Origin of the sequence: Streptomyces mirabilis, from assembly GCF_039503195.1 — a bacterium.
Classification (GTDB): Bacteria; Actinomycetota; Actinomycetes; order Streptomycetales; family Streptomycetaceae; genus Streptomyces; species Streptomyces mirabilis_D.
Genome location: NZ_JBCJKP010000001.1, coordinates 9,952,824 through 10,008,828, shown reverse-complemented (window position 1 = coordinate 10,008,828; position 56,005 = coordinate 9,952,824). Strand labels below are relative to the sequence as shown.

Sequence of the window (56,005 nt, the reverse complement as noted above, 5' to 3'; positions counted from 1 at the left end):
CGATCCGCTCGGCGCCGACTGTCTCGACCTCGATCGCAACGAGCCGTTCACGGCCGTCGTGGAGGCCCTGCTGAACAGGGACCGCCTCGCGGACCGGGAGGCGGCGTTCGCGCTGGTCGACGCAGCCCTGCGCGACGGCCGGGCCGAGGTACGGGCCGAGGCCGTGTGGACGGCAGACCGCGCCTGCATGCTCTCCCGCAGCGCGCCACGGCGTTTGCTGGCCGGCCTGCGCGCGGCGGCCGTCGACGAGGAGGCCGTGGTCGCGATGGCGTCGCTGCTGGGCCGTCTGGGCACCACCGCCGCAGCGGCCGCGGACGTCCTGGCCCCGCTCGCCGGCCGGAACCCGGACCAGGCAGATGACCACGCGGACCGTGCGCTGGCCGCGCTCGTCCTTGTCGCGCCCGCCCAGGCCTCGCCGTTCCTGGCAGGCGGGCTCGGACGACGGCCGCGGGCGCTCGACGCCGCTGCCGGGTTCCTGCGTCCGGCGGACTTCACCTTCCCGTACAACGGCGAACTCCTCGGCGCGATCCGGTGCCGCCTCGTCCGGCCCGAGGCCCTGAGCTGCCACGAACCGGGGCCGCTGACAAGCCTCCTGGGCGGGTGGGGCGCCCGGGCCGCGTCGGCGCTGCCCGAGCTGTACGAGGCACTCGTGCACTTCCCTGGCCAGGTCGCCCCGGCCATCGCCGCCATCGCCGTTGACAGCGCGCCTGGCGAACGCGCCGAGGCGGTCGCGGTGGTGCGGGCGGCAGCCGGAGAGGGCTCGCTCCCGGCGGCGAAGGCCTTGTACGACCTCGTCGGCGAGCACGAGCCCCTGGTGCGGTGCCTCGAGCGGGAGCTTCGCAGCGGTGGACGCCGGCTCAGGGAGGCAGTGGGGACGGCCGGCGCGCTCGGTCCCCGGGCGGCGGCCACGGCGCCGGCCCTGCGCGAGGCGCTCAGCGGCCCGGACGGCGAAACGGTCACACCCGCGCTGGACGCGGACACGGCGCTCGCCGAGGCTCTGTGGCGCGTCACGGAGGACGCCGCCGCGGTGGTCGCTGTACTGGACTCGGTCTTCGCCCGGGCCGAACAGAACTCCTGGTCCCAGTGGTCGGCGGTGCGGGCCGCTCGTACGACGGCACTCCTCGGCCCGGCGGGGCGTCCGCTCACCTCCCGCCTGAAGACCCTGCTCGACAATCCCGTGCAGGTGCCGGCCGCGGTACTGGCCCTCACAGCCGTGGCGGAACCCGCCTCGCTGGACCGCCCGGCGCTCGCCTCGTCCGTCCTGTGGTCCGCCGAACAGGAAGCCGACCCGACAGGTGCCTGCGACGCCCTGGAGGCCCTCGGTGTCACCGCCTTGACCGCCGACCACCTGCGCCGACTGTCCGCCCTCGCCGACGGCGACGCGCGGATCATCCGCTCGGGAGTGGAGGACCGCATCATTCGCCAGGACGAGGCCCTCCGGAACCGTGCCCGGGCGCTCGTCACCACCTTCACGGCCCCCACTGGTCTCACTACTCCCACTGCCCTCTGACACAACCGGGCGTCATCCGCCGCCGCAAGGCCGTCCGAGCATGGCCTTGCCCCGCCCCATCGGGGATGGTGAGCGCCGTAGTTGGCCGTACGGGCCCCACTACGGCGCCCGGTCACACCGACCACAGCAAGCAGCGGCGCGAACCCAAGACCTGAGCGCCTCGCCAAGGGCCGCTCCGCAACGGCACGAGGAATCGTCAAGAGCTGTGGATGACGTCAATTGGGCTGGTCCCGGCCGCCGTTGCAGCTGACCGCTCGCTGCGTTTCGTACGCGGCGGGTGCGTCCGCGTTCGGCCAGCAGGCTGGGTGCCTCGGGTGAGACCACGAACCGCATGGTTGTGGCCGTGCGCTGGAACCAGTCGGATGCGCTGGTGAGATTCTCGGCGGCCCACGGCTTGCCCAGGGCGATGGTTCTGAGCAGGGTCCACTCGCGCAGACGGAGGGCGAGGAATTCGCGATCCGCGAACACCTCGGTCATTGTCCGGTCCCAAGCCGTGATCGCAGGGCCGGTCAACTACATCAGGGTCCCGGAGCACTGCTCCGGGACCCTGACATACCTCCTGACCGCGAGGTCAGGCGGGCGTGATGTTCTCCGCCTGCGGGCCCTTCTGGCCCTGGGTGACGTCGAAGGTCACCGCCTGGCCTTCCTGGAGCTCGCGGAAACCGCTGGCGTTGATGTTGGAGTAGTGCGCGAACACGTCCGGTCCGCCGCCGTCCTGAGAGATGAAGCCGAAGCCCTTTTCTGCGTTGAACCACTTGACGGTTCCGCTGGCCATGCTGGTGCCTTCCAGTCGATATCGGGTTCCGCACCGCGCGGACCCGGAGGTGATCGCCCTGGTCCTGCACTGCACAGCAAAGTGCCCACGCCGGAGCGCGGGCAGATACTGCGAACCACGACATCTGACAGCGACGCTACACGGCGAAACTGCCTACCGCCAGAGAGCAACAGCCATGATCCGCACGGGTCGCTCGGGCTCCCGCCGCAGGCCCCATGGCCGGCGCACCACGAGCCGAGTGGCCGGCGCGGGTCCAGGCAGCAATGCAGCCGCGAACAGCCCGTTTGGCAGCGGCAGGTCGTGAAGCCGGCGCAGGATACGGTCGGGTCGGACATGTGGTGCTTGGAAGCCGATGCGATGCCCAAGGCGCACGTGATCGGCCGACGTTTCGAGTGAAAAGGCCCCCGATGGCCGTCAGGCCTCCCGCAAGGGTCGGTTGGCAGGGCATACCAGGGCACGATCAGGCCCGCCCGAGCGGTCCACACACGCCAGACCGCGCGTGCCCAGCCTGGACGGCAGGACGTCCACCAACAGCGGGACACCCTCCTCGGCGGTGAACGGCGCGTCCGGCCCCCCGAGTGCGGTGCGAATGCAGCCTGGCGCCATGAGGAGAAAGGCACGCTGGAAGACGGGAGTGTTCGCCGTGTCCTTCCTTCCGCAGTTCGTGCCGCAGGGAGCTCCCGTACTGCCGACCCTGCTCGCCTTCTCGGTGATCTGGGCCGTGATCGACCTGCTCTGGTACCTCCCGCTGATCTGGCTGGCCGGACGGGTCCGCGGTGTGCTCCAGCGGCGGTCGATCCAGCGCCGGATGGAGCAGGTTTCCGGAGCTGTCCTGGTTGGGCTGGGGATGCGTCTGGCGGTCGAGTCGTAGACGGTCGGAGCCGGTCCGGTCCCGTCCGGTCCCGTCCGCTCGGCCTGTCCGCTCGGCCTGTCCGCTTCCGGCCAGACCATCCCCGTCTGCTTCCTCCTCACCGGGCGGTGTGTGCCGCGCCCGTACGCGTTCGCCGACCGTAAGCCGACGGGTCCACGGCGATCATGGTCTCGGGGCCGGGATAATTGGCGTAGGGTTGAGGAATCCGACGCGGGGTGGAGCAGCTCGGTAGCTCGCTGGGCTCATAACCCAGAGGTCGCAGGTTCAAATCCTGTCCCCGCTACTGAAACCTGAGGGGCCGGCAGCACGTGCCGGCCCCTCAGGCGTGTCCAGCCCCGCGGCGCTCGGTTGCAGCACGCACGCCGGGCAGGCACCTCTGCGGGATGAGCGGGGGCGACTGACGCCCCGTTCCGGACGGCTGGTCAAGTCGTACGGCGACACGGTGCACTGAGGCAGGTACGGCTGGGAGCTCACCGCGCACACGACGCACTGTAGGTTCCGTTGCTCTGTGCGCTGGTAGCCGGGCATGCCGAGGGACATGGGCTGCGCGTCTCCGGCTCAGCCAGGCGCGTAAGTGTCGATCATCGAAACGACGGTGGCCGGCGATGTCCCTGAGGCCGGTGTCAGAGGCAGGTCCTAGCCTCGTCCTTGAAGGACTGACGCCTGTAACCGAAGGGCAGCACCATGGCCTCGATGCCACAGAAGATCACCACTTTCCTCATGTTCGAGGGCAGGGCGGAGGAGGCGCTGACCTTCTATACGTCGTTGTTCCACGACGCCGAGGTCATCGACATCTCACGCTACGGCGCCGACGGCCCCGGCGAGGCGGGCACGGTCCAGCGCGCCACGTTCTCACTCGCCGGACAGCGGTTCATGTGTATCGACAGCTCCGTCAAGCACGCCTTCGGGTTCACCCCGGCGGTGTCGCTGTTCGTCGAGTGCGACACCGAGGCCGAGCTCGACCGCCTCTACGGCGCCCTCGCCGAACAGGGCACGGCGCTGATGCCGCTGGGCTCGTACGGCTTCAGCGCCAAGTTCGGCTGGGTGAACGACCGCTTCGGCGTCTCCTGGCAGCTGAACCTGCAGGAGTGACAGCGGTACGGCACAGAATCCCGAACGGAAGATCATAAGCGGCTGTCAGTCGTCAACTTCCGAACGTCACCGCTGCTCATGATCAGTCAGGTCGCCGTCCACGTCGCCGGTTCCACCTCGGGCGGACACGCGGTGATCGACCGGGCTGTACGGGCCGCACTCGTGGACCATGGATGTCTCATGTACGACAACGCCGTCACTGGCGTGGAAAAGCATGGACCCGGCAGCGAGATCCGCGAGTTCCTGACCTCCCGCCGGGTTTCCGGTGCTGCGCCGCGCTGAGGCCGCGCAGTTCGCCGGGGTCGGTGTCGAGTACGAACAGGTCCGCGCCGACGCCGCAGACCGGCGGATCCGCAGGGGGTACGCCCCAACGTGCAGCGGCTCCTCGACGCGATGACCGGCACCCCGGTACTCGTCATCAACGGCCGCACGGACGTACGGGCGAGCAACGCACTCGGCCGGGCCCTGTTCGCACCGCTCCACGACACCACAACGCGGCCTCCCCACCACGCCCGTTCCGTCCCGCTGGCCCGCTGCGCCCAGTTCAGCCACCTCGGGCCGCCCGGCGTCAGGCCATCGCTCCTCGGAAGCGAACCCGCTTCCTGGGCGGACACTTGATGTGGCGTCAGCCGCTTGTACCTGGCGGCGTCCCCGGGGTGTTCGGACGGCGGGACCGGGAGCGCTTGCGGAGGAGGGTCGTGCCGGCGGCAGCGAGGAGTACGCCACCCGCGGCCCAGGTCACCACTTCGGTGCGCGATGTCCCGGAGGGATGCGCCGCCTGCTGCGTGGGGCAGGTGGTCGTTCTGGCGGCAGGGGCGATGCGCAGCCGGGCCCAGGGCTGGTTCGGGTGGTTCTCGCCCTGGTCGGGAGTGTGCTGGTAGACGGGGTAGAGGCCGGGCGCAGCGTCGCATCTGAGGGTGGCGGTGGCGGTCAGGACCGCTCGTGCGCCGCGCAGGACGGGCCGGTCGGCGAAGGCCGGGGACGAGAGGGCGATGGCCCCGTCCATTCCCTCGTCGTAGTTGTCGGTGATCGTGATGCGGCTGCCGGCACGGAAGGACCTGACATCCCATTCCGACTGGGGCCACGTGGTGTTCGCCGCCCAGTGTTCCTCCCGGTCGGGCGGGGGCATGTTCGCGACCTTGTCCCGGCAGGCGCGACGCGCGGCCTCGTCGGCCGGTTCAACGCGTAGGTGTGCCCACGGGGCTCCGTGCTCGGCCGGGCGTGTGTCTCCGGCGCTGGTCAGCGTGACGGGGTAGGTGCCGGGCCGGGCGTCGCAGGCGATGGTGACGGCGGCCGTCAGCCGGGGTGTCGTCATCCGCATCCGCCCGGTCCTCAGCAAGACCGGGGAGGTAATGGTGTCGCCGTTCACGGCCTGTCCGCTCGCTGCGGTGACGGCCAGCGTGTCGCCGGGATGCACGGACCGGACGCTGCCGAGCGGCAGCGGTGCCGGTTCGGCGGCGGAGGCGGGCCCGGCGGCCAGGAGGGGCAGGAGGAGCTGCAGTGCCACCACTGCCGCGGTGCGGAATCGGTCCATCGCCTCGCCTCTCTGCCTTATGACGCCACGTCAAGCCGCCTGTGACGCTACGCTACCAATCGCCATAACAAACATATGTGCGATTATGTGAGATCGAGATCGCCCGCCATTCGGCTTCCTCCAAGACGGAAAGACACCTCGTTGAGTTCCAGTTCCAGATGGATTCCGGCCCTGGCGCTCGGTCTGTGCGCGGGCGTACTCGGCACGGGCCAGGCGCTTGCCGCCACCGGTACTCCGGTGCCCTCCCGTACTCCGGTGCCGTTCGGCACTCCGGTGCAGTCCGGCACTCCGGTGCCGTCGGTCCCCGCTGCGCCCACGGCCCGTCCGACACCCGCGCAGCCCAGCCACCCGCCTGTATTCCCGACCTCCTCCTCCGGCGGCCCGAGCCTGAGCGAGGAGGAGAAGTACTGGACAGCCCACCGCATGGACAACGCGGTCCCGATCGACAGCCCGCCCGGCCGGACCCCCGCGGCCTCGGCGCCCCTCATCGGCACGCGCGGCACGCCGCCGGCCGGCACGCCCCGTCCCGAGCACTTCGGCGGCCACCCGATGGTGGGCACGTTCTTCTACGACGGCAGGCCCTTGGGCGGCAAGAGCACGTACTGCACGGGCAGCGTGGTGCACACGGCCGTCCATGACATCGTCCTGACCGCCGGGCACTGCGGCCAGGGTCTGCAGAGGGCCACCCACCGCATCTTCGTGCCGCAGTACCGCGACGGTCTGTCCGCCGCGAACCAGCCGCGCGGCGTCTTCCCGGTCTCGCAGATGTACATCGATCCGCGCTACGTGGCCAACACCAAGAAGCCCACCTCCGACCTGGACCTGGCCTTCGCGCAGGTCGGTCCCAACAGCCGGGGCAAAGTGGAGGACGTGACGGGCGCTCTGACGTTCACTCCCACCACGAAATACACCCACAAGGTCACGGTCATCGGGTATCCCAGCTCCGAAGGCGTCAATGCGAAGCATCAGGCGATCCGCTGCCCCGTCACCACCTCGCGCCTGCCCGGCTACCGGCAGGTACGCATGGCCTGCACCGGCTTCTACGGAGGGGTCTCCGGCGGCCCGTGGATCGAGGACTACGACCGCACCACCGGTACCGGCAAGGTCGTCGGCAACACCGGCGGGTACAACGGAGGTGGCAACGACGCCAACGACGACTGGGTGACGTACGCGCCCATCTACGGCAAGGACGCCAAGGCCCTGTTCAACGACGCCGCCGCCCATCGCACGGTGGGCGCGAGGCCGCCCTACCAACCGTCGACCGACAGACCGGTCCTGCCCGGCTCGACGGGCACCTGGCAGCACACCAGGCTCCTGGCCTCCGGCGACTTCCGCCACACCGGGCACAGCGACATGATCGTGGTGTGGACCGACGCTGAGGTCACGCTCCACCTCGGCAATGGACAAGTCTGTTTCGACTCCGGGCGGCACCTGTGGCCTCCAACAGCACCTGGACGCACACGCGAACCGTCACGGCCGGCGACTTCACCGGATCCAACCAGTTCGACCTGATGGTGTGCTGGTCCGACGGCGAGACCACCGTGTACTCCGCCTCCGGCGCCACCCGGCTCGGGACCGAGCGTTGTCCGTGCCGGGTCACTTCACGAAGCGGTACTTCACATGGGTGGCGAGGGGGGTGTCGACCACCCTGACCGGCTCAAGGTTCCGCCGCCCGGCGCCCAGTCCCTCGAAGAGGCGCAGTCCCTCTCCGAGGAGCACGGGCACCACGTGCAGCTGCAGCTCGTCGATGAGCCCCTCCCTGAGGTACTGCTGCGCCGTGCTCGCCCCGCCCGCGATGTCGACGTTCCTGTCCCCGGCGGCAGCCCTCGCCTGGTCGAGGGCGCTGTGGATGCCGTCGGTGACGAAGGTGAAGGTGGTGCCGCCCTCCTTGACCAGGGCCGGCCGGGGACGGTGGGTGAGCACGAAGACCGGGGTCCTGAACGGCGGGTTGTCACCCCAGAACTCCTCGCCCGTGTCGTACATCATCCGCCCCATGACCACCGCTCCGGTGGCATCGAACCACTCGCGCATCAGCGCGGAGTCGCGGTTCTCCTCCCCGCCGGTCATGCCCTGACGCTGCCGCCAGCTCGCCAGGTTGTGGATCCACTCGAAGAGCGGCTCGGCGCCGTCGCCTCCCGGGTTGTCGATGGCGACGTCGGTGCCGGCGATGCACCCGTCGAGGGAGATGGCCATGTCCGCGGTTACGGTCACGATGGGTTGCTCCTGAAGTCCTGGGATGTGCTGCCTTTGCTCTCACGTCGATCGGGATCCGGCGTATTCGACATGCCCGGCGACACTCGGCAGCTCCGCCCGCCAGAGGGTGCCGTCCGGGCGGTTGAACGCCAGGTCGGATTCCCGCCAGCTCCCGACACGGGTGCCCGCAATGCTCAACCCTATGAATCGACTTGAAGGAAACGTGGCCTTGATCACGGGCGGCAGCCGGGGTATCGGTGCCGCTGTGGCACTACGCCTGGCCGAAGAAGGCGCCGACCTCGTCCTGACCTATGAGAACAACGCGGAACGCGCCGGCGAGGTCGTGGAGCAGATCAAGGCCAGAGGGCGCCGAGCCCTTGCCGTCCAAGCCGACAGCGCGGTCCCTGAAGCACTCACCGCCGCGGTCGACGAGGCCGCCGCGACGTTCGGCAGACTCGACATCCTGGTCAATAACGCCGGGGTCTTCCTCGTCGGCCCACTTGAAGACCTGGGGTCGACAGAGATCGACCGCACTCTGGCGGTGAACGTCCGGGCGCCGTTCGCAGCGTCCCAGGCCGCAGTGCGTCATATGGACCAGGGCGGCCGGATCATCAGCATCGGCAGCAATGTCGCCGAGCGTGCGGTCTTCCCCGGACTGGCGCTGTACGCGATGAGCAAGACGGCTCTGGTCGGGATGACGAAGGGCCTGGCCCGGGAACTCGGCCCCCGTGGAGTCACCGTCAATCTGGTGCACCCCGGTCCCACCGACACGGACGCCAACCCCGCCGCCGGGCCGAACGCCGAGATGATCGCCGGCTTCACCGCTGTCGGCCGCTATGCGCAAGCGGCCGAGATCGCGGCCACCGTCGCCCACTTGGCAAGCGCGGACGGCGCGTACATCACCGGAGCCTCGATCCACGTCGACGGCGGCTTCACCGTCTGACACGCGAGCTCTACTCCGCCACCAACTCTTCGCCGACCGAGGCTACGACACGACGCCCACCAAGTCCGGGTCCGCGCCCATGACCTCGTGCCCGCCAACGCCCGTCGCGGCACGCGCCACGACACCGGGCTGGACATCCAAGAAACGCTCCTCGAACGGGCCTGCCGCCTCATCACCCACCAACAACTGTCAGGGTTCCGTTACGTACCCTTCCGTCCATTGGTCCTCGTCGAGCACTGCCTCTTCGATGGAGAAGCAGTTGGGCTCGTCGGCGAAACCGGGAAGACTCCGGGCCCGTTCGATGCGTTTCTGCGCGGCCTCGCGGCTCGAATAGGTGCCGAGGTGTTTGACGTCGTCGCCGGCTTCTTCGTCGGACCAGAAGTCATCGGAATTTGCGAAGTGCCGCATCGCTCCGTCTTCTTCGGCCTGGTGGTGGACGTGCCACAGCAGGTAGACCTTGGCGGGCCCGCTCACTGTGCGACGCCAGTCGGCGCTGCCGAGCATCCCGTGTCCGTGCTCACGCGTCGAGTGTCTTCTTCAGCGCGGCCAGACCCTCGGCGTAGATGCCGTGGAACAGGGCGATCGCCTCTTCTTCGCTCACCCCTGCCGGTGCGAAGGTGCCGGACCACTCCACACGGCTCTGCCCGCCGGACACTTCGTGCACGGTGAGGGTGGAGCGGTAGCCGGTGACGGGGAACGGGGCCTGGAGAAGGGAATAGCTGTACGTGCGCGCCTGGTTGTCGAACGCTTCGAGGCGTTCGACGATGACGCCGCCCTCCTCGTTCGCGAGGCTGCGGACGCGGCCGCCCTCACTGAGCGTGCTCGCGGGAATGTAGGGCAGCCAGTCGGGCAGGGAGTCGAAGCCGCCGATGAGCTGCCAGACACGCGCGGCGGGTGCGGGGATGTCGATGGTTGCGGTCGTAGTCGCCATGGTCGTCTCCTGAACGGGTGAGGTAGAGGTCAGGCGCTGGGTACGGGGGCGTCCTGAGCGATCAGCCCCTCCGTGCGCAGTGCCGTCCAGAAGGCAGCCGGGACCTTCTCGCCGCGTGCGGCGACGTCCTCTACGATGCGGCTCGGCCGGGAGGCACCGGGGACGGCCGCGGCGACCGCGGGATGAGCAAGGGAGAACTGCAGCGCGGCCGCCTTGATGCCGACGCCGTACTGCCCTGCGAGTGCCTTGATGTGCTCCACCTTGGTGATGACCGGGGCGGGGGCCTTCTGGTACTCGAAATGCTGCCCGCCGGCCAGGACGCCTGAACTGTACGGTCCGCCGACGACGATGTCCACGCTCTGGGCCTCCGCGGCCGGCAACAGCCGCTGCAGGGCGCGCTCGTGGTCAAGCAGCGTGTAGCGGCCGGCGAGGAGGAACGCGTCCGGCTTCGGCTCGTCGAGGTCCAGCGTCAGCTCCAAGGGCTCGACCCGGTTGACCCCAAGGCCCCAGGCCTTGATGACACCCTCGTCGCGCAGCTTCTGCAGGACCCGAAATGCGCCGGTACGGGCGGTCTCGTACGCGGCGAGCCACTCGTCGCCGTAGAAGTCCTGCGCGACGTCGTGCACCCACACGATGTCGAGGCGGTCTGTGTTCAGCCGCTTGAGGCTGTCCTCGATGGAGCGCAGCGTGGCGTCGGCCGAGTAGTCGTTGACGATCTTGTTGGGGCGTCCGTGTTCGAACAGTCCGCCCTTCTCGCCCAGGTCGCGGGCAGCGGGGTCCTCGATCTCGTCGAGGATGACGCGGCCGACCTTCGTGCTCAGGACGAACTCGTCGCGGGGGCGGCCGGCCAGGGCTTCACCGAGCCGGATCTCGGACAGGCCCGCGCCGTAGAAGGGCGCGGTGTCGAAGTAGCGGATGCCGTTGTCCCAGGCGGCGTCCACGGTGGCCGCGGCTTCCTCGTCGGGTATGGCCCGGAACATGTTGCCCAGCGGTGCGGTGCCGAAGCCCAGGCGGCCGGGCAGGAAGGACTTGATGGCCATGGTGCGGATCCTTGCTGTACGAGTGGCGACGGATGTGCTTTGTGCGCCGTTCACGCGGTCCGTCGGTCTGACACGTTCGAGGCTAGGATCTAGACTTGAGACTGTCCAAGACTTACTTGGACATACTTGAGTCCTTAGAGGTCTGACATGCTTGACCTGCGGCAACTCCGCTACTTCGTCGCCGTCGCCGAGACCGAACACGTCGGCCGGGCCGCCGAGCGGCTGCACATGTCCCAGTCACCGCTCAGCCGGCAGATCGCGCAACTCGAGCAGAACCTGGGCCTCGCCCTGTTCGAGCGGGGCCAGCAGAGAATCCGTATCACCCGGGACGGCCAGGTCTTCCTGGCCGAAGCCCGTGCGCTACTGCGGCATGCTGATCGTCTGGAGAACCTGGGCCGACGGCTGGGCCGGGGAGAAGAGGGCGGCCTGTGCATCGGCTACGTCGCCGACGCCATGCACACCGGCATCCTGCCCGGCGCACTGCGCGCTCTGCACAACGAACGCCCCGGCATCCACATCGCTCTGTACAACCTTCCGCCCATCGAGCAGTTTGAAGGCCTGCGGCAGCGCAGCCTCGACATCGCGCTCGTCCATGAACCTCCGACCGCGGATGACCCTGACCTACTGGCCGCACCCCTGCTCGAGGACCCGCTGCTACTGGTCCTGCCCGCGGGGCATCCACTCGCCGCCCAGGAAAAGGTGACTCCCGGGGACCTCGATGGTCAGCCGTGGATCGCAGTCGAGAATGCCCAGGACCCCGCCTGGCGGGACACGTTCGTCGCCACCTGTACGGCAGCCGGTTTCACCCCCGACATCCGCCTCGAAGCCGCCGAGCCACTGACCGCGCTCGGGTTGGTCGCGTCCGGGCTCGGACTCGCACTCGTGCAGAAGAGCATGGTGCGCGCCACTACTGAGGAGGTCGCGGTGCGCGAGCTTCCCTGGCACGACACATGCATCCAGCTGTGGGCCGCGTGGCACCGAGTCGACCTGCGGCCCCTGGTGACATCGTTCCGCGCCACAGTCCTGCGCACCAGCAGCACCGCCTAGGGCCTGCCCCACAGCCGCTCGCCCTGGCACAGAGCCGATACCGTGCGGCCATGCCCGACCACGCGGAGCGCCCGCTCCTCTTCCTGGACGTCGATGGAACGCTCCTGCCCCATCGCGGAGCGCGGCTCCCCTCGACCCCTCAAGGATGGGAGAAGTGGCAGGACGTATCGAATCCTCAGCTGGGGAAGATCGACCTCGGACACGGTCCGCGTCTGCTGGCGCTGCCCTGCGTTCTGATGTGGGCCACCGCATGGATGGATAGTGCCAACGAGGTGATGACTCCGCTGCTCGGTCTGCCTGAGCTTCCGGTGGCCGACTTGCCAGAGGCGCCGGAGGAGCACGAGGTCGGCGTGCTGAACTGGAAGACCCAAGCCCTCGTCCGAGCCGCAGCGGGGCGCCCGTTCATCCGGGTCGACGACTCGATCACCGAGCTCGATCAGGCATGGGTGTCAACGCACCATCGCGGGCACGCGCTTCTCCATCGTGTCGATTCCACGATCGGCCTGATCGATACGGACTGTGCGGTCATCGACGACTGGCTGCGAGACCGGCGTACTCCGGCTCAGCAGCGGGAGCACGGGCAGGGAGACCAGCAGGGATGGAACGGGCTCCGCCCTTTCGGCGTCGTCGTCCGGTACCAGCCGGGACGGTGACGCTCACCGCGGTACCAGCGGCACGTGCCGGAGCGACAGCCTCGAACCGGCCCGTCACACAACCCCGCAGCGGACCCCACCCGGGGTGTCCTGCACACGCCTGACTGCGACGAGGCGGCGCAGGACGCGCCGCTGCTCGACGTGGAACGCGCTCTGGACGCGGCGAGCACCCGGGTACCCGGCTGCGTGCGCTGTGCGGGGCCGCCCGGCTTCTCCAGCCGGGCTTCTCGACCACCTGGCTGAGAGAAAGCCGTTCGGATCACCCTCGCCGTGACGCCGATCCGAACGGCCTCACAGCGGGCCGGCGCTTCAGCTGATGCGAGCTCCCGTGCCGCTGACACGGACGCGCGGGTCACCCGCGCGCAGCATCACCGTGAGTTCGCCGGGGCGGCCCAGGTCCTCGCCCTGATGCAGGGTGAGGACGGCGTCCTCGGGGACCAGGCCGAGTTCACGGGCGTACGCACCGAACGCGGCGGCCGCAGCGCCGGTTGCCGGGTCCTCGACGACGCCGCCGACGGGGAACGGGTCACGGACATGGAAGACGGTGGCCGACTCTCGCCACACCAACTGGACCGTGGTCAGGTCCAAGCGGTGCATCAGGGCTTCGAGGCGTGCGAAGTCGTACGCCAGGTCTGCGAGGCGCGCGCGTGTCGCCGCCGCGAGAACGAGATGGCGGGCACCGGCGAACGCGATATGGGGCGGGAAGGTGGGGTCGAGATCGGCGGTCGGCCAGCCGAGCGCGGCGAGCGCCTCCGTGAGGTCGGCGTCGGCGATCTGCTCGATGTGCGGCTCGACACTGGTGAGAGTGGCCCTGACGGTCCCGCCCTCCTCGGCCACCTCCACCGGCACGGCGCCGACGCGCGTCGCGAACACCAGCTCCCCGGGGCCTGTCCGCTCGGCGAGCGCGACGGCGGTCGCGACGGTGGCGTGCCCGCAGAACGGCACCTCGGCCTTGGGGCTGAAGTAACGGATGCTGTACGCCCGTCCCTCCTGGCCGCCGAGGCCCTCCGGGGGCGCGGTCAGGAACGCGGACTCCGAGTATCCGAGGTCGGCGGCGATAGCCAGCATGTCATTGTCGTCCAGGGCGGTGGCATCCAGCACGACGCCGGCGGGGTTTCCGCCGTCAGGGGCGCTGGAGAAGGCGGTGTATCGCAGTACCTCGGGCCGCGGCGCATTCGTCGTCATGCTTGCGGCAACACGGGGCGTGCTCACGGCTATTCCTGGACGCGAGTGGAGGCGAGCATGGGCCGCTGCGGAGAGCCGCACATCGACACAGGGCCGTGAATTGGTCCCAGAGCGGTTCGGTCAGCCCTGAGAGAAGCGGGGGCACAGGTCTCCCTGGTGATCACAGAGCGTCGCAACTCCGTGATCACCAGGGGCGTACCCGTTCTGTCACCGAGGTACCCCACCGCGCCGATCCGCGCGGTCTCTTAGATGGTGACGCAGATGTTGTCCTCGATGGTGCGGCCGTCGCGCTCCAGGCCGCCGCAGACGAGACGGTTGGACTGCTCGTAGCCCACCGTCCACTTGTGGGACGCGGCGCTGACTCGAGGAGAGCGGAATTCACCCCAGTAGGCACGCAGAGTCCCGGGCAGGCCGTCCTTGGTGTAGACGGTGATGTCCTGGACGAACTTGTTCTGATGTGCGGTCATGACGCAGATGTACGTGCCGCAGTGGGAATCGACTCCGCGCGTCGCCGCGCCGGCCGGCACTGCGGCAGCGAGAGGAGCGACGGAAAGCGCCGCTGCGAGGATGAGGCCGAAGCGAGTGATCTTCATGCCCGGCCCAACGCCCGAAGCAGCCCGCAGACACGCAAACATCACCCTCCGGCTCGCTGTGGCACCGCCGACTGCGGTCGTTCCCACACGTGGCCACCGCGTTGTTCCCCCGCGTCGGGTCCACCCGGGCCGATGCGGGCGGCAACCGGCAGGACGGATACCCGGATCCGTCCCGTCCCTTCAAGTATCGGTAGGAATCCGGTAGGGCTGCGGGGCGCATCCGTCGAGACCCCCCGCTCAAGCTCGCCACGTCAGTCCCTCGGCATCGGCAGGCCTCTCACCCCTCCAGATCCGCCGCCAACTCCGTCCTCCAGTGCGCGGACATCCTCCGACTCGGGATCGTCGCGGCAGCCGCCGGCGCCCCCGCATCGACGAACTCGCGCAGTGCGCGAGCCGCCTCCACGCGCAGGGCCCACGCGCTGAAATCGGACTGGGTCACGGGGTCGTTGTCGTCGCGCCAGGCGCGCTGCCCGCTCACCCTCTGCCGGGCCGCCCACGCCTCGGCGGTGAGAGTACGTATACGCAGGTCAAGGAGGCTGTCCGGGGTGAGGTCGACCGTCCCGCCGAAAGAGGTGCGGGCCAACGCGTCGCTCACTTCGTCGTACACGTCGAACCGGGTCTCCGCCGCCAGTCGCCCCAACTGAGCGGTCATCGCCGTACGCGGCCGGGCAGGCGGTGTCCGTTCGATCAGTGAGGCCAGGTCGAAGTCCCGCACTGTGCCGACGTACTGGCCGGCGGCACTGTCGACGTCCTCCAGCACGGGCAGGAGCAGAGCGCTCGTCAGCTCCGCCTCCGTATCGTCGTCCGGCCGGTACGTGATGCCGAACTCCTCCTCCAGTCCGGCCAGGAAGCGGGCGTACGCCGCCGTCGACCGGGGCCAGAGGTCACCGCCGCCCTCGCGCGGCGACAGGACATGACGCACGTCCTCCGGCCCCGGTACGCCGTCCTCGGCGACCGTGACCTGGACCTTCGGCCCCCGTCTGGTCAGGGCGACCGCGCGCGTGCCCGCGGACCTGCCATCGTGTCCCTGCGCCTTCTCCACAGTCCCGGCCGCTGCAGTGACCATCCTCGGCTGGCGAAAACCGTTGCGCACCACCAACCGCTGTCCCTGCTCGTCAGCAGTGTGGCGGGGACCTCAGATCCGTCTCCCTCGTGGACCAGTCTCGATTTGTCTCATGACCTCGGCCCGACGAAGACGTCGACGGTGTCGTTGGTGTCGCGGCGGACGAGGTTGGGGGCCGCGGAGACGAAGGCGACGCGGCGGCCGTTCCCGCTCTGGCTCGTGGCGGAGCTCGCCCCGTCGGCCCGGGTGCCGTCGGCCGCGGTGCTGACACGCACGCTCGCCTGCGTCTTCCGGTCGAGGCGAACACGTCGGTGACCTTGTTGGTGTCGTCGGGCACCGGGGAGGCGACGTTCGAGGAGAAGGCGAACATCCGGCCGTTCGCGCTGATCGACGAGTCGAACGAACTCTCCTTGTGGACGAAACGGGTGGGCCGACTGATCTGCTCCGTCGTGCCCTTCAGCCGGTCGCGGACTAGACGTTCCGGGCGTGCGTCCAGTCGTGGTTCGGCTCCAGCTGGTCCGCCGTCTCGAAGGCGACATGGCGTCCGTCGAGGCTGAGCGACGCCATCAGGCGTCCGCGAGGAGACCTCGTTCAGGAGGTCCCATACGGGGCCGAAAACCTACGCCCGGTCCGTCGCAACTGGCGTGCCTCGGCCGGGCGTTCCGGGGCGCCGCCCGGAGCGCACGCTCCATCCGGTCGGCGTCCGGGGGGGACCCGAGTCGAGAGTTGGTCAGTCGGATTGTTCGGGCCTCGTGGACGGGGTGCTTTCGGCCGGCCCCCCGAAGTCCGGGCTGGTGAAGTCCGGGCTGGTGAAGCTCGGGCGCGGTCCGGCCGCGGGTCCGCCGTCGGGGCTGCTGAACCCCGGCCGGTTGTAGCCGAGGTGAGGCATCCGGCCGGTGGTCGGTGTCGGTGACGGACGGGTCAGTGCCGCCGAGCCCGGATCGGCGAGGGCCTCCCGGAGGAACGGCATGATGCCCCGCTCCAGCAGGGCCTCGCGCCAGGCTTCCCTGGCCCGGACCACCTCCGCGTTGAGCTCGCCGGGCGCTCCGGCCTGGAGCGAGGACGAGCCGTTGCGCAGAGCGGTGAGCAGCAGCCCGACCGCGGCGACCAGGATCGCGGCCGCCGTGACCGCGCCGAAGACCCACCCGGCGGTCAGCAGGGTCTGGGCGAATGCCAGCTCGGGGGTGAGGACCTTCAGGATGAATCCCACGAGCAGGAAGATCGCCGCGGCTGTGCCGGCGAGGACGGGGGCGAGCACCGCGACGACGGCGATCGCGCCGGCACCGGCGGTCTCGGTGACCTCGCCCATGGTGGCGGCGAGCCCCATCGCGCCCGCGCCGGGCTCCGCGGAGCCGGCGCCTTCACTCACGGTTGGGGTGGACGGCGCCGGGCGGCGCAGTTCCTCGCGGACCTTCACGTAGTGCGCGTACTCGGTCGCCGCGGCCGCCGTGATGAGTGCGGTGGCGTTGAGCGCCATGGTGCGCAGCTGTTCGGCATTGAGCCGCCGGCCGACAGCGGCGAGTTCCGGGCGGTGTGGGGCGGAGCGCAGCGCCTCATCGAGGATCCGCTCGAATTCCTGACGGTCCTCGCTCAGCAGGTACTGCGGAGTCGGGTCCTGCCACCGCGAGCGGTGTTCCAGGCGGTCCTCGCCCGGCTCGCGGTGCGACAGACCGGCGCCTTTGTGCCGGGGGCGTCCCTCCTCTTGCGCCCGTGGTCGCGCGCTCGGTGTGTGCGGCGGCGGGACGGGGCTGCTCGTGCGGTCGGTGAGCTGTGCTCCCGTCTCCCCTTGCGACTCGTTCCGCACGGATGCGTCGGACGCCTTCGCCGGGTGTGGCCGGATGCCCAGGACTGAAGTCAGCAGACGGCGCGCAAGGGGAGGTCGACGAGGGCTCGCGACGCCACTCGGCCTTGCCGCAGCGCGGTTCGTGCCGGCTCGGGTTCCTTCGGGCGGTTCGGACGTGCTGGAGGGCGAAGGAGTCGGCGAGATGACGGTCCGCACCCCGGTGTCGACCGGCCTGAACGACCCGGTGGGCGGCCGAAAGCCTGGTGACCGGCGCGAGATGACCGCCAGGACGCGGCCGGCGAAGGATTCAGCGGCCGGCGTCATACCTGCCCCCCTGCGTCTGATGATCCCTGTGGCGCGGTGATGCCTGTGGCCGGCTGCGCACTGTCTGCGGGAGGACCTGCTGCCTGTGGCCGGAGAGGAACACCGTTGGCGTGGCCGTAACCGTACGCCTGCTGCGCCTGCCCCTGTAGGGGATGCTGCTGTGTCTCCTCGGCCACACCGCCCAAGGCGGCCCGGCCGGCGCTCTTGACCGCCAGTGGCACCAGCGTGGCGAGTTGTTGAACGGCTGACAGTGCCCCTAAGCCGACCATATAGGCCACGAGCGGGTTCACACTGTGCGGGTAGGTCGCGGCGAGGGCGCCCGTCGGGGCCCCACTCACGAACAACCGCAGCACCGCGGCGACGCAATAGCCCGGCCAGCCGGGCGCGGGCAACTGCTCCTCGCCGGGCCGCACATCGGGCCGACGCCGAGGAGGCTCGATCGTGTCCGGCTGCACGTTCCATGGCATCTTGCGGTGCCACTTGACGGACTTGATGACGTCGACGGCCTCCATGGTGGCACCACCAGCCACCCCCACCCACGCGGCCATCAACCAGTCCATGAGCTGAGATTAGAAGGCCGCACAGTGTCAGGGAACGACCTCGCAGTATTCGCCCCAGTCACACGGCATCTTCACCCTGTGTGATCACAAGGGGCAGCAGCCTCGGCACGCGCCGCCAAGGAATACGCCGGCGCAACGCCCTTGGCGCTGAGATGTTCGAACCGTCGAGCGGTATGCCCCAGGCACAAACCGGCCGGCCCGAGCAGCGGCCTGCCGGACACAGCCCGCGTCCGACCTGCGTCGTGATCATCCCTTGCGGCCGTTGCGGATGACAGAGAGGGTCCATCGTCCGCGGTCCCTGTAGGGGCGGTGCAGCAGCCGCGCGCGGAACGACCGTCTCCCAGCCGTGTTTCCGCGCGGTCTGTTCGATCGCCCACCGTCCCGGCCGTCCCCCCGTTCTGTCTCCGCGAGTGGAGTTCCCGCAGGTCAGCATCTTCCGCTTCCCGGGAAACGGTCAGTTCCCGGCCGCCCCTCGCGGCCTCAGGTGCGGGACCGCCACTGTCGGAGGAGCAAAGGGCGGCACGCAAGGACTCGCTGCCCCGGACCCGGAACGAAGGAACTCTAAACGATCATGAACGTACGCATCCGCATCGCGCTGTCCTGTGCGACGCTCGCCGCGGTCACCGGGATCGCGGCGACCTCCGCCGTGGCGGCCGCCGCCTCACCGAACTCCGCTGCCAGTGCCGTCACCTGCTCCAAGTGGAAGTCCATCTCCGCGGACCACAACTCCGTCGGCGTGCGGTACATGGAGTGCGACCGGAAGGTCGGCGGAAGGCAGCAGACCAGCGCTGCCCTCTACATCTGGGACAACAAGACGGACGGCAAGTACGCCCGGGTGAACGTGGCCACGGGGTACGCCCACTGGAACGGCCTCGACCAGACATGGTTCCGCTACTACTCCTGGACGAGCACCCGCCACCACAGCCCCAAGTACGAGACGGGCTGGCACTCCGGGAACGACGTCGAGGTACTGCTCAAGGCGGTCCGCGGCTGACCGTACCGCAGCGGCGACGGGGTCGTCGGGGGATTCGGGGGTTCCGTGAGCCGCTCGGTACCGCCCGGCTGTGTGCAGCCGTGGTCGCCCGCGGTCAGGGTGGTGCAGGCCCTGACTCCGGACGGGGTCATCGCCACCGTCATCGCGGTGTAGACGTCGGTGTCGTAGTGGACCTTCGCCTGCAGGGTTCGGCCGTGGTCGGCGACGACCTGCGCGACGTCGCCGGGGCGTCCCCAACTGATCCGGGCCCACGCGGCTTTGCAGGCGTCGCTGTACCGCAGTTCCACGTACACACCGTGGATTTTGGTGAGGGCTGCGGTCCACGCGTCACCGGCGCAACCGGTCTGCTTGGGGTCCTTCGCAGTGCAGCTGTCGCTGAAACAGCTTGTCTCCAGCTGCCGTGTCGGTGAACTCGCCGCAATGTCCCGGCCGTTACGGTCCCGAGGACCGGAACCTTGGTCGAGGGCGACGAACACACCGGCACCCGCGCAGGCGAGCAGTGACGCCGCGGCGATCGCGACCCGTCCCCGACGGTGCGACGCGGGCCGGGACGGGCGCGCGACCGGCGCCGGTGTGCTGCGGGGTTCGTCATCCACGGAGTCGACCGGTGCCGTGGCGGCGGCCCGTTCCGCAGCACCCCGTTGTTTCCATGCGATCGTGGCGTCTTCCCACAGAGCGGTCAGCCGTGCCGGCTCGGCGCCGACGAGTTCTCCCAGCGCCAGGACGGCCTGCCGGGGCGGCAGCGCCTTGCCGTTGAAGTAGCGCTCCCAGGAGGACTTGCTGTACGAGGTCTGCCCGGCCAGGGCGGTCAGACTCAGCCCGCTGTGGTCCTTGAGGCGCCTGAGCTCTGTGGCCAGACGCCGGGCATCCGGTGTCAGAGCGTCAGGTAACTCAACCCAATCCCTCATCGATGCCCCCCAGCGGCCGGCGCACCGTCCGGTATGCGGCACGGTGCGTACGGGGGCACCGCGCAGAGAAACGAATGTGCTGCTGGAACAGCCGTCGGGCAGAAGATTAGACCGCCCGACGGGTGATATCTCCGGCATCACTGTATTTTTCCCCTGCCTGCGGTCGATATTCGGTCAATGCCGTACGAGGTCCGCCGGGGGCGTGCGCCGACCTGCCACGGGCCGCTAAGACTGAGGGGTGGGCTTTGTCGAGGCGGCCAGGGCGGTCGTGTGCGCGGTGGCGCTCACGGCGGTGTGCGCCGGCGGAACCCAGTCGGCCGGCGCGAGCCGTCTGCACGGGGAGGGACCGCCGGGCGACGATTGGCAGGCGGCTCCGCGTCTGGAGAAGGGGCACACTCCGTCCAGTGATCTGGTGGGGCTGTGGCAGGGAATCTTGTGGGCGGACGGCTACCTGCCACGCACCAGCGTCACGTGCTCCTACGATGCCACGACGGTGGCGGCGACCCGCGTCTGGCAGAGCAACCACCGTCTGTCCGCGGACGGCGTCGTCGGCCCGGCCACGTACGGCGCGGCAAGCCGGCGCCTCGCCGTCGTCCCGCCCTGGACGGTGTACCACGGAGACCGCTTCGATCTGCCGCTGCGCCGAAACAGCGACGGTGTCTACGAGGTCTGGGACGTCGGGCGGTTCCGTGAACTGCGCCTGGACGCGGTCACCCTGGCCCAGTGCCGCCGGTGACGGCGTCGGCCCAGCTGTCGGACTCCGACACCCCCAGCTGGTGGTGGGCCACGACCACGGCGGCTCGCGTCGCATCGGGTCCGCCGGGGATCATCGCCGTCCACGCAGCACCCGCGGGCGCCGTCTGCCGTGCTCCGTCGTCCCCGGCGACCAGCAGCCCCGAGGTCCCCCGGGCCGGCTGGACCTCGGCCCAGCCGGCGTGACAGGCCGGGCTCCAGCGCAGCGTCAGGGTCCGCCCGAGCGCCCGGAGACGGTGCACCGAGACCGCGTCCTGGTCACAGCGCTGCCGATACGGATCGAGTCCCCGGCAACCGACCGGCCCGCACGGCGTACCCGACCCGGGCGCCGTCGGGTGCAGCGGCCAGGGCCAGGCCGGTGCACCGGTCGGCGCACCCTGCGGAACCGGCACGTGGTCTCCACCCCAGTGATGCCATGCCAAAACGGCCGCCAGCACACACGTCCCGACCGCCGCGACCGCCGCATGCCGTCGGCCGCGTGAGCGCGCCGTCGTATGCGGCCCCGCATCCTGCCCCGCCGGGCCGGTCGCTTCCTGCCCCGCGGAGCCAGTCGCTTCCTGCTCCGCCGGGCCGGCCACTCCCTGCCCCGCTTCAGCCTTCGGCGACGGGCCCCGGTCCGGTGCCGTACCGGGTCGGTCGGTATCCGCCCAGACTTCGGCAGCCGCTTCCCAGACCACCCGTAACCTGCCGCGTTCCGCTTGCCCCAGCCGGCCCAGCGCGTCGACGGCTTCCCAGGGAGGCAGCGAGCGGCCGCCGAGGTAGCGCTGCCAGGAGCTGACGCTGAATCCGGTCTTGGCGGCGAGCGACGCCAGGCTCAGCTCACACCGGTCCTTGCACTGCCGCAACTCCCCCACCAACCGCTGCAACTCCACCGGTACGTCGTCGCGCTCGCGCCGCCGACGGGCTGCCATCCGCTCCTCCCACCCCGAAAGGGCAGCGGGCCTGCCCCCACCGCGCCATCGTACGAGCACGCCGAGCCGCTGCCGTCCGACCAGTGACGGGCGAACGGGCAGCGGGACGGTCTGGGCGCTGGTCCCGGTCGGCCCCACCCATCCGGCATGTCGTCGATCCGGACCGCGTCACCGCCGCCAGGGGGAGGGGTGGGTCAACAGGCCTGGGAGACAAGCGCCTTGTACTCCACGTCGGCCAGGTCTGTGGCCTGTACGTGGACCTGGACACCGTCGAGCAGGTTCCGGAGTGTGCTGTAGCCGGAGAAGTGCGCGATCCTCTCCTCGGCGTCCGTCCCCGGCGGGCACCAGGAGATCAGCACGATCTTCTCCTGACGGGTCCCGTCCGCTGTTGCGAAGAGCAGGTCGTGGACGACGTACCGGGGCTCGTCTGCCGGCAGGACCTTCAGTAGTTCGTCGTGTGTCAGGTTCCCCTTGGCGTCGGGGATGACGGTCTCCAGGTTGTCGCTGAGCCGGTAGATCACTGTGTTGAGGTCACGCCTGCTTTTCAGCTCCTGGAAGGCGCTGACACAGCTGTCGTCCACTGGGATACCACCGCTCACGACGAATCCTTCTGATCATTGGGAGAGCAGGCCAAGCGGCTCAACGAACCGGCTCCCCGGGAGGTTCTGGGCCGCTTGCCCGGTTCGTCGCGAGGCTAGGCCGTGATCAACCGGTCAGGCCGTATCCCTCCTGGTCGGCTGTACGCCCCTGAGCCCCTCGGCCTCAGCCCTTGCCGAAGTGCGCCGCGGGGAAGGCGCCCGCTGCCCTGAGGGTTCTGGTGAAGCCGCCGGCCAGCTCGGTGAGGCGTGCGGTGGCGGCAGGACCGAGGTGGTCGTACGGGGCGGCGTCGAGGCGGTCGGTGAGCGCCTCGGCCTCACCGCGCAGGGCCGCGCCCGCGTCCGTGAGGTCCCCCGCCTTGTCCAACAGCCCGCGCTCGCGCAGCCGGTCCCGGGCGGCGGACCACTGCTCCGCGGACCACCCGCGGGTCCGCATGAACAACGCCGAGGTCGGCGCCGTACCGGTGGCGTTGTGCAGGACGAGGGCCTCGATCCCGGACAGGTCGGCCGACGCCAGAGCGGCGAGGTGACCGTCACCCCGGTGCTCGCGCAGCAGCGTCGCGGCGTGCCACAAGGCCAGGTGCGGTTCCTCGGGCACGGAAAGGCCGGCGTTGGCGGCGTACAGCGGCCGCGCCTCACGGCGGCACGCCTCGGTGGCGCGCAGCGCCAGCTCGGCCGCCTCGACCATCTCCTTCGACGTGAGGACCTCCTCCCCGAGCAGCCGCCGCAGCGTCCCGTCCGCGCCGCGCAGCCGGGCCGCGAGCACCGCCTCCGGCGTGGTGACGGCCCACGCGGCGGGGATGTACCGGGCCACGTGCTCGTGGTTGAAGTTGTAGAACGTCGCTGTGACGGTGCCCGCGCCGACCTCTCCGAGCGGGGCCGCGCGGCCCGCGAAGTAGGCCATGGCGCCGCGCTCCAGACCGAGCGCCGCGAGTTCGTCCTGCCGCTCCGGCGCGAAGTACACGGATGTGTGCACGGGATTGACGACGTTGTGGCAGCGGCGTCCCGCGCTCGCCTCGAATGAAGTCGTCTCGAATGAAGTCATCGGGACGAGCCGCCCGGAAGGATCTGCCGACCGCACCCGGGCCTCACTCGCCGGCCCACGGCACGAGGACGGCTCGGGCGAGCGTGTGCTGGAGGATGAAGAAGCTGAGGGCGGCCGGGGTCGACTCCGGAGTGATGCCGAGGGCTGTCACGGACGGTATGTCGAGTGCGTTGACGGCGATGTAGTAGCGGTGCTTGCCGGTTCCCGGCGGTGGCGCGGCGCCGATGTAGGCGGTCGCGCGAACATCGTTCGAGACGTGGAAGGCGCCGTCCGGCAGGCCGCCGTTGCCGGGCGTGCCGGCGCCGGCGTCGAGGGACGTCACGTCGGCGGCGACGTCGGCCACCGCCCAGTGCCAGAAACCGGACGGGGTCGGGGCGTCCGGGTCGTACATGGTGACGACGAAGCTGCGGGTAGCGGCCGGGAAGCCGCCCCACGACAGCTGGGGGGAGCGGTCCTCCGCTCCGGCAGCGCCGCTCATGGCGGCGAACTGCGCCACCGGCAACGGCCCCCCGTCGGTGACGTCCGCGCTCGTGACGGCGAACTCGGCAACGGCGGGCATGGTGTCGTACGGACTGCTCATCGGGTCTCCCATCGAGCCAGGCGCTCTGACTTTCAATAATCAACCACACTTTTAAAAATATCGCTAGCTGTCAAATGTTGTAGGCTCCGTCCCGTGGCGAGAGGAGCCGGGCAGCAGACCCGCAGCGAGGTGGTGCAGGACCGCATCCGGGCCGACATCCTGGGCGGCCGACTCCGGCCTGGCCGGCGGTTGAAGTTCCCCGAGCTCAGCGAGCAGTACGGAGTGAGCACCGGCGCCGTACGCGAAGCCCTGCTCAAGCTGGTCGCCAAGAACCTGGTCAGCTCCGAGGCGCACCACGGTTTCCAGGTCACCGACGTCACCGCTCGCGGGCTGGCCGACCTGACCGACACCCGCACCGAGATCGAGTCCCTCACTCTGAGCCGCGCCATCAGCGAGGGCGGCCTCGCGTGGCAGGCTCAGGTGCTGGCCGCCCACCACACTTTCGAGCAGACCCCACGCGGCGACGGTGACCAGCCCAGCGAGGACTGGCTGATCGCCCACGCCGACTTCCATACCGCGCTCCTGGCCGGCTGCACCAACCCCCGGCTACGCGACCTGGCCGCCTCCCTGAGGGAAGAGGCCGAACTGTACCGGCGGTGGAGCCGACCCACACCGGAAGAGACGCAGCGCTGGACCGACGAGGCCGTCCACAAGGAACACCGCGACCTGCTCGACGCGGTCATGGCCCGGGACGGCGAGCGGGCCGACGCCGTCCTGCGCCGCATGATCAGCTCCACGTCAGGCATGGTCCTGGACACCGAGCCGCACGCGTGATGCCCGGCTGAGGAGCGTGGCGAGGTGGGGTGCGGCGGCCGTCCCAGCGGTTCACGGCGCGGTCCACGGCGGCGCGCACGCCGGTCGCGTCGGCCAGGTCGCGTGGTCGCCTTCGCTCTCCAGACAGTGGCCGGGTCGAGGTCAAATCCCTTTCCGGCAAGCCCTGTCCGCCCGCAGCGGGGCCCGTCCAGGCGTGAGGCCGCGTCGAGTTCGGCGGGCAGGACCTCGCGCGGCCGCTGCCGGGCTCCGGACTCCCGTCCCGGACACGACGCACAAGAGCGATCCACCTCATCGTGTGGGTCCTTGTCAGAGCCGACAGCGCATGCAGGTGAGTTTCGACAGCGGCGAGAGGACGACAGGACGTGGATGTGTATGAGGCCGTCGACAGTCGCAGGGCCGTGCGGGCGTTCAGCGATGAGCCGATACCCAAAGAGGTACTTGAACGAGTGCTGGCTGCAGCGACGCGGGCTCCATCGAGTGGGAATCTCCAGCCTTGGCATGTGTACGTCGTGAGCGGCGAGCCCTTGGCCGAACTGAAGGGACGCGCGACGGCCAGGGCACTGGCGGGAGACCCGGGTGATGAGCGGGAGTATCCGATGTACCCGGCCGAACTGACCTCACCCTATCTGGACCGTTTCTCCGCCGCGGCTGCGCAGCGGTACAAAGCGCTGGGAATCAGGCGCGACGACCCCGACAGGCCCATGAAGATCGCCGCAGTGAACTCGGACGCGTTCGGGGCGCCGGTCGTACTGTTCTGCTACCTCGACCGGACGATGGGGCCCGGACAGTGGGGGGACGCGGGGATGTACTTGCAGACGGTCATGCTGTTGCTGAGGGCGGAAGGGTTGCACAGCTGCCCCCAGGTGATGTGGACGATGTACCGCGAGACGGTCAGCAAGGTGGTCGGCGCCGATGACGGGCTCGTGCTGTTCTGCGGTGTCGCGGTGGGATTCGAGAAGGCAGGCGTGCCACGACTGCGCACCGGGCGGGCGGACATGACAGAAACAGTGAGCTTCATCGGAGTGTGACCCGCTGACCGGTGATCCTCGCGACAGACGGGCCGTCAGTCAGTGGCCCCCGGTGAGGATTTCACGGACCTCGCGGACTGCGTAGTAGACCAGCACGTAGCCGGCCGCCGGGTCGGCCCACCACCAGCCGACGGCGCTGTTCAGGGCCAGGCCGAGCAGGACCGCGGCGGCCAGCAGGCCATCGATCAGCGTGACGCGGCCCTCGGTCGTGAGCACCGGGTTGTCCAGGGCGGCGCCGGTGCGGGCCTTGCCCGCGGCGAGGGCGAACATCACGACGGCGGTGACCGCGGTCCACCCGATGCCCAGCGGCGAATGGCGCGGGTGGTAACCGGCGGCCAGCACCCAGGTGGACTGCACCAGCAGGTAGACCGCGAGCGCCGCGAATCCGACGCCGATCAGCCGCAGCGCGCGTCGCTGACGTGCTTCACCGGTGCCCGACAGTTCCCAGATCACTACCGTCGAGGCGCCGATCTCGATCAGGGAGTCCAGCCCGAACCCGGCCAGAGCCACCGACCGGGCGGAGACCGCCGCGACGGCAAGCACCACGATGCCGATGACGTTCCAGGCCAGCGTGGTGTATTCCAGGACGAAGCCCTGGCGGAGCAGGGCATCGCGGGAGATCTCTTTCGGAGCGGTCACGTCCCGATTCTCTCTGACCCGCAGCAACACGGTGGAGTTGGGTGTTCCAGGTCGGCCGGTACCGATCAGTCGGAAGTCAGCGAGGCACGGATCCGGCCGATAGCGCGCAGGATTTCGTCCCGGTTTCTGGCCCGCTTGATCCATAGCGGCAGACGCGCCACCAGTGTCATCTTCCGTCTGGTGTCGTACCAGGGTGCTCGTTCACGCAGCGGCGCTTGGACGAAGCGCTGGAGCAGGTCCAGATGGTCCAGGTTGTATGCCCACAACCACCCATGACGGGTCTCTCGCTGGAGCCACAGTGGCGTGCCGAAGTACGGGTCCGTCGCGGGCTGAGCCGTACCCCGGCTGAACGTGACGCGACTGGCGGTCGAGACCCGTGACAGCCCGCAGTCGCGGCAGACAAGACGCCTGGGCGCGAACAGTGTCGCTCTCGCGTCCCCGGCACCCGCGGGGGACGGCACGACGTGAGCGACCTTCGCGCAGTGGGGGCAGCGCACGAGGATCGAGCCGACGAAGTCGTACTTCGTGCTCCGCGGATCCCGGAACCGGTGCGCGGCGGACAGGGTGGTCATTCCGTGAGTATGCGGCTGAGCGGCGGAGCATCGCATCCCCGTATCGCCCGGACTCCCGACTCCGCCCCGTGAGGCATGATCTCGTGAAGCGCGCCTGTTCGATGTGACCACCGCCGGTCCCGTCGTCCCACTTCGTCCACAGCCTGGACTCCTCACCGTCCCGCGTGTCGATGTCCTCGCTCGGAGGCTGCGCAGCAGCCGCTTACCGATCAGGTCGGCGGCGCACAGCTCCTCGTCGTCGCTCACCCGCTGATGCTCGCATGGCTCTCGATGCCGTGGCGGCGGGTTTTCGTGCGCCTCCATGCCGAGATGTCGCGGCGATGTCACACCGGAGTCCTCATGAACCCTCTTGGATGCGGACGCTCGGCAAAGACGCGACAGACGCGCACGGGAGGCCCTTATGACAGGGCGCATGACAGGAGGCCCTTATGAACGACGTGACCGATCCGGTGTCCGGGGAGCGGGAGAAGGTCCGTTTCAGCAGCGGCGGCAGCGAGTGCGTCGCCTGGCACTATCCAGGGAGCGACGGCTCCTGTGTGATCATGGCGGGCGGGTTCGCGGTGACGAAGGAACCGGGCACCGACCTGTTCGCGCGGCGGTTCCACGACGCCGGGTTCGGCGTGCTGGCCTTTGACTATCGCGGATTCGGTGAGAGCGGTGGTCGGCCGCGCCAAGTCGCCTCGGTCGGCGGACAGTTGACGGACTGGCGAGCCGCTGTCGCGTTCGCAGCGACCCTGCCGGGAGTCGACCGGGACAGGCTGGCGCTCTGGGGGTTCTCCGCATCCGCCGGTCACCTCCTCCGGGTAGCGGCGCGCACCCCGCACCTCGCCGCGGTGATCGCCCAGACGCCGAACGTCGGGGGCCCGGCCGCCGCACGCCTCGCGGCGCGCCACCAGAAGCCACTCGCCCTGCTGCGCATGCTCGGCAGGGGCGTCCTCGACGCGGCCGGCGGCCTCCTCGGCCGTCCGCCCCTGCTGGTGCCACTCGGCGGCGAGCCCGGCACCGTCGCCGTCCTCACCACACCGGACACGGCCGACACCCCACGCGCGCTCAATCCCGACAACAGGTATCCGGACTGGCGGCAGGAGGTCGCGGCCCGCTCGGCGCTCGGCCTCGGGTTCTATCGTCCCGGCCGTGACGCCTCCCGCGTACGGTGTCCGCTGCTCGTCGTCGTATGCGAGCAGGACCAGTCCGCCTCGCCCACGGCGGCCGTGCGCGCGACGCGGCGGGCGCCCCGCGCGGAGCTGGTGTGGTTGCCCGGCGGGCACTACGCGCCGTTCCTGGACGCGCACGAACGGGCGGTCGACGCCGAGTTGTCGTTCCTGCGCCGACATGTGCTCGATTCCCCGGTGGCCTCCGTCGCCTCCGTGGAGCGCGGATGACGACGGGGGAGATCGAGCTGTCGGCGGGCACGGTCGCGTACCGGGACACGGGGGGCGACGGTCCGGTGCTGGTGTTGCTGCATGGGCTGATGATGGACGCCTCGCTGTGGGACGAGACGATCACCGAGCTCGCCGCCGACCACCGGTGCGTGGCACCGACCCTGCCGCTCGGGGCGCATCGGCGCGGCATGCGGGCCGACGCCGACCTGTCGCTGCCCGGGGTGGCCCGGCTGGTCGCGGAGTTCCTCGACCGCCTCGATCTGCGGGACGTCGTCCTGGTCGGCAATGACACCGGCGGAGCGCTCGTCCAGCTCATGATGGTCGACGGTGCGGCACGGGTGGCGGGGGTGGTGCTCGTGTCGTGCGACGCCTTCGACAACTTCCCGCCCGGGCTGACGGGCCGGACGCTCGTCCTCAGCGGCCGACTCCCCCCTCGGCTGTTCGGGATGTTCATGCAACAGATGCGGCTGCGGCCGCTGCGCCGCATGCCGGTCGCCTTCGGGTGGCTCACACTCCGGGGAGACGCCGCCACCGCTCGGTGGATCAGGCCGGTCCTCGAACGGCCGGAGATCCGCCGTGACGCCGTGCGCACACTGCGCGCGGCGGCGGCGGACACCGGCCTGCTGCTCGCCGCGGCCGAACGACTGCCGCGCTTCGACCGCCCCGCCCTCGTCGTCTGGGCGCGCGGCGACCGCGTGATGCCGCCCGAGCACGGCCGGCGCCTCGCCGCGCTGCTCCCGCGGGGGCGGCTGGTCGAGATCGACGACAGCTACACGCTCGTCCCGCTGGACCGGCCGACGGAACTGGCCCGGGCCATAAGAGAGTTCACCCGGTCGTCCGCGGACACCTGACAGTCCTGACGCGCTCGGCAGCCATGGAGCCGTAGAGCCGTACGGGGTCACAGCGTCGTACGGGATTCGAGGTCGGCGCGGGTGTCGTTGCCGTAGACACCCGTCTCGTCGCCCCGGATCCCGTACCAGAGCTGGAAGCGCGCGACCGCGGCCGTGAGCGTGGCGTCGTAGGTGCCGTTCGTGGAGCCGTGGTCGTAGACGTTCGGGATCCGGAGCAGCCGTTGCTGCAGGTCCTTGACCGCAGGGCCGCTGTCCCCCTCGCGGAGGGTGCCCGTGCCGTCCGGGTCGGCGCTCGCGGACGGGGCCTGGGCGGCTGCCGTCGTGGGCGCGCCGGTCGGGGCTCGACCGGCCTGTGCTCCGGCCTCCTGCTCACCACCCGGCAGCAGGAGCGCGAGGGCGAAGCCGACGAGGGCCGCACCTGTGACCCCGATGACGACCGCCGCGCGGCGCTGTCCCGTGCCCCACCCGGACGCCCGCGCGCCCACGGGGCCGCGGGCGCGGTGGACGGCGGGAGCGGAGGAGGGCCCGCGAGCCCCCACCGGTCTCCCGCCCCGGGTGTAGTCCTCGCCCACCAGGACGGGTGGCAGTTCCTCGGTCGCGTCCTCGGCCACCGGCGGCGTCACTGTGACCGTCGTGGCCGGTACGGCGATGACCTCGTAGTTCTCGTCCGCGTCGGGCCCGTGCTGTTCCTCGCGCACCTCCTTCAGAAGTTGCGCGAGTGCCTCCGTCCGGCGGCGCCGCTGAACATAGGTGGGTTCGATCGCCCGTCGCCCCCCGGGCTGCCCTGGTTCGGGCGGTGTCGGCACACTGCTCTCCTTCCGTGCGCGCGGTTTCACGCCATCCCCGTGGAGTGATACGCGGCCGGCGGCCCCGGGGTTCAACGGCACCCCAGGCCCCCGAGCCCACGTGGTCGTACAACGTGAAGAATGGGCACATAGCGGGTAGGACCACCTTCGGGGAGCGGAGAGGGTCGCCGTGGCTGCGAGCGAGGAACGAGACGTGTCGGCCGCCCGCCGGCGCTTCGACATGGCGGACGCCGCGCCGCTGCTGCTCGACGCCGGGATGACGGTGACCAGCTGGACCGCGGACGCCGAGCGCCTGCTGGGGTACGCGCCCTGCGAGGTCCTGGGGCGCCGCGCCGTCGAGCTGCTGCTTCCGGAGGACGCGGCGCGGATCCCCGACCTTGTGGCGCGGTGCCGCGACGGCGGCGGCTGGGCCGGACTGCTGTCCGCGCTGCACCGGGACGGGCACGCGGTCCGGGTGATGGTCCGGGCCGTCCCGATACGCGAGAGCGGCGGGCCGACGCGCTGGGTGGTGCTGCTCGCCGATCTGGCGGGTGGCCCCGGCTGGGACATGAGCCGGTCGGTGCTGGAGCGGATGAACGCCCGCTCGCCGGTGGGCATCGCCATCGTGGACACGGACCTGCGCTATGTGTGGTCGAACGCCGCGCTGGAGCAGTTCGGCGGGGGCCCGCCGCACCAGCGGCTGGGGCGCAGGCTCGCCGACATCCAGCCGGGTCTGGACGCAGAGATGCTGGAGGCGCAGATGCGCCGGGTGCTGGAGAGCGGCCGGCCGGTCGTCGGGTACGAGCACGTGGGCCGCGTACGGTCCGCGCCGCATCACGAGTCCGCGCACTCCATGTCGTTCATCCGGCTGGAGGACGACCACGGCCACCCGATCGGGGTCTACTACACCGTTGTCGACGTCACCGATCGCTACCGTGCGCGACGGCGGCTGGCGCTGCTCGACCGGGCCGGCGAGCACATCGGGCGCAGTCTGGACGTCCTGAACACCGCGCAGGAGCTGGCCGACGTCGCCGTACCGGGGCTGGCCGACTTCGTCACCGTGGACCTGCTGGAGTCCGTGCTCAGGGGAGCCGAGCCGGTGCCCGGCCGGCTGAGCGACACGGACGTGGTGTCACTGCGGCGTGCCGGACAGCAGTCGGTCCGGGCCGGTATCCCGGAAACCGCTGTCGAGGTGGGTGAGGCCGCGACCTACCAGTCGACCTCTCCCCCGGTCCGCGCTCTGGCCGAGGGCCGGTCCTGGCGTGAGGCGCGGCTGGATCCGCAGGCCAGGAAGTGGAGCACGAGCGCCCGCGAGGGCCCGGCCGCCTCCTTCCTCGACCTCGGGCTGCACAGCGCGATGATCGTGCCCGTCCGGGCCCGGGGCGTCACGCTGGGGATCACCACGTTCTTCCGGCGCGACTGCGAGGACCCCTTCGACGAGGACGATCTGAGCCTGGCGGAGGAGTTCGTCGGCAGGGCGGCCCTGTGCCTCGACAACGCCCGTCGTTACACCCGTGAGCGCGACGCGGCGCTCGTCCTCCAGCGCAATCTGCTCCCGCACCGTTTCCCCGAGCAGAACGCGGTGGAGGTCTCGGCCTGCTACCGGCCCGCGGACGAGCTGACGGGCCTCGCCGGGGACTGGTTCGACGTCATTCCGCTGTCCGGGGCCCGGGTGGCACTGGTCGTGGGCGAGGTGACCGGTCACGGCATCGACGGCGCCGCCGCCATGGGGCGGCTGCGGGCCGCCGTACAGACCCTCGCCGATCTGGACCTGTCGCCCGAGGAGGTGCTCGCGCACCTGGACGACCTGGTCAGCCGGGCCGCCCGGGAGGAGGGCAGCGGCGCGGACACCCTCACCAGCGGGATGCAGGCCGTCGGAGCCAGCTGTCTGTACGTCGTGTACGACCCGGTGAGCGGGCGGTGCGCGATGGCGGGCGCGGGGCATCCCGCACCCGCGGTCATCGCTCCCGACGGCACCGTCACGTTCGCGGACCTTCCCCGCGGTCCCGTGCTGGGGGTCGCCGGACTGCCCTTCGAATCGGTGGAGTTCACTCTGGAGGAAGGCAGCGTGCTCGCCCTGCACACCGACGGGCTGATCGCCACGCCCCGCACGGGACGGGATCCGGATGCGGGCCGGGAGCGGCTGCGGGGCGCGTTGGCCTCGCACCGCCAGCCGTTGGACGGCATGTGCCGCACGATCGTGGACGATCTCGTGCCGTCGCGGCCGTACGACGACGTGGCGCTGCTGATGGCGCGCACGCGCCGGCTCGGCGCCGAGCAGGTCGCGACCTGGGACCTGTCCACGGATCCGGCCATGGTCGCCGAGGCCAGGAAGGTGGCGACCCAGCAGTTGAGCACGTGGGGCCTGGACGAGCTGGCCTTCACCACCGAGCTGGTCGTGAGCGAGCTCGTCACCAACGCGATCCGGTACGCCTCGGGGCCGATCCGGTTGCGTCTGATCACCGAGCGGGCGCTGATCTGCGAGGTCTCCGACGGCGCCGCGACCGCCCCGCATCTGCGGCATCCGAAGACCACCGACGAGGGTGGCCGCGGGCTGTTCCTGATCTCCCAGTTCACCCGGCGCTGGGGCACCCGCTACACCCCCGAGGGGAAGGTCATCTGGGCCGAGCAGTCGCTGACCACCCGGCCCACGATGTGACGGACGGACACGTGGCCGGGGGGTTCAGCAGTCGCGGAACTCGGGTGACTGGTTGAGGATCTGCGAACGCTGCGAGGTGAACCTGGAGTGGGTCGCGCCGCCCCGGTCCTCGGGGCGGAAGACGGCGACGCGGTGGCAGTTCATGAAGGCGAGGGCGACGCCGAAGTGCCGCTCCAGGCTGCCGCGGATCGCGTCGCTGGCGAGCGCCCGCAGCAGCTGGCCGCGTTCCCTCTCGGAGGGCGGCGGAGTGTGGTTGTCGGCGAACTCAGCCGTCCCCTCGCGGAGTTGATGAGCCAGGTCGGCGATGAGGTCGTAGGCGTACGGCAGGGACGTACGGACGGTGTCCACGAAGTCCGCTTCGCGGACCGGACCGCGTTCGGCTTCGGCGAGCAGCTTCGGGGAGACGTCGAGTGACATGAGAGTGGCAGTCCTGTCGGTAGGTGGTTCGTGGCGCGGGTCGCCATCGGGTCGGGCGTGGGGGGGGATCAGTCTGCGGACGGCTCGAGGGCGGTGTGGCCGTGCCGGAAGTCGGGGTCGATCTGTGCGGAGAGGTCGGTGCCGGTGGCCCGGTCGGCCCAGGCGGCGGCGTTGCGCACGACAGCATGGTCTTGCCACTGCCGCCCTTTCCGACGAAGGCCGCGCGCATGTCAGCCCTCCGGGCGCAGCAGGCCGCGCTCGTACGCCTTGGCCAGTCGCTGCGGTACGAGGTGGGAGGCGCCGTCGACGGTGATCGGGACGAGTCGCGCCGTGGCGGCCTTCCACCGGGCGCGGCGGTGGCGGGTGTTGCTGCGGGACATCTTGCGTTTGGGCACGGCCATGTCGGTCTCCAAGGCAGGTGGACACGACCGACGCTATCTGAAAATGGATCTCATTTCCAAGCTGGCGCGCGCGGGATGCGCGCGGAGCACGCGTGAGCCACGGAGGGCGCGCCTACAGCCGTGCGACCAAGCGGAGTTGACAGATTGTTGACCAATTCCAAGGAGAGTGGTGACCGACGCCGCCACTAGGGTCGGCCGCATGTCCTCACACCCCCCACGGACTCCGGCCCTCCCTGTCCTCCCGTACCGGAAACCGACCCGTGACCGGGACTACTGGGTCTTCGACGATGTGCTGCCCGACGTGGACGCCGTCCGGGCGCGCTGTCTCGCCAAGGACGAGTGGGCCAAGGGCTACCCGTACACCTCGGAGAGCTGGCCGGGCCTGCGGACGATGCCGGGGCTCGAACCGGGCGAACTGGCTCGCGTGGAACGGCTGGTGAAGAAGGCCACCGGCGCGAAGGAGCTGTGGGTGCAGAGCACCCCCTCCGGGGGCACGCTCAACCACAACTGCGTCCAGGTGGTCGGCAAGGACGAGGGCCAACCGCGCCCGCACACCGACTCCCGCGCGCTGTGCCGGTACGCCGCCGTGCTCTATCTCAACCCGGTCGTACCCAAGAGCTGCGGAACGAGCTTCTACCGGCAGAGCCTGCCCGGCGGCCGACTCGGCGGGAACGTGGTGGCGGCTCCGCACAACAACCTGGTCGACGCGCTCGGTACGCGGTTCGTGGCGCCGGACTCCTTCGTCGAGGACCTCGAGGTCCCGCACCGCTACAACCGGCTGCTCCTCTACCACGCCAACCTGATGCACAGCGCCACCGGCTACTGGGGCAGCACGATGGAGGACAAGCGGATGACCGCGGTCTTCTTCTGGATGGCGTGAGTCCGCGCACCGATGGTGAGCCCGCGCACCGATGCCGAGCGGCCCCGGACCTTGGAGTCCGGGGCCGCTCGGCTGTGCGGGGCGGTGGTGCTCAGTTGCCCATGAGTTCGCGTTCGATGGAGGCCAGCTCGTCGGCGCTGCCCTGGACCTTGGGTCCGGTGAACCACTTGCGGGCCGACAGCAACCACCAGGCACCGGCGAAGCCGAGGACGACGACCACCGCGATCGGCGCGTAGTTGAAGGACTTGGCGGTGACCGGGCTGACCTGCGGGAGCATGAAGAGGACGGTCACGCAGGCGACCCAGCCCACGGCGACGACCGCGACGGGCTTGCTCCAGCGGCCGAGGTTCCAGGGCCCGGCCGCGAAGTCGTCGCCCTGGCGCAGCCGCAGATAGATCGGGATGACGTAGGCGATGAAGAGTCCGATGACCGCGATCGAGGTGACGGCGGCGTACGCGGTGGGGTTGATCAGGTAGGGCAGGCCGAGGAGGAAGGCTCCGCCCGAGGCGAGCCACACCGCGTTGGACGGCGTGCGGGTGCGGTCGCTGATCCGGTGCCAGAACGCCGAGCCCGGCAGCGCGCCGTCCCGCGAGAAGGCGTAGATCATCCGGGAGTTGGCCGTCACCGAGGACATGCCGCAGAAGAACTGGGCGCCGATGACGATGAGGAGCAGCAGCTTGCCGCCGGTGTCGCCCAGGGCGTCGAGGAAGATCTGCACCGGGGGCACACCGGTGGAGCTGCCGAGCGCACCGTCGTAGCTCTGGATCGCGAAGGTGACGCCGATCAGCAGGATCCAGCCCGCCACCAGCGAGACGAGGATGGAGTTGACGATGCCGCGCGGTCCGGAACGGGCCGCGTCGTGGGTCTCCTCGGTCATGTGGGCCGAGGCGTCGAAGCCGGTCAGGGTGTACTGGGCGAGCAGCAGGCCCAGCAGGGAGACGTACAGGCTCGATCCCCAGCCGGTGTTGTTGACGAAGTGGCCGAAGACGAAGCCCGCCGACTGGTGGTGGGAGGGGAAGACGACCAGCGCGAGGACGACGACCGCCACCCCGATGACCTGCCACCACACGCTGATGTTGTTGAGCAGGGCGACGAGCCTGACGCCGCGCACGTTGAGGAGCGCGTGGACGAGCAGGGTGATGCCGAAGAGGAGCACGGTGTGGCCGGGGGTGGCGGTGAAGCCGAACTGGAGGTCGAGGAAGGCGTTGAGGAACTGGGCCAGACCGAAGTCGATGCCCGCGGTGACGGCGACCTGGCCGAGGAAGTTGAACCAGCCGGTGAACCAGGCCCAGGCCGGACCTCTGCTCTTGGCGAGCTTGGCCGCCCAGTAGTAGAGGCCGCCCGCGGTCGGGTAGCTGGAGCACACCTCGGCCATGCCCAGGCCGACGGTGAGGGTGAGGACACCGACGATCGGCCAGCCCCACACCATGACGGCGGGACCGCCGGTGTTCATGCCGAAGCCGTAGAGCGTCATACAGCCGGAGAGAATGCAGATGATCGTGAACGAGACGGCGAAGTTCGAGAACGGCGACATGCTGCGCTCGAGTTCCTGCGCGTAGCCGAGCTCGTGCAGCCGGGCCTCGTCGTCGGTCATCGTGGGTGCCGCGCTGTCGTTCGGTCCGGGTGAGCCGGTCTTGTCCAGGGTGTTGTCCGAAGCCACGGGTGATCCCCTTTGTGTGCTGGGCCGGTTGGGAGGGTGTACGACGCGGACGACGCACCTCGCGCGAAGGGCGCGAGCTGCGCGGTGGCGGGTGGGTGACGGCTACTGCGACGTCATGCCGCCGTCGACCGCGACGACGCTTCCGGTCATGAAGCTCGCCTCGTCGGAGGCGAGGAAGAGGGCCACGTTCGCAATCTCGCGGGGCTGCCCCGGACGCCCGATGGGCTGGAAGGAATCGATGGTGTCGTAGACGTGCTCAAGGCCGCCGAGGAGCTTGGCGTGCGCGTGGTTGATCGGCGTGTCGACCCATCCCGGGCAGATCACGTTGCAGCGGATGCCCTGCTTGACGTAGTCCAGTGCCACGCCCTTCGTGAGCATCACGCTGGCACCCTTGGAGGCAGAGTAAACAGTGAGGAAGGGCTCGCTGACCAGCCCGTTGACGCTGGAGATGTTCACAATCGAGCCGCCGCCCGCGGTGAGCATGTGCGGGATGACCGCACGGCAGCCGTAGAGCTGGCCCTTGACGTTCACATCGAGGGTCTTGTCGATGATGTCGTCGGGGACCTCGTGCAGCAGCCCCGGCAGGTTGACGCCCGCGTTGTTGACCAGGACGTCCACGCGGCCCCAGCGGGCCACCACGGCCTCGACCATCGCGTCGACCTCGGCACTGGAGGACACGTCCACCGCGCGACCCTCGGCCACTCCGCCGGCCGTGGTGATCTCCACGGCCGTCTCCCGCGCGGTCTGCTCGGACAGGTCGGCGCACAGCACCTTGCCGCCCTCCTCCGCCAGCCGGTGGGCGATCGCCCGGCCGATGCCGGAGCCGGCGCCGGTCACGACGCAGACCTTGTCCGCGACCCGGCCCGTGGGCGGCGCGAAGGGGGTGGTGGTCGGAGTGGCCATGGGCTCTCTTTCCGGTGGCGTGACGGGTTTTGAAGCTTGGAACATTCGCCAACGACCCGTCCGGTCGAGCTGCGGGGAGCAGGCGATCACGGACCGGAGAGCGCTACTGGTCTGTGCTTTCGCCGCGGGGGTGCCCTAATGTTGGGGCGTCCGGGCCCACAAGTCATTGGACGATCTCCCAACAATCGAGCGCTCGATCCGTGGGACCTTCCGAACGCCCGCACGATCACCGGGGGCACGAATTGATCGATCTCGACGGCAAGGTGGCCGTGGTCACCGGCGCGGCCAGCGGTATCGGACGGGCCATCACGCGCGGGTTCGTGGCGGCCGGGGCGAAGGTGCTCGCCGCCGACATCGACGAGGCGGGGGTGTGGCGTACGGCCGAACTGTGCGACGACCCCACCGCCGTCGAGCCGCTGCGCGCCGACGTCTCCGACCCCGACGACGTCGCCGCGGCCGTGGAGGCGGCCGAGCGGACCTGGGGCCGCGTCACCACGATGGTCAACAACGCGGCCGTCTCGATTCCCGGCAATGTGCTGGAGACCTCCGTCGAGGACTTCGACCGCATGCTCGCGGTCAACCTGCGCGGAGTCTTCCTCGGCTGCAAGTACGCGGTGCCCGCGCTGCTGCGCGCGGGCGGGGGCTCGATCATCAACATGGGCTCGGTCAACAGCCTCGTCGCGGAACCCGTACTGGCCGGATACACCGCGAGCAAGGGCGGCGTCCTGATGCTGACCAAGGCGGTGGCCCGCGACTTCGCCACCTCCGGTGTGCGCTGCAACTGCATCTGCCCCGGCTGGGTCGACACGCCCATCAACCTCGCCCACGCCGAGCGGATGGGCGGAATCGAGTCCGTCCGGGACACCCTGCCGTCCTGGCAGCCGATCGGGCGCGAAGGGCGCCCTGACGAGATCGCGGCGGTCGCGCTGTTCCTGGCCTCGGACCTGTCCACGTTCATGACCGGGTCGGCCGTCGTCGCCGACGGCGGCATGACGGCGATCTGAGGGCGGACCACGATGACCACCCCCACGGCCGGCGGCGCGAGCGGCACGCTGGAGACACTGACCGCCGCACTCGGCAACGACGTGCTGCGCGCGGTACTGCTGCCCGAACCGTCCCTGCCCGTGGGCGGCGTACGGGTGCACGAGCCGGGCACGGCGCAGAGTCCTGGGCGCGGTGACATCGTCCTCGCCATCGGCATGGACGACGTGACGGCGGTGACCGCGCTGCTGCGCCGGCTCGGCGGAGTGGCCGCGGCGGTGGCCACGAAGTGCCGGGTCCAGGACGACGCGGACGTGCTGCGGGCCGCCGCGGACTCCGGGTGCGGGGTGCTCGTACTGGACGAGGGCATCGACTGGCTGCAGGCGGTGGCCCTGCTGCAGGGTGAGATCGCCCGGCACGCCGCCGACTCCGGTCCGGAGCCGTCCGGGGGCGTCGACCTGTTCGAACTCGCCGACATGGCGGCCGACGCGGTCGGCGGCCCCGTGACGATCGAGGACCCGCGGGGCTGGCTGCTCGCCTACTCCAGTGACCAGACCGGAGGCGATCCGGTGCGGGCGGAGACGCTGCTGGGCCGCCGTGCGCCGACCGGGTTCTCGCAGGCGCTCGCGGCGCGCGGGGTCCCGCAGGAGATCGCTCGCAGCGAGGGGCCGGTCGTGGTGCGCGGGGTGGTGGAAGGCGCCGCCGACCGGCTCGCCGTGGGGCTGCGCGCCGGGAGCTTCGGCCTCGGGTCGATGTGGGCGGTGGTGTCCGGGGCCGAGCGGCGGCAGGTGACGGCGTTCGCGCGGATCGCCCAGCGGGTCGCGGTGCATCTGATGCGGCGCAGGACCGAGGACTATCGCACCCACCGGGTCGAGATGGAGCAGCTGGCCGTCCTGCTGCACGGCGGTCCCACCGTCACCGGCTCCGGCGACTCCATCGAACTCCCGCGCGGCGCCCACTGGGTCGCCGCGCTGGCCGTCGCCCCCAACGACCCCTCCGAGCGCGCCATCTCCCGCTCCCGGCTGGAACACGGGCTCGCGCTGATGCAGCGGTCCCGGGATCTGACCGTGCACGCCGGGCAGTTGTCCAACCTCTGGTACCTCATCCTGACGGTCGGCCGTCCCCAGGAGAACTCCGCGGCGACGGTACGGGACTGGCTGCGGGACCTGCTCGACGACGGGACCGGGGATCGTATGCCCATCTACGCGGGCGTCGGTTCGGCGGCCGACGACCGCGGCGGACTGCCCAGGTCGCGCAAGGAGGCCGAGCGGGCGCTGGCCGTGGCCCGCCTCGCGCCTGCGCCCGGCACCCCGCTCGCCTTCGAGGACTGCTGGGCGCGTGCCGCCCTCATCCGGGTGCTCGACCCGACCGTGGTCGCCGACCTGGAGACGGTGACACCCCTGTGGCGTCTGCGCGAGCAGGACACGGCCCACGGCACGGACTACCTCCCCACGCTGCACGCCTGGCTGGAGCACCAGGGCAACATCCGCACCGCCGCGCAGCGGTTGCACATCCACGCGAACACCCTGCGCTACCGACTGACGAAGATCGAACAGACCGTCGGTATCCAGCTTGCCGATCCCGACATCAGGCTCGTCCTCGCCCTCCAGCTCAAGGCACTCGACCCCGCCTGACCCACCCGTCCCGTACGACCTCGCTCTCGACCTCGGAGAACGCTGCCCGCTCGGGGAGAACGCCCCTGACCTCCACCCTCCATTTCCGGACATGCGTGGGCTACGGCTCAGTTACGGCTTGCTCAAGTCCTGGTGGCCGGACGGTGAGCTCGTCATGATGGGCGCATGACGTTGGCCTCGCGTGCCATGACGCAACTGGCGGGCTGGCCGGACCTCGCGGAGGCCCGACCGAGCTGCGGCACAGGGCGGGCGCTGAGTTCGGCGCAGGGCGAGATCGTGCACTTTCATTCGGATCACGATGTCGATCTGCATCTCACAGCGCGTGCCATTCACCGTTTCCAGGATCATCTCAGGGGCGCCACCGCGGTCCGGATGGTGCCCGAATCGCGGTGGGTGACCATACGCCTCGAAGTGGACGCCGACATCGGTCTGCTCCTCACTCTGGTGAGCCTCGCTCTTCAGTCCCACCAGACATGGCCGGTTCCGGGCGACTCGCCGTCGGCGGGCTGCAACGACCTGCGCAGCTTGGTGCTTCCGCGCGACAGCGTCGGCTGAGACGTCACCGACGCGCCGGAGCGGGCGGTGGGGCCGACCAGTTGACCGGCATCACGCCGGCACCGGCGCCGCCGGCCAGGGAGCCGAGCCCGGTACGCAGCAGGTAGGTTGCCGAAGTCGCACTCCTGGCCCACGTCGTCGACGGACCGTCACTGTGCGAGGTCGTGGCAGTGGGCGGCGGTACGCCGGGGAGATCCACCGTCTGCTCGGGGCGGCTGTGGAGCCGCCGGTCGACGCGTTCAACCGGCCTGGGCCCCGGGGTGGGGCTTCGGACCGCGAGTGCCGCCGTCGGGGTGGGCGAGGGGGAAGTTGTTCGCCGCGCGCGACGCGATGCCGCCGGCACGCAACTGGCCAGAACGCACCTCCCGTGCGCGTCCGGGGTACTAGTTCGTGGATTCCCACGTCACAGAGCGTCTGCGCCTCCGCTTCGGGGGCACACGGCGGTGCATCGGGTGCGAACGCCACCCAGCCGAAGACCGCCGCGAGGCGCCGACCCGTGGGAGTCCCGATGCCGACCGCCGTGCCGGAGAGAGCCGCGGGAGCGACTGGGGAAGGGCCGGAAGCGGTCCGGCCGGGCCGCTCGTCCGTCCTGCCCCGCGGTATCGGCAGGACCGCCGCGCGCATCGGCGTACCGACCGTCTGCCAGGCCGCCCTGATGGTGGGCTTCGGGCTCCTGATCACGGGCTCCGCCCGGAACGTGTGGCCGCTGACGGTCGAGGACAACGTCAACGAGGGATTCGAGCGGATCCGTACGGGCCCGCTCACCACCCTGTCGTACGTCGGCTCGGAGGCGGGCAACACCCTCACGGTGGTCGCCATCACCCTGCTGAGCTGCGTGGCCCTGCTGCTCGTACCCCGGCTGCCGATGTGGCGCCAGGCGGTCTTCCTCGCCGTCGCCGTCTCGCTCCAGTCACTGGTGTTCCTGGCCGTCACCGAGTCGGTGGACCGTACCCGCCCGGACGTGCACCGCCTCGACGCCTCTCCGCCCACGTCCAGTTACACCTCCGGCCACACCGGCGCGGCCACCGCGCTGTACGCCGGACTCGCGGTGCTCGTGCTGTCCCGGGTCCGCAGGCCGTGGCGGTGGCCGCTGGCCGGGCTGCTGTTCCTCGTGCCGCCGGCCGTCGGCGTCGCCCGCCTCTACCGGGGCATGCACCACCCCACGGACGTGATCGGTGGAATGGCCAACGGCGCCCTGTCCCTGCTGATCGTCGGCCGTGCCCTGTTCACCGACAGGTCCGTGGCCGCCGTCCCCTCGCCACGGACCGGGCACACCGACGCGACCGGCGAGGTCGAGGAGCGCGAGCCCGGCAGCACCGCCGTCGTCTTCAACCCCACGGTGACCGGCGAAGCGGCCCGCGAGAAACTGCGGCGGATCCTCGAACAACACGGCCACCGCGCACCGGCGTTCGTCGAGACCACGGCCGACGACCCCGGCACCGGCCAGGCGGCCGGAGCGGTCCGTGACGGAGCGACACTGGTCGTGGTCTGCGGCGGCGACGGAACCGTCAGGGCGGCCGCGGACGCCCTGGCCGGCAGCGGGGTACCGCTCGTCGTGGTGCCCTGCGGCACCGGCAACCTGCTGGCCCGCAACCTCGGTCTGCCGCTCACCCCCGCCACCGCGCTCGACGCCGCGCTGTCCGGTACCCCCCACCGCCTCGATCTCGGCCGCATCGAAGGCGACGGCCTCGCCCCCACCCACTTCGCCGCGATGTCCGGGGCCGGACTCGACGCCGCGATGCTGGAACACACCGACGACCGCGCCAAGTCCGCCGTCGGCTGGCCCGCCTACCTACTCGCCATCATCGGCTCGCTGAGCACGCCCCGGATGCGGCTGACGATCCGGCTCGACGACGCGCCCGCCCTGCACCGCACGGCCCGTATGGTGCTCGTCGCCAACGTCGGCACCGTACAAGGCGGTCTCACACTTCTCCCGGCGGCCCGGCCCGACGACGGACTGCTCGATCTGCTGATCCTCGACCCTCGAGGCCCCGGTGGCTGGATGCGTGCCCTGGGCGTCCTGATGCGCGGCCGCAGGCGGAACTCGCGGCCCACGACCATGGACACGCTCGTCCCCGAGGGCACCGGCACGCAGGGCGTGCCGGTGGAGTTCCGCACCTTCCGGCGGGCCGAACTCACCTTCGCCGCACCGCAGTCGCGTGAACTCGACGGCGACCCGGTGTCCCACGGCCGACGTCTCACCGCCGAGGTCAGGCCCGGCGCGCTGACCGTCCTGCTGCCCAACCGGGAAAAGTGAATGGGCACCGTCACCAAAGTTCCCGAGACCCGCGACATGACCGGCGACGAACTCTCGGCCGACGAGGCACTGGCGTCGCTGCGCCGCTACGGCCGCTGGCCCCTGCTGCGCGACTCCTTCGTCCGGTTCCGCTACGCCGACGGCTTCAGCCACTCCCGCGCGCTCGCCCTGCAGACGGTACTGGCGGTGATCCCGCTGGCCATCGCCTTCGTCGGGCTCTCCACCGCGCTGCACACGGAGAACATCGGCAGGCTCGCCGAACTGACCATCCACCGGATCGCGCAGGGGCCCAGCGCCGACGTCGTCGACGACGCACTGAACCGCAGCCGCCACAGCGCGGGCGACGGTGACCGGATCGCCCTCTGGTTCGGCCTGGCCTTCTCACTGGTCAACGTCACCACCGCGATGTGCCAGATCGAACGCGGCGCCAACCGGATCTACGGGAACGAACGGGACCGCCCCTTCCACCAGAAGTACCTGCGCGGGCTCGTGATGTCCCTCAGCGCCGGGATCCCGCTCGGCCTCGGGTTCATCGTGATGGTGGCCGGCGGCGACCTGGCCGCCGCGGCGGTGACGGTCTACCACCTCGACGGCGACGCCAGGACCGTCTGCGAGATCCTGCGCTGGCCCTTCGGCCTGCTGCTCGCCCTCCCCTCGGCCAGCGCGATCTTCCGCCGGTCCCCCCGGCGCCGACAGCCCGGCTACACCTGGCTGGCCTTCGGCGCCGCCGTGTATCTCGTGCTGTGGACGGCCCTGACCTGGCTGCTGAGCCTGTACCTCGGCATCAGCGGGTCCTTCGACACGATCTACGGCCCGCTCAGCGCCTTCATGTCGCTGCTGCTCTGGGCCTACCTGACCTCCATCGCCCTCTTTCTGGGGCTCTCCTTCGCCGCGCAGTTGGAGGCCGCGCGGGCGCTGCGGCCCGGTCCGATCACAGCCGACCCGGGAGTCTGAATGGTGGTCCGCGCCACGTCCCAGCGCCTCAACTCCCGCCCCACCCCGCCGGCGCCTCCCCCGGCGACGCCTACGTGCTGACCGTGACCACCGACCAGCACGGACTACGACAACCGCCACGTCGACGTCACCGGCACCGTCACCAAGGCCGACGGGGCCCCGGCGCACGCGGGAACTTCACCGTCCCCGACGTCGACATCGACCACGTGAGCGGCAGCATCCTGCTCAACGTCCAGCACCGGGTACAGATCACCCTCCCCAAGGGGGTCGAGCCCGGGGGCACGGAGGTCTTCCTCCAGACCTGCGCGGAGAACGAGTACCACGCGAAGACGACCACCGAGGACGGCTGCTTCTTCGTGCTGTCCGTGCGCGTCTCGCACGACGACGACACGTTCGAACCGCGCACGGCTCCGACGGACCTCTACGTGGCGGGCGCGGACCAGCCGCTCCCGATCACCAACACCTCGCTCCCCCGCACGTAGCCCCCCATAGGAAGCGAACGCAAGGACGGTCCGGTGCGGATGCTGGTCGGCCTCACGCTCGGTCCCGAACACCGAACCTTTCAGGAGTCCGTGGGCATGCGCAGCAGGTCGGCCAGCTCGGCCTCGTAGAACCGCTCGGGGTCGAACCCCATCCCGGTGAAGTGGCCGGCGAGTTCCAGGGACAGGACGCCGTGCAGGCGGGTCCAGAAAGCCAGGGCCCGGTGGAGCGTGGCGGGCGGGGCGGAGTGGCCGCCCGCCCAGTCCCGGTGGTCGGCGAGGTGGGCGTCAAACGGGGTCGCCGGGCCGTCCGCGGACAGTTCGGCGCACGCGTCGAGCAGGGCCGCCATGATCTCGGAGGCGATCGCGGTGATGTCGTCGGGCGCGTGGTAGCCGGGGACAGGGGTGCCGTAGACGAGGAAGTACCGCTGGGGGTCGGCCAGGGCCCAGCCACGCAGCGCGTGCGCGAGGCCGGTCGGGTCGGCACCCGCGGCGCGGGCCGCACGGACGGTGTCGGCGAGGCTGCGGTACGCATCCCTGACCAACTCGGTGATCAGCTCGTCACGGCTGGCGAAGTACCGGTACAGTGCGGGCCCGCTCATACCCATGTGCTTGGCGATCGCGTTGAGGGAGAGCGCGGACGCCCCCGCCGTGGCGATCTGCTCCCACGCACGCTCCTTGATCTCCGCACGCACCTGGGTGCGGTACCGCTCGCGTGGCGTCGTCACCTCTGCTCCGTCCATGACCTGCCCTCCCTCACCGTCTAGTTAGAGGCTATCACGATGGTTATTGATACTCTCTCCGAAGGTGAGTTACAACTTCTAACGAACCCGAGAGCAAGTAACGAACGGCGGGAAATCCATGAGTCGCCAAGCCGCCCTACGCCTTGGCGATGAACACGGTGACGGACCTCGCGACCGCAACCCTGACGAGACATCAGGGGCCATGAGGCCTGGCGGGGCACTGCGCCGGCTCCGCTGTACATCCGGCGGTCTCACGCCACTTCCACCGTAAGAACGCAAAGACCGCCACGGAACCCGCAACAGCAACGTCGCCGTATGTGAAGGACGCGACGAGAGCCTGACCAGCCAACACCGGTACGCACAGTGCGTACCGGTCTTTTCCGGAACACCCCATTGCAGGGCTGTTCAGCTGCTACTGAGAGTCCTGGTGGGCCGCGGTGGCCAACCAGGACACTCAGTCGGCAAGCGCCCGCCCGGTCTCACGGTGACTGCCGGTAGGGGCTCCGGCCGCTTCAGTGCCGGACGGTGACGACGACCTTGCCGACCTGGCCGTTGGCCTCCATGTGACGGTGGGCGTCAGCGATGGCGGCCGTACACGATCAACGTGCCGACGCGGGGCACGAGTTGGGCGAGTCGAGTCAGGCCGGGCCGCCGATCGAGTCGAACACGATGCGGGCGCCCTCTCCGCCGGTGATGTCCTTGACGCGGCCGGCCAGGTCATCATGGTCGGTCGCGATGACATGGGCGGCGCCTGTCCGTATCCGGCCCGACCGCCTCGACCACGCCCGCCGCCTCACTGCCCAGCCGGGAGGCGGGCAGGGTCGGCTGGTAGTAGTAGCCGCCCGCTCGGAAAAGCGTGTCGGCCCGGTTCAGGCCAATCGCGTCGATACGCACCTGCACCTGCCCCTGACCGGGCGCCGGGAGCGACATCTCTGCGAGGCGCAGGACCCCGGGTCCCCCCGTCTCGTCGAACAGCACCACGTTCGCCATGCAGTCCCCCGGATGAGGGCTCTACGCCGCATGGCTGAGCGTCCAGCCCGACGGTCTCGGGCGCTGCCACTCCCGGACCCGACCAGCGGCATGACCGCATGCTGCTGACGCTCGCCGGTGCCGCCCCCGACCGCGCGCAGCATGACGGGGACATCGAAGTGGAGGGGCCGCTCTACTCGACCTTGACCCAGTTGAGCGTGCGTTCCACGGCCTGCTTCCAGCCCGCGTAGCCCTCCGCTCGTTGGTCCTCGGACCACTGCGGCTCCCAGCGTTTCGACTCCTGCCAGTGGGTGCGCAGTTCGTCGGTGTCCCGCCAGAAGCCGGTGGCCAGCCCTGCCGCGTAGGCGGCGCCGAGCGCGGTGGTCTCGGCGACGACCGGGCGGCTGACCGGTACGCCGAGGACGTCGGCCTGGATCTGCATGCACAGGTCGTTGGCGGTGACACCGCCGTCGACCTTGAGCACGTCGAGGTGGACTCCGGAGTCCTGCTCCATGGCCTCGACCACGTCGCGGCTCTGGTAGCAGATGGCTTCCAGCGTCGCCCGGGCCAGGTGGCCGTTGTCGTTGTACCGGGCAAGGCCGACGATCGCGCCCCGGGCGTCGGAGCGCCAGTACGGGGCGAACAGGCCCGAGAACGCCGGGACGAAGTACATGCCGCCGTTGTCCTCGACGGTGCGGGCCAGGGTCTCGCTCTCGGGCGCGCTACTGATGATCTTCATCTGGTCGCGCAGCCACTGCACCGCGGACCCGGTGACCGCGATGGACCCCTCCAGGGCGTAGACCGCCGGGCTGTCGCCGAACTGGTACGCCACGGTGGTGAGAAGGCCGTGCTGCGAGCGGACCAGTTCCGTGCCGGTGTTGAGCACCAGGAAGTTGCCGGTGCCGTAGGTGTTCTTGGCCTCGCCGGGCGCGTAGCAGACTTGTCCGACGGTGGCCGCCTGTTGGTCGCCGAGCACCCCGCTGATGGGGATGGCGGCGCGCAGTGGCCGGGATGTGCGCGTCACGCCGAACGCCTCGCGATGGGACGAGGGGTTGATGGTGGGCAGCATCTCCCGGGGGACGTGGAAGAAGCCCAGCAGTTCGTCGTCCCAGTCGAGGGTCTCCAGGTCCATCAGCATGGTGCGGCTGGCGTTGGTCACGTCGGTCGCGTGGATGCCGCCGTCGGGGCCGCCGGTCAGGTTCCACAGGACCCAGCAGTCCGTGTTGCCGAAGAGAGCGTGCCCCTGCTCGGCCGCCTCGCGGACGCCGTCGACGTTCTCCAGGATCCACTGGATCTTGCCGCCGGAGAAGTAGGTCGCCGGCGGCAGGCCCGCCTTGTGGCGGATGACGTCTCCCTGGCGCGAGCGTTCCAGGGCCGCGGCGATGGAGTCGGTGCGGGTGTCCTGCCAGACGATGGCGTTGTAGTAGGGGCGGCCGTTGCGCGGGTCCCAGACGACCGTGGTCTCCCGCTGGTTGGTGATGCCGATCGCGGCCAGATCGGTCGGGGACAGGTTCCCGTGCCGCAGGGCGTTCTGCATCACGGAGTTGGTGCGCTCCCAGATCTCCACCGGGTCGTGCTCGACCCACCCGGAGCGCGGAAGGATCTGGGCGTGCTCCAGCTGGTGCTTCGCCACCTCGTTGCCCGCATGATCGAAGATCATGAACCGGGTACTGGTGGTCCCTTGGTCCACCGCGCCGACGAAGTCAACCATGGGGGCCACCTTTTCGTAGGTGTCAGTCCTTGGGAGCGGGGATGCGGCCCGGGGGCTCCGGCTCCGCCGTCGGCAGGAACCGGCCGACGAAGAACTTGTACAGGGCCGCGCCGACCAGACCGCCGACCAGGGGACCGAGGATCGGCACCCAGAAGTAGAAGTTCCCGTACTGATCTCGCCATGCGCCGCCGTACCCCGTGAGGAAACTGGCCAGACGGGGGCCGAAGTCACGTGCCGGGTTGATCGCGTAGCCCGCGTTGGTGCCCCAGGCCATGCCGATGCCCACGACGACCAGGCCGATGATGAACGGGCCCAGGTTGGCGCCGGGGGGTGTGTTGAGCAGGTCCGTGATGGCCAGGATCAACAGCAGCAGGATGGCGGTGCCCATGACCTGGTCGCGAAACGCGCCCCACTCGTAGACCGGCAGGTTCGTGTTGCCGTTGGCGGGGAGCGTGGAGAACACGAACTGCGTCTTGAGGGTGTGCCCGGGGTCGGCCTTCGCCAGTGCCTCGGTGTAGTTCCACCGCACGAGGAGGGCCGCCACGAAGGCGCCGGCCGTCTGCGCCAGCGCGTAGGGCGCCACCTTGCTCCACGGGAAACCCTTGAACGCGGCCAGGGCGAGGGTCACGGCGGGGTTGAGATGCGCGCCGCTCAGCCGTGCCGCGACGTAGACACCCATGGTGACGCCGATGCCCCACGCCCAGGAGATGCTGTCGTGGTTGCCGAGGCCGCCCGGTGGAGTCGTGAGCGCTCCGCCGGCCACCACCTGGGCCACCACGCCGCAACCGAAGAGGATGAGAATCATGGTGCCCGCGAATTCGGCCGACAGCTCGCCTATCAACCCCGACCTGCTAAACCGCTCACTCATGGAAGCCCGCTTCCCGCCGGCTCAGGACCGGCCGTCGACTGCCCGAGTCCGCATGGCATCAGGATAGGGCGATCAAGAAATAACCGCACAAACAGTGAAATGTCATGTGCTCAGACCTGGTCACACACGGGGACACCCCTTCAGGGCCGGCCGTCTCGGCACGCTCTCGTTCCCGAACATCACATACGGGCTGCACGACAAGGACGCTCACAGCCACGCGATGAGCCATAACTCTACGTAGTGATGATAACAGGACAAATCGATATCGCCAGTGGAATGCTTTCCCGCGGACCGACACTCTGTGACTGCGCCGGACGGTCCGCCGTCGGCACCGGCGCCGAGCCCTGCCGTCGACGCAACTGGCCTTCCCCGGCCGGGTCCCTGCCCTCGCCCTGCATGACGGCGCTGCCCGCGCCGGGCACCGTCGGACACCCCGGCCCGGTGGCGTCTCGGTGTCGCCCCTAGGAGGTTTCACGCCTGTCCACATCTCGGTACCTCCGGGGTGGTGATCGGCGAGGGCGGCACGTTGTTGTGCCCGTGCGCGTCCCCGGTCCCCGCCGGCAGCCACACGAACCCGCCCGCGTGCCGCCACCCGTCGCCGACCTCGAGGAACTCCCGGTACGACGGGGCACCCGTCGGCCGAGGCGCTCCTCCGTGGCTGCGATCCGCTCCTCCGACGCGGGCGGGAACCCCCAGCCACCGCGCTTGCCGGGCGGTTGGGTCATCCTCGTCCCGCGTCTCCCCGTCCGGCAGGGAATCTGCCTACTCCCCGCTCCACCCGAGCATGAAGGACCGCCAGTCGAGTGCCGTGGTGTCCGTCATGCGCCCGGCGGCACCTACCACTGACCGTGCTCCGTTGCTTGCTGCGGCCAACAGGACCCTCCCGTCGGCGACCGGCTCGGCAGGCTGTGCCAGTGTGCTTGCGCCTCACTCGATCGCTGGAGCAGTCGGCGAACCCCACGTCGGTGAAGGCGATCCCAAGGCCGTGGGCCCGTCCGCCTCCGTCCCGCAGGTGGCGTGCCCCAGTGCACGTGCGAGGCACCATCTGCTGCTCGCCCGTCCGGCGTCCCGGGCGGCGAACAGCTCTCGCGCGCCGGGCAGCGGCCGGTCAGAGTGTCTGCGGCAGAGCCCGCCCCGTCGCCTCGGCTTCCTTCGGCGTGGCGGGTCCCGTCCGCTCGGGGCCCTGGCCCCGCCCTCGGCTGAGCTGCGCCCCGACCGCCGAGGTCCCCAGGCTCAGCGCCGCGGCTGTGTACCAGACGACCCGGAAGTCGTGGTGCGAGGTGGCGTCGACATGGGAGCCGACGACCGCGACCAGGACGGCGACGCCTATCGTGGCGGAGATCTGGCGCACTGAGTTGACCAGCGCCGACCCGGTCGCCGCACGGTGTCCCGGTACCGCGTACACGCCGGCGGCCACCAGTGTGCCCAGTGCCAGGCCCACTCCCGCACCGGTCAGCAGCTGGCTGGGCAGCAGCTCACTCACGTAGTCCGGTGTGACCGACGCGAAGATCGCGAACCAGACCATGCCACCGGCGAACAGCACACCGCCCGCCGCGATCAGCGGTCCCTGCCCGAAGCGCTGCGCGGCGCGGGAGGTCAGCACGGTGACGACGGGCACGAGCGCGGGGCCGGGGGCCAGGGCGAGACCGGTGCGCAGCGCGCTCCAGTGCCAGACCTCCTGACACCACAGCACGTTCGACAGCAGCATGATCGAGAAGGCCACGCCGAACAGGAGGCTGCCCGCGTTCGCCGCACCGAAGCGCGGCAGCCGCAGCAGGTCCAGCTCGAACAGCGGACGGGGGTGCCGCAGGGACCGGAGCACGAACGCGGCGCCGCCGATCACGGCGACGGCCAGCAGCAGTGGGGTCTCGCCGCTCGTCCAGCCCTGGTCGGGTGCCTGCACCAGCGCCCCGGACAGCGACGCGATCGAGACGAGGACCAGCAGGGCGCCGAGGAGGTCGGGCAGCGGCCCGGTCTCCCGCGCGGCCGGCTTCGGCAGCGCGGATCGGCCGACGACGAGCGCCGCGATGCCGATGGGCAGGTTGACGGCGAAGACCCACCGCCAGTCCACCTCGGTCAGCAGGCCACCGGCGACGGGCCCGGCGGCCGCGGCGAGTCCGCCGACCCCGGCCCAGCCGCGGGTGGCTTGGGTGCGGCGCTCGGCCGGCACCGCCGCCAGAAGCAGGGCCAGGGAGGTCGGGATCTGGGCCGACGCCCCTACGGCCTGCACCACCCGGGCCACGATGAGGGTTCCCAGGTTCGGGGCCAGGGCACAGCCAAGCGACGCGAGCGTGAAGACGGCGATCCCGGCGAGGAACACCGGCCGTTGCCCTACGCGGTCCCCGGCGCGCCCGGCCACCACCAGCAGCGCGGCGAAGGTGATCGCGTAGGCGTTGAGGACCCAGGACAGCGATCCGAGGCCCGCCGCGCCGCCGCCTGCGGAGAAGTCCTCTCCCACGGCGGGCAGCGCGACGTTGACGATCAGCAGATCCAGGTTGGTCATGAAGACGGCCACCAGGACGACTGTGGCGGCCGCCCGAGGGTGCTTTGACAATCGAAGCAGCATGGACATGGCGCAACCCAAGCACAGGGTGATTTGGAAATCAAACCCTGCCGGGTGATACTGGGACAATGACCACACGCATCGACCCCCGGGACATGGCGGGGCGCCCGTGCTCCCTCGCCGCGGCCCTCCAGATCATCGGTGACCGCTGGGCCCTGCCGGCGATCCGCGAGGTCATGCTCGGCAACCACCGCTTCCGGCAGATCGCCAGGAACACCGGCGCTCCCACGGACCGGCTCGCCGCGCGCCTGAAGGCCCTGGTGGAGAGCGGCGTCCTCGAACGGCGCCCGCTGCCGGACGACGCCCGCTACAGCGGCTACTACCTGACGGAGGCCGGACGCGATCTGGGGGCCATCACCCGCGAGCTGATCGGCTGGGGCGACCGCTGGGTCGTCACCGCACCGCCCGGCCGGATCCGGCACCGGGATCACGAACTCGTCACCCACACGGTGTGCGAGACCTGCGGCGAGCGGGTCCACGGGGAAGATGTCCACCGGGACGACCTCGTACCCGGCTGGGACCGGTCGGGTCCGGTGACGACCCCGTAGACCGAACGGCCCCACCTCGGCGAAACGAAGGTCCGGCATGATCAACGGCGCCCACGTCATCCTCCACGGCCAGGACACGGAGGCCGACCGGGGCTGGTGGAATCATCCGCCGGGACGAGCGCGTTCCCCCGCGGAAACCCGGCCGGAGGCGGCCCGGATGGTGAGAAAGGTGGCGACATGCTGGAGACGGTGGGCCTGACGGCCGACGAGAGCGAGGTGTACCGCCTTCTGGTCGCCACCGGGACGGCGTCCGCTCAGGACATCGCCGGCCGCTCGGCCCTCGACGACGTGACCGCGCGGCTGCTGCTGCGCGCGCTGGAGCACAAGGGCCTGGCGTCGGCGGTCGAGGACAGTCCCGAATGGTTCACGGCCGTGCCGCCGCAGGTGGCCCTTATGCCCCGGCTCCAACGCCACTTCGACGCCCTGGAACAGACCCGGGCCGCCGTCTACGAACTTGCGGAGACACACCGCCGCAGCGCATGGGCCCGGAGCACGGACGAGGCCGTCGAGATCATCACCGGCGCTGCGGCACTGCGCCAGCATCTGCGCCAGCTCCAGCACGGCGCCGGCCGCGAGATGATGTGGTTCGTGAAGGCCCAGTACGTGGCCATGTCCCCGGAGAGCAATCAGGAGGAGTTCGACGCGCTGGACCGGGGCGTGCTCTACAGAGCCCTGTACGAACAGGCGTACTTCGACGACCCCGACTCGGTGGACTATGTCGTCAAGGGCGTGTGCGCCGGAGAGGTCGCCCGGGCGGTGCCTCTGCTGCCGCTGCGGATGGCGATCGCCGACCGCTCGGTGGCCATCCTGCCGCTGGCCGCCTCGGGCACGTCCCGCAACCCCCGGGAACTGCGGGCCGCGGTGGTGCGGGAGAGCAGCCTGCTGGACGCGCTCATCGCCCTGTTCGAACACCACTGGGAGATCGGTGCCCCGCTCCGGGTGACCGAGGAGGGCCAGATCGGTGGCGCCGGCACCACGGATGCCGCCTCGCCGGTCGGGGAGGACCGGCACCTGCTCTCCCTGATGGTCGCCGGCATGACGGACGAGGCGATAGCCGGACAGCTGCGGGTCAGCAAGCGCACCGTCCAGCGGCGCATCCAGGGCCTGATGAGTCTGGCGGGCGTCGCGACCCGTATGCAGCTGGGCTGGCACGCGGCGCGCCGCGACTGGCTCTGAGCAGGGCGGACGCCGCACCGCACACGAACAGGGCCCGCCGGACGTGTCCGGCGGGCCCTGTCCCCGTTCGTCCGGCCGCTGCGGCCGGGCTGCCGCTACTCGCGGAAGCAGCGCCTCGAGGGCGTGACGACTCCGTGAAGGCGGCTACTTGAGCAGGTAGCCCTTGATGACGGTCTCCTTGAAGGAGTTGCCCGCCGCGTCCTCGACGTTCACGCGCAGGCTGACCGAGCCGCCCGCGGCGCGGCGCGGGTGCTCCACGGTCACGGTGCGCTCCATGCCGGAGCCCTTGACCCGCACCGACTGCCAGGACTTCCCCTCGTCGAAGGAGACCTCGGTGGTGAAGACGCGGATGGGCGACGCCGGGGCGCCGGCCGTCCGCTGGATCAGGACCGGGATGTCGAGCTTGCGGCCGGCCTCGGCCCGGTTCCACTCGTCCAGCTTCGGCGACATACGGACCGCGTACAGCGGCAGCGCCTGCCGGGTCGCCGTGGTCTGCGACCGGAACCGCCATTCCGCCCGCACACTCGTGGAGACGGAGCTGGGGGCCATGTCACGGTTGTGCTCGACCGTCAGACGGTAGTCGGCGGGGGTGGCGTCGGCCGGGACGTCGCTCATGCTCCAGTCCTGGGACACCAGCTCGCCGTTGCGCCACAGCTTCACCTCGGGCAGGCCGGACGTGGTGTCGGCCACCAGGTCGAGGTTGCCGTTCGCGGCCGACTGGAAGGGCCGGTACATCGTGTCGCCCTCTCGGAAGGCGGCCATCTGGGACGACAGGCCCACGGCCTGGATCCCGCCGTTCCAGCGCTCCTCGACCTGGGAGCCGGCCTTGTAGCCGTGCAGGTCGCTGAGGTAGCTCTGCCCGTGCGCGTTCGGGTCGAGGAAGCTGTTCTGGTCGAAGGCGGTCTGCCAGCGCACGCCGTCGGCCGCCGAGAAATAGTCGACGCGCCGGGCCGGGACCGGAATCCCCTCCATCGCCCGTCCACTGAAGCGGACGTTGCCGACGTACGTCCACACGATGCGCGTGGCCGTGGTTCCCGGCGTGGTGGCGGCGAACGTGGTGTTCACCCTGGCCAGCTCCGACTTGCGGGGGTTGTAGGCGGGGTCCGCCGGGATGGCGCCGTGCACCGGTCGCGTGAGGTAGTAGACCGAGGCGGGGTTTCCGTCCGCGCCCGCCGGGTCGCCCCAGACGCTGGTGACCAGGTAGGTGAACTTCGAGTCCTTGAACTGGGCCGTCGGCACCGCGTACACGCCGTCGATGTGGTCCGTGCCGATCGCGTTGTACATGGTGACCGAGAGAAGCTGGTCGGCCATGCTGATCGTGCCGATCTCGGCCGACATGATGCGTGCGGAGCGGCTCGGTGCCGACACCGTGACGGGCTTCGCCTCCCTGGCGTCGATGGTCACCTGCCGGTCGGCGCTCATCACGACCTTCGGCACACCGACGATGGTGCCCTCGGTGAAGGAGGCGTCGAAGTAGAAGCCGCTCACCGAGTAGGTGTCCTTCGGCAACCGCACCACCGTGCTGCTCTTGCCGAGCGCCTCGACCTCGTACGCCTTGCCGTCGGCCGAGTTGACCAACAGGTAGGCGTTGTCGGGGGCGGCGCCCGTACGGCTCTTCATGCCGATGCGCAGGTCGTAGGACGGCTGCTCGACGTCCATGCCGAACGGGACGCGCACCGACACCTGGTTGTCCGCGGTGCTCGCGGTCACCACACCGCTGTAGGCGGCGTACGTCGTGGTGGCTTCCGGGGTCGCGGTGAGGGTGACGGCCGCCGTTCCGTGCGCGGGCACGGTGACCGTGTCGGCGCTGAGCCGGAACAGGCCGGCGGGAGCGGGCACGTCCTTCTTACCGCTGCTCGGGTTGTCCTTCAGCTGAAGGGTGACCGGCGCGGCGCCCGGGTTGCGGTAGGTGATGGTCTTGGTCACCGGGGGACGCTTGCCGTCCGTCCAGCGGATCAGCCCGAAGTCCAGTGCGGTGGTGTCGGCGGTGACGTCCTGGTCGACCGCCCGGGCGACGTCGACGCGTCCGGCGCCCTGGAAGTACGCGCCGTGCTCCTTGGCGCCGGTCGCCGACTGCATCAGCTGGCGCTTGACCTGCTCCGCCGTCCAGTCGGGGTGCTGCTGGAACAGGAGGGCGGCGGCTCCGGTCACATGGGGCGTGGCCATGGACGTGCCGCTCATCGCGACATAGCCGTCGTCGGCGGTGGTGCCGCCCGCCCTCGCGGCGACGACGTTGACGCCCGGGGCGATGATGTCCGGCTTGAGGCCGGAGTCGCCCACCCGCGGGCCGACCGAGCTGAAGACGGCGAGGTCGTCGTCCTCCTCGGCCGCGCCGACGGCCAGCGCCCGGTCGTCGGAGGCGGGCGAGGAGACCTTGCCGGGACCACTGTTGCCGGCCGCGGCCACGACCAGCGTGCCGTAGTCACGGGTCACGGTCTCGACCATGGCCTCAAGGGCGTCGGTCTCCGGGGTGTCCGTGTCGCCCAGGCTGAGGTTGATCACCTTGGCGCCGTGCTGGGCGGCCCAGGCCAGGCCCTCGACGATGTCGGAGTTGTCGCAGTTGCCGTCCGCGGTGCACACCTTGCCGGAGAGGATCTGCACACCGGGTGCCACACCCTTGTACTTGCCGTCGGAGGCCGCGCCGGAACCGGCCACCGTGGAGGTCACGTGGGTGCCGTGGCCGTTCAGGTCGTCGGTGTTCGGCTCGGTGGTGAAGTTCGCGGACTCGGTGACGAGGCCCTTGAGGTCCGGGTGGTTGGGGTCGTAACCGGTGTCGAGCACGGCGACCTTGACGCCGGTGCCGGTGTAGCCCTTCTCCCAGGCGTGCGGGGCGCCGATGCGCGGCACCGTGCTGTCGAGCTGGATCCTGGAGTGCCCGTCCAGCCAGACCCGGCGGACACCCGCTCCGAAGGACGTGGCGTCCGCCCGGCCGGGGGCGATGCCCTTCCAGAAACCGGCGGCGTCCGCGCGGTGTTCGCCGAGGGTCGCGAAGGAGGTCCCGCCGATGGGGCGGACGGTGTCGGCACCGGCGGCGGTCAGCTGGCGCCGGGCCGTGCCCGCGTCCCCGGCGTACTCGACGATCAGCGGCAGGCTCGACCGCTGCGCGTACTTGCCCCGGATCAGGGCGGAGACGTTGAACAGCGCCTTGTCGAGGCGGCCCGTCGCGAGCAGCGGGAGCGTGTCGGCGGGTATGACCGTCCAGTCGCGACCGGCCTGGCGCTTGATGAACGCGACTCGTTCGCGGCCCTCGGCGGGCTCGACCGAGACACTCTGCTTGCCCGAAGTGTCCGTCTCCAGCGTGACGCGGTCGCCGGTGATCAGGGTGAGCTGATGCCGGGAGATGATCGGCGACCGGGCCGCGCCGGTCTGCGCGATGGCTTCCGTTCGCCCGCTGTGCGGGCCGAGGTCCTGAGCGGCGCCGGGGGCGGCGGTCAGACCGGCCACGAGCGCCACGAGGGCGGCGGCCGCCGCCGTATGCCGAGGCCGGGGAGGACGGATCCCGGGGCGCCACCTGTTGTTCATGTCTCTCATGGGAGGACAGCGTGGTGCCGTCAAGTGCCGAGGTCAGCAGTTTGGCCTGTCCACCAGGCGTCAAGTCACCTTTACGCCAACCCCTATACTTCACAAAGAGGGCAACAGTGACCAGGTTGGCGGCTCATGGACGAACCGAGCGAGCCGCTCCCCTGGTGGTGTCAAGCCGGCCGCCGGAGATCATGCCTGTCATGGGGCTGT

53 protein-coding genes, 1 tRNA gene and 3 pseudogenes (1 of these 57 running past the window's edge) are annotated in these 56,005 nt (G+C 70.4%); 25 read left to right on the top strand and 32 right to left on the bottom strand.

The features are described 5' to 3' along the window. Positions 1-1,510: the 3' portion of a hypothetical protein gene (locus tag AAFF41_RS45555; protein WP_319750499.1), read on the top strand. Its footprint begins 662 nt before the window's first position; the window shows 1,510 of its 2,172 coding nt (coding positions 663-2,172); its start codon lies off the left edge, out of view; the stop codon is at positions 1,508-1,510. Between the two features lie 571 nt (positions 1,511-2,081). On the opposite strand, the gene AAFF41_RS45550 is transcribed toward AAFF41_RS45555, so the two are convergent. Continuing rightward, entirely contained in the window at positions 2,082-2,285 is a 204-nt protein-coding gene (locus AAFF41_RS45550; RefSeq protein ID WP_060899524.1) for a cold-shock protein, read from the bottom strand. 414 nt (positions 2,286-2,699) lie between these two features. After that, positions 2,700-2,909 (bottom strand): annotated as a pseudogene (locus AAFF41_RS45545) (hypothetical protein); the annotation flags it as partial. Between AAFF41_RS45545 and AAFF41_RS45540 the strand changes: the two are divergent. From AAFF41_RS45540 to AAFF41_RS45525, 4 genes are all read left to right on the top strand, one after another. After that, positions 2,875-3,156 (top strand): LysE family translocator, encoded by a 282-nt coding sequence (locus AAFF41_RS45540; protein WP_343326458.1) that lies wholly within the window; start codon positions 2,875-2,877, stop codon positions 3,154-3,156. The pseudogene AAFF41_RS45545 and the gene AAFF41_RS45540 sit on opposite strands and share 35 nt — an antisense overlap. A 209-nt stretch (positions 3,157-3,365) precedes the next feature. Continuing rightward, positions 3,366-3,439 (top strand) — tRNA-Met (locus tag AAFF41_RS45535). A 410-nt stretch (positions 3,440-3,849) separates the two neighbouring features. Further along, positions 3,850-4,248 carry a VOC family protein gene (locus AAFF41_RS45530; RefSeq protein WP_319750501.1) on the top strand — a complete coding sequence of 133 codons (399 nt, stop codon included), beginning with the start codon at positions 3,850-3,852 and terminating at the stop codon, positions 4,246-4,248. A gap of 372 nt (positions 4,249-4,620) precedes the next feature. Next, positions 4,621-4,866 (top strand): MmyB family transcriptional regulator, encoded by a 246-nt coding sequence (locus AAFF41_RS45525; protein ID WP_319750502.1) that lies wholly within the window; start codon positions 4,621-4,623, stop codon positions 4,864-4,866. A 7-nt stretch (positions 4,867-4,873) separates the two neighbouring features. Here the strand turns inward: AAFF41_RS45525 and AAFF41_RS45520 are convergent, their stop codons facing one another. Continuing rightward, positions 4,874-5,782: a hypothetical protein gene (locus AAFF41_RS45520; RefSeq protein ID WP_319750503.1), complete on the bottom strand. Its 909-nt coding sequence runs from the start codon at positions 5,780-5,782 to the stop codon at positions 4,874-4,876. 141 nt (positions 5,783-5,923) lie between these two features. Between AAFF41_RS45520 and AAFF41_RS45515 the strand changes: the two genes are divergently transcribed. Next, positions 5,924-7,294, top strand: a complete 1,371-nt coding sequence (locus AAFF41_RS45515) for a trypsin-like serine peptidase (protein ID WP_343325918.1) — start codon at positions 5,924-5,926, stop codon at positions 7,292-7,294. Positions 7,295-7,378: 84 nt separating this feature from the next. Here the strand turns inward: AAFF41_RS45515 and AAFF41_RS45510 are convergent, their stop codons facing one another. Further along, positions 7,379-7,993, bottom strand: coding sequence for a dihydrofolate reductase family protein (locus tag AAFF41_RS45510; RefSeq protein WP_319750505.1), 615 nt, complete (start codon positions 7,991-7,993; stop codon positions 7,379-7,381). Positions 7,994-8,177: 184 nt separating this feature from the next. Between AAFF41_RS45510 and AAFF41_RS45505 the strand changes: the two genes are divergently transcribed. Next, positions 8,178-8,918: an SDR family NAD(P)-dependent oxidoreductase gene (locus AAFF41_RS45505; RefSeq protein ID WP_319750506.1), complete on the top strand. Its 741-nt coding sequence runs from the start codon at positions 8,178-8,180 to the stop codon at positions 8,916-8,918. Between the two features lie 189 nt (positions 8,919-9,107). On the opposite strand, the gene AAFF41_RS45500 is transcribed toward AAFF41_RS45505, so the two are convergent. The 3 genes from AAFF41_RS45500 to AAFF41_RS45490 are packed head-to-tail and all read right to left on the bottom strand — an operon-like array spanning position 9,108 to position 10,889. Next, entirely contained in the window at positions 9,108-9,422 is a 315-nt protein-coding gene (locus AAFF41_RS45500) for a DUF7336 domain-containing protein (protein WP_319750507.1), read from the bottom strand. Positions 9,423-9,435: 13 nt separating this feature from the next. Continuing rightward, entirely contained in the window at positions 9,436-9,849 is a 414-nt protein-coding gene (locus tag AAFF41_RS45495; protein WP_319750508.1) for an SRPBCC family protein, read from the bottom strand. A gap of 29 nt (positions 9,850-9,878) precedes the next feature. Then, positions 9,879-10,889, bottom strand: a complete 1,011-nt coding sequence (locus tag AAFF41_RS45490; protein WP_319750509.1) for an aldo/keto reductase — start codon at positions 10,887-10,889, stop codon at positions 9,879-9,881. 147 nt (positions 10,890-11,036) lie between these two features. Between AAFF41_RS45490 and AAFF41_RS45485 the strand changes: the two genes are divergently transcribed. Continuing rightward, on the top strand, positions 11,037-11,936 hold the full coding sequence (locus AAFF41_RS45485; protein WP_319750510.1) for a LysR substrate-binding domain-containing protein: 900 nt from the start codon (positions 11,037-11,039) through the stop codon (positions 11,934-11,936). Positions 11,937-11,986: 50 nt separating this feature from the next. Beyond that, positions 11,987-12,481, top strand: a pseudogene (locus tag AAFF41_RS45480) (HAD domain-containing protein); the annotation flags it as partial. A 417-nt stretch (positions 12,482-12,898) separates the two neighbouring features. On the opposite strand, the gene AAFF41_RS45475 reads toward AAFF41_RS45480, so the two are convergent. From AAFF41_RS45475 to AAFF41_RS45450, 6 genes are all read right to left on the bottom strand, one after another. Then, the gene (locus AAFF41_RS45475) at positions 12,899-13,774 is read right to left on the bottom strand and encodes a PhzF family phenazine biosynthesis isomerase (RefSeq protein ID WP_343325917.1); all 876 of its coding nucleotides are present in this window, start codon (positions 13,772-13,774) and stop codon (positions 12,899-12,901) included. A 245-nt stretch (positions 13,775-14,019) separates the two neighbouring features. Next, the gene (locus AAFF41_RS45470) at positions 14,020-14,241 is read right to left on the bottom strand and encodes a hypothetical protein (protein ID WP_225900651.1); all 222 of its coding nucleotides are present in this window, start codon (positions 14,239-14,241) and stop codon (positions 14,020-14,022) included. 403 nt (positions 14,242-14,644) lie between these two features. Then, on the bottom strand, positions 14,645-15,433 hold the full coding sequence (locus AAFF41_RS45465) for a hypothetical protein (RefSeq protein WP_319750512.1): 789 nt from the start codon (positions 15,431-15,433) through the stop codon (positions 14,645-14,647). Between the two features lie 107 nt (positions 15,434-15,540). After that, positions 15,541-15,705: a hypothetical protein gene (locus AAFF41_RS45460; RefSeq protein WP_319750513.1), complete on the bottom strand. Its 165-nt coding sequence runs from the start codon at positions 15,703-15,705 to the stop codon at positions 15,541-15,543. Between the two features lie 455 nt (positions 15,706-16,160). Continuing rightward, on the bottom strand, positions 16,161-17,069 hold the full coding sequence (locus AAFF41_RS45455) for a hypothetical protein (RefSeq protein ID WP_343326457.1): 909 nt from the start codon (positions 17,067-17,069) through the stop codon (positions 16,161-16,163). Positions 17,070-17,533: 464 nt separating this feature from the next. Next, on the bottom strand, positions 17,534-18,097 hold the full coding sequence (locus AAFF41_RS45450) for a hypothetical protein (RefSeq protein WP_343325916.1): 564 nt from the start codon (positions 18,095-18,097) through the stop codon (positions 17,534-17,536). Positions 18,098-18,668: 571 nt separating this feature from the next. Here AAFF41_RS45450 and AAFF41_RS45445 point away from each other — a divergent pair. Further along, entirely contained in the window at positions 18,669-19,091 is a 423-nt protein-coding gene (locus AAFF41_RS45445) for a hypothetical protein (protein ID WP_097287975.1), read from the top strand. Here the strand turns inward: AAFF41_RS45445 and AAFF41_RS45440 are convergent. Next, positions 18,992-19,999 (bottom strand): helix-turn-helix domain-containing protein, encoded by a 1,008-nt coding sequence (locus tag AAFF41_RS45440; protein WP_343325915.1) that lies wholly within the window; start codon positions 19,997-19,999, stop codon positions 18,992-18,994. The genes AAFF41_RS45445 and AAFF41_RS45440 overlap by 100 nt on opposite strands. 238 nt (positions 20,000-20,237) lie before the next feature. Here AAFF41_RS45440 and AAFF41_RS45435 point away from each other — a divergent pair, with 238 nt between their 5' ends. Then, complete coding sequence (locus AAFF41_RS45435; RefSeq protein WP_319752314.1) at positions 20,238-20,735, top strand: peptidoglycan-binding domain-containing protein; 498 nt, start codon at positions 20,238-20,240, stop codon at positions 20,733-20,735. On the opposite strand, the gene AAFF41_RS45430 is transcribed toward AAFF41_RS45435, so the two are convergent. The 4 genes from AAFF41_RS45430 to AAFF41_RS45415 all read right to left on the bottom strand — a co-directional run bounded on the left by AAFF41_RS45430 (position 20,710) and on the right by AAFF41_RS45415 (position 23,884). Then, complete coding sequence (locus AAFF41_RS45430) at positions 20,710-21,663, bottom strand: helix-turn-helix domain-containing protein (protein ID WP_343325914.1); 954 nt, start codon at positions 21,661-21,663, stop codon at positions 20,710-20,712. The genes AAFF41_RS45435 and AAFF41_RS45430 overlap by 26 nt on opposite strands. A gap of 194 nt (positions 21,664-21,857) precedes the next feature. After that, positions 21,858-22,262: an actin-binding ADF family protein gene (locus tag AAFF41_RS45425; RefSeq protein ID WP_319752312.1), complete on the bottom strand. Its 405-nt coding sequence runs from the start codon at positions 22,260-22,262 to the stop codon at positions 21,858-21,860. A gap of 163 nt (positions 22,263-22,425) precedes the next feature. Next, a complete protein-coding gene (locus AAFF41_RS45420) occupies positions 22,426-23,304 on the bottom strand; it encodes an SCO6745 family protein (protein WP_343325913.1) in 879 nt (292 codons plus the stop codon). Between the two features lie 43 nt (positions 23,305-23,347). Then, positions 23,348-23,884, bottom strand: a complete 537-nt coding sequence (locus tag AAFF41_RS45415) for a YbhB/YbcL family Raf kinase inhibitor-like protein (RefSeq protein WP_343325912.1) — start codon at positions 23,882-23,884, stop codon at positions 23,348-23,350. Between the two features lie 93 nt (positions 23,885-23,977). Between AAFF41_RS45415 and AAFF41_RS45410 the strand changes: the two genes are divergently transcribed. Together AAFF41_RS45410 and AAFF41_RS45405 are read left to right on the top strand one after the other, a co-directional pair. Then, on the top strand, positions 23,978-24,658 hold the full coding sequence (locus AAFF41_RS45410; RefSeq protein WP_319752309.1) for a GntR family transcriptional regulator: 681 nt from the start codon (positions 23,978-23,980) through the stop codon (positions 24,656-24,658). 362 nt (positions 24,659-25,020) lie between these two features. Continuing rightward, positions 25,021-25,686 carry a nitroreductase gene (locus AAFF41_RS45405; RefSeq protein ID WP_319752308.1) on the top strand — a complete coding sequence of 222 codons (666 nt, stop codon included), beginning with the start codon at positions 25,021-25,023 and terminating at the stop codon, positions 25,684-25,686. Between the two features lie 39 nt (positions 25,687-25,725). Here AAFF41_RS45405 and AAFF41_RS45400 read toward each other — a convergent pair whose 3' ends face one another. After that, positions 25,726-26,325: a cation efflux transmembrane domain-containing protein gene (locus AAFF41_RS45400; RefSeq protein WP_319752307.1), complete on the bottom strand. Its 600-nt coding sequence runs from the start codon at positions 26,323-26,325 to the stop codon at positions 25,726-25,728. A gap of 65 nt (positions 26,326-26,390) precedes the next feature. Next, on the bottom strand, positions 26,391-26,897 hold the full coding sequence (locus AAFF41_RS45395) for a hypothetical protein (RefSeq protein ID WP_319752306.1): 507 nt from the start codon (positions 26,895-26,897) through the stop codon (positions 26,391-26,393). Positions 26,898-27,325: 428 nt separating this feature from the next. Here AAFF41_RS45395 and AAFF41_RS45390 point away from each other — a divergent pair, with 428 nt between their 5' ends. After that, positions 27,326-28,279 carry an alpha/beta hydrolase gene (locus AAFF41_RS45390; protein ID WP_319752305.1) on the top strand — a complete coding sequence of 318 codons (954 nt, stop codon included), beginning with the start codon at positions 27,326-27,328 and terminating at the stop codon, positions 28,277-28,279. Continuing rightward, the gene (locus AAFF41_RS45385) at positions 28,276-29,130 is read left to right on the top strand and encodes an alpha/beta fold hydrolase (RefSeq protein WP_319752304.1); all 855 of its coding nucleotides are present in this window, start codon (positions 28,276-28,278) and stop codon (positions 29,128-29,130) included. Before AAFF41_RS45390 ends, AAFF41_RS45385 begins: the two co-directional genes overlap by 4 nt. A gap of 47 nt (positions 29,131-29,177) precedes the next feature. Here AAFF41_RS45385 and AAFF41_RS45380 read toward each other — a convergent pair whose 3' ends face one another. Beyond that, positions 29,178-29,936 (bottom strand): peptidoglycan-binding domain-containing protein, encoded by a 759-nt coding sequence (locus AAFF41_RS45380; RefSeq protein WP_343325911.1) that lies wholly within the window; start codon positions 29,934-29,936, stop codon positions 29,178-29,180. A 220-nt stretch (positions 29,937-30,156) separates the two neighbouring features. Between AAFF41_RS45380 and AAFF41_RS45375 the strand changes: the two genes are divergently transcribed. Further along, on the top strand, positions 30,157-32,574 hold the full coding sequence (locus AAFF41_RS45375) for a SpoIIE family protein phosphatase (protein ID WP_343326456.1): 2,418 nt from the start codon (positions 30,157-30,159) through the stop codon (positions 32,572-32,574). Between the two features lie 24 nt (positions 32,575-32,598). Here AAFF41_RS45375 and AAFF41_RS45370 read toward each other — a convergent pair whose 3' ends face one another. Together AAFF41_RS45370 and rpmF are read right to left on the bottom strand one after the other, a co-directional pair. Then, on the bottom strand, positions 32,599-32,991 hold the full coding sequence (locus AAFF41_RS45370) for an SCO5389 family protein (RefSeq protein ID WP_319752301.1): 393 nt from the start codon (positions 32,989-32,991) through the stop codon (positions 32,599-32,601). A 230-nt stretch (positions 32,992-33,221) separates the two neighbouring features. Next, a complete protein-coding gene (gene rpmF, locus AAFF41_RS45360; protein WP_319752300.1) occupies positions 33,222-33,392 on the bottom strand; it encodes a 50S ribosomal protein L32 in 171 nt (56 codons plus the stop codon). Between the two features lie 199 nt (positions 33,393-33,591). On the opposite strand from rpmF, the gene AAFF41_RS45355 reads away from it, so the two are divergent. Further along, positions 33,592-34,272 (top strand): DUF6445 family protein, encoded by a 681-nt coding sequence (locus AAFF41_RS45355; RefSeq protein WP_097289449.1) that lies wholly within the window; start codon positions 33,592-33,594, stop codon positions 34,270-34,272. A gap of 91 nt (positions 34,273-34,363) precedes the next feature. On the opposite strand, the gene AAFF41_RS45350 is transcribed toward AAFF41_RS45355, so the two are convergent. After that, positions 34,364-35,866: an amino acid permease gene (locus AAFF41_RS45350; RefSeq protein WP_319752325.1), complete on the bottom strand. Its 1,503-nt coding sequence runs from the start codon at positions 35,864-35,866 to the stop codon at positions 34,364-34,366. Positions 35,867-36,034: 168 nt separating this feature from the next. Continuing rightward, the gene (locus tag AAFF41_RS45345) at positions 36,035-36,835 is read right to left on the bottom strand and encodes an SDR family NAD(P)-dependent oxidoreductase (protein ID WP_319752299.1); all 801 of its coding nucleotides are present in this window, start codon (positions 36,833-36,835) and stop codon (positions 36,035-36,037) included. A 242-nt stretch (positions 36,836-37,077) separates the two neighbouring features. Here AAFF41_RS45345 and AAFF41_RS45340 point away from each other — a divergent pair, with 242 nt between their 5' ends. The 6 genes from AAFF41_RS45340 (at position 37,078) to AAFF41_RS45315 (ending at position 43,698) form a co-directional block, all read left to right on the top strand. After that, positions 37,078-37,839: an SDR family NAD(P)-dependent oxidoreductase gene (locus AAFF41_RS45340; protein WP_063818405.1), complete on the top strand. Its 762-nt coding sequence runs from the start codon at positions 37,078-37,080 to the stop codon at positions 37,837-37,839. Between the two features lie 12 nt (positions 37,840-37,851). Next, positions 37,852-39,450 (top strand): PucR family transcriptional regulator, encoded by a 1,599-nt coding sequence (locus AAFF41_RS45335; RefSeq protein WP_343325910.1) that lies wholly within the window; start codon positions 37,852-37,854, stop codon positions 39,448-39,450. A gap of 165 nt (positions 39,451-39,615) precedes the next feature. After that, on the top strand, positions 39,616-40,005 hold the full coding sequence (locus AAFF41_RS45330; protein ID WP_060898215.1) for a luciferase domain-containing protein: 390 nt from the start codon (positions 39,616-39,618) through the stop codon (positions 40,003-40,005). Positions 40,006-40,513: 508 nt separating this feature from the next. Next, a complete protein-coding gene (locus AAFF41_RS45325) occupies positions 40,514-42,262 on the top strand; it encodes a bifunctional phosphatase PAP2/diacylglycerol kinase family protein (protein ID WP_343325909.1) in 1,749 nt (582 codons plus the stop codon). Then, entirely contained in the window at positions 42,263-43,216 is a 954-nt protein-coding gene (locus AAFF41_RS45320; protein ID WP_343325908.1) for a YihY/virulence factor BrkB family protein, read from the top strand. Between the two features lie 206 nt (positions 43,217-43,422). Continuing rightward, positions 43,423-43,698 carry a hypothetical protein gene (locus AAFF41_RS45315; RefSeq protein ID WP_343325907.1) on the top strand — a complete coding sequence of 92 codons (276 nt, stop codon included), beginning with the start codon at positions 43,423-43,425 and terminating at the stop codon, positions 43,696-43,698. An 80-nt stretch (positions 43,699-43,778) separates the two neighbouring features. Here AAFF41_RS45315 and AAFF41_RS45310 read toward each other — a convergent pair whose 3' ends face one another. The 6 genes and pseudogenes from AAFF41_RS45310 to AAFF41_RS45285 form a co-directional block, all read right to left on the bottom strand. Further along, the gene (locus AAFF41_RS45310) at positions 43,779-44,438 is read right to left on the bottom strand and encodes a TetR/AcrR family transcriptional regulator (protein WP_319752294.1); all 660 of its coding nucleotides are present in this window, start codon (positions 44,436-44,438) and stop codon (positions 43,779-43,781) included. Positions 44,439-45,158: 720 nt separating this feature from the next. Beyond that, positions 45,159-45,428 carry an alcohol dehydrogenase catalytic domain-containing protein gene (locus AAFF41_RS45305; RefSeq protein ID WP_343325906.1) on the bottom strand — a complete coding sequence of 90 codons (270 nt, stop codon included), beginning with the start codon at positions 45,426-45,428 and terminating at the stop codon, positions 45,159-45,161. 172 nt (positions 45,429-45,600) lie between these two features. Continuing rightward, the gene (gene glpK, locus AAFF41_RS45300) at positions 45,601-47,118 is read right to left on the bottom strand and encodes a glycerol kinase GlpK (RefSeq protein ID WP_343325905.1); all 1,518 of its coding nucleotides are present in this window, start codon (positions 47,116-47,118) and stop codon (positions 45,601-45,603) included. A 22-nt stretch (positions 47,119-47,140) separates the two neighbouring features. Then, positions 47,141-47,986 (bottom strand): MIP/aquaporin family protein, encoded by an 846-nt coding sequence (locus AAFF41_RS45295; RefSeq protein ID WP_319752291.1) that lies wholly within the window; start codon positions 47,984-47,986, stop codon positions 47,141-47,143. 525 nt (positions 47,987-48,511) lie between these two features. After that, positions 48,512-48,808, bottom strand: a pseudogene (locus AAFF41_RS45290) (SMI1/KNR4 family protein); the annotation flags it as partial. A gap of 286 nt (positions 48,809-49,094) precedes the next feature. Continuing rightward, entirely contained in the window at positions 49,095-50,540 is a 1,446-nt protein-coding gene (locus AAFF41_RS45285) for an MFS transporter (RefSeq protein WP_343325904.1), read from the bottom strand. A 77-nt stretch (positions 50,541-50,617) separates the two neighbouring features. On the opposite strand from AAFF41_RS45285, the gene AAFF41_RS45280 reads away from it, so the two are divergent. Beyond that, positions 50,618-51,097 carry a winged helix-turn-helix transcriptional regulator gene (locus tag AAFF41_RS45280; protein ID WP_319752289.1) on the top strand — a complete coding sequence of 160 codons (480 nt, stop codon included), beginning with the start codon at positions 50,618-50,620 and terminating at the stop codon, positions 51,095-51,097. A 177-nt stretch (positions 51,098-51,274) separates the two neighbouring features. Further along, positions 51,275-52,273 carry a helix-turn-helix domain-containing protein gene (locus tag AAFF41_RS45275; RefSeq protein ID WP_319752288.1) on the top strand — a complete coding sequence of 333 codons (999 nt, stop codon included), beginning with the start codon at positions 51,275-51,277 and terminating at the stop codon, positions 52,271-52,273. Between the two features lie 144 nt (positions 52,274-52,417). On the opposite strand, the gene AAFF41_RS45270 is transcribed toward AAFF41_RS45275, so the two are convergent. Beyond that, complete coding sequence (locus tag AAFF41_RS45270) at positions 52,418-55,795, bottom strand: S8 family peptidase (RefSeq protein ID WP_319752287.1); 3,378 nt, start codon at positions 55,793-55,795, stop codon at positions 52,418-52,420. Positions 55,796-56,005 lie beyond the last annotated feature (210 nt).

Coding starts and splice junctions, on each gene's coding strand:
- AAFF41_RS45550 (WP_060899524.1), bottom strand. CDS start 2,285: ATGGCCAGCGGAACCGTCAAGTGGTTCAACGCAGAAAAGGGCTTCGGC.
- AAFF41_RS45540 (WP_343326458.1), top strand. CDS start 2,875: ATGCAGCCTGGCGCCATGAGGAGAAAGGCACGCTGGAAGACGGGAGTG.
- AAFF41_RS45530 (WP_319750501.1), top strand. CDS start 3,850: ATGCCACAGAAGATCACCACTTTCCTCATGTTCGAGGGCAGGGCGGAG.
- AAFF41_RS45520 (WP_319750503.1), bottom strand. CDS start 5,782: ATGGACCGATTCCGCACCGCGGCAGTGGTGGCACTGCAGCTCCTCCTG.
- AAFF41_RS45505 (WP_319750506.1), top strand. CDS start 8,178: ATGAATCGACTTGAAGGAAACGTGGCCTTGATCACGGGCGGCAGCCGG.
- AAFF41_RS45500 (WP_319750507.1), bottom strand. CDS start 9,422: ATGCTCGGCAGCGCCGACTGGCGTCGCACAGTGAGCGGGCCCGCCAAG.
- AAFF41_RS45495 (WP_319750508.1), bottom strand. CDS start 9,849: ATGGCGACTACGACCGCAACCATCGACATCCCCGCACCCGCCGCGCGT.
- AAFF41_RS45490 (WP_319750509.1), bottom strand. CDS start 10,889: ATGGCCATCAAGTCCTTCCTGCCCGGCCGCCTGGGCTTCGGCACCGCA.
- AAFF41_RS45485 (WP_319750510.1), top strand. CDS start 11,037: ATGCTTGACCTGCGGCAACTCCGCTACTTCGTCGCCGTCGCCGAGACC.
- AAFF41_RS45475 (WP_343325917.1), bottom strand. CDS start 13,774: ATGACGACGAATGCGCCGCGGCCCGAGGTACTGCGATACACCGCCTTC.
- AAFF41_RS45470 (WP_225900651.1), bottom strand. CDS start 14,241: ATGACCGCACATCAGAACAAGTTCGTCCAGGACATCACCGTCTACACC.
- AAFF41_RS45465 (WP_319750512.1), bottom strand. CDS start 15,433: ATGGTCACTGCAGCGGCCGGGACTGTGGAGAAGGCGCAGGGACACGAT.
- AAFF41_RS45450 (WP_343325916.1), bottom strand. CDS start 18,097: ATGGACTGGTTGATGGCCGCGTGGGTGGGGGTGGCTGGTGGTGCCACC.
- AAFF41_RS45445 (WP_097287975.1), top strand. CDS start 18,669: ATGAACGTACGCATCCGCATCGCGCTGTCCTGTGCGACGCTCGCCGCG.
- AAFF41_RS45440 (WP_343325915.1), bottom strand. CDS start 19,999: ATGAGGGATTGGGTTGAGTTACCTGACGCTCTGACACCGGATGCCCGG.
- AAFF41_RS45430 (WP_343325914.1), bottom strand. CDS start 21,663: ATGGCAGCCCGTCGGCGGCGCGAGCGCGACGACGTACCGGTGGAGTTG.
- AAFF41_RS45420 (WP_343325913.1), bottom strand. CDS start 23,304: ATGACTTCATTCGAGACGACTTCATTCGAGGCGAGCGCGGGACGCCGC.
- AAFF41_RS45415 (WP_343325912.1), bottom strand. CDS start 23,884: ATGAGCAGTCCGTACGACACCATGCCCGCCGTTGCCGAGTTCGCCGTC.
- AAFF41_RS45395 (WP_319752306.1), bottom strand. CDS start 26,897: ATGACCACCCTGTCCGCCGCGCACCGGTTCCGGGATCCGCGGAGCACG.
- AAFF41_RS45390 (WP_319752305.1), top strand. CDS start 27,326: ATGAACGACGTGACCGATCCGGTGTCCGGGGAGCGGGAGAAGGTCCGT.
- AAFF41_RS45385 (WP_319752304.1), top strand. CDS start 28,276: ATGACGACGGGGGAGATCGAGCTGTCGGCGGGCACGGTCGCGTACCGG.
- AAFF41_RS45375 (WP_343326456.1), top strand. CDS start 30,157: ATGGCGGACGCCGCGCCGCTGCTGCTCGACGCCGGGATGACGGTGACC.
- AAFF41_RS45370 (WP_319752301.1), bottom strand. CDS start 32,991: ATGTCACTCGACGTCTCCCCGAAGCTGCTCGCCGAAGCCGAACGCGGT.
- rpmF (WP_319752300.1), bottom strand. CDS start 33,392: ATGGCCGTGCCCAAACGCAAGATGTCCCGCAGCAACACCCGCCACCGC.
- AAFF41_RS45355 (WP_097289449.1), top strand. CDS start 33,592: ATGTCCTCACACCCCCCACGGACTCCGGCCCTCCCTGTCCTCCCGTAC.
- AAFF41_RS45350 (WP_319752325.1), bottom strand. CDS start 35,866: ATGACCGACGACGAGGCCCGGCTGCACGAGCTCGGCTACGCGCAGGAA.
- AAFF41_RS45345 (WP_319752299.1), bottom strand. CDS start 36,835: ATGGCCACTCCGACCACCACCCCCTTCGCGCCGCCCACGGGCCGGGTC.
- AAFF41_RS45335 (WP_343325910.1), top strand. CDS start 37,852: ATGACCACCCCCACGGCCGGCGGCGCGAGCGGCACGCTGGAGACACTG.
- AAFF41_RS45330 (WP_060898215.1), top strand. CDS start 39,616: ATGACGTTGGCCTCGCGTGCCATGACGCAACTGGCGGGCTGGCCGGAC.
- AAFF41_RS45325 (WP_343325909.1), top strand. CDS start 40,514: ATGCCGACCGCCGTGCCGGAGAGAGCCGCGGGAGCGACTGGGGAAGGG.
- AAFF41_RS45320 (WP_343325908.1), top strand. CDS start 42,263: ATGGGCACCGTCACCAAAGTTCCCGAGACCCGCGACATGACCGGCGAC.
- AAFF41_RS45310 (WP_319752294.1), bottom strand. CDS start 44,438: ATGGACGGAGCAGAGGTGACGACGCCACGCGAGCGGTACCGCACCCAG.
- AAFF41_RS45305 (WP_343325906.1), bottom strand. CDS start 45,428: ATGGCGAACGTGGTGCTGTTCGACGAGACGGGGGGACCCGGGGTCCTG.
- glpK (WP_343325905.1), bottom strand. CDS start 47,118: ATGGTTGACTTCGTCGGCGCGGTGGACCAAGGGACCACCAGTACCCGG.
- AAFF41_RS45295 (WP_319752291.1), bottom strand. CDS start 47,986: ATGAGTGAGCGGTTTAGCAGGTCGGGGTTGATAGGCGAGCTGTCGGCC.
- AAFF41_RS45280 (WP_319752289.1), top strand. CDS start 50,618: ATGACCACACGCATCGACCCCCGGGACATGGCGGGGCGCCCGTGCTCC.
- AAFF41_RS45275 (WP_319752288.1), top strand. CDS start 51,275: ATGCTGGAGACGGTGGGCCTGACGGCCGACGAGAGCGAGGTGTACCGC.
- AAFF41_RS45270 (WP_319752287.1), bottom strand. CDS start 55,795: ATGAACAACAGGTGGCGCCCCGGGATCCGTCCTCCCCGGCCTCGGCAT.